We start from the raw sequence: 57671 nt of genomic DNA, 5'->3' as shown, positions 1-57671 counted from the left end.
AATATGTTATATTTAAAATATCACGATTTTTATGAATTGTGTATAATTCTAATTTTCGCTATATTTGTATGATCCAAAAAAGAAGTTCATGCAAAGCGAAACCGAAACTAAAGAATCGATTTCTTACGAAGATTTTAAAACTCAGGTTTTAGAAGATTATAAAGTTGCCGTTACGAGCCGAGAATGTAGTTTACTGGGAAGACGAGAAGTACTAACCGGAAAAGCTAAATTTGGTATTTTTGGAGACGGAAAAGAATTGCCGCAACTTGCTATGGCAAAAAGCTTTAAAAACGGAGATTTTAGATCTGGTTACTATCGCGATCAAACGTTTATGATGGCGATTGGAGCTCTTACCATAGAAAACTTCTTTGCCGGTCTTTACGCCGATACAGATATTAATAATGAGCCAATGTCTGCAGGTCGCCAAATGGGTGGCCATTTTATTTCCCACAACATAAATGAAGACGGAAGTTGGAAAAATTTGATGGAGCAGAAAAACTCTAGTGCAGATATTTCTCCAACTGCAGGGCAAATGCCAAGATTATTAGGTTTGGCGCAAGCTTCTAAAATTTATCGTCATGTTGAAGGTATTGATGCTGAAAAATTTTCAGATAACGGAAATGAAATTGCATGGGGCACCATTGGAAATGCCAGTACCAGTGAAGGACATTTTTGGGAGACTGTAAACGCAGCAGGTGTTTTGCAAGTTCCAATGATCTTAAGCGTTTGGGATGATGAATACGGAATTTCTGTTCACGCAAAACATCAAACAACTAAAGAAAGTATTTCTGAAGTTTTAAAAGGTTTCCAAAGAGATGAAGATAAAAACAATGGTTACGAAATAATCGTTGTGAATGGTTGGGATTATGTGGCCCTTGTTGAAGCTTATGATAAAGCTCAGCAAATTGCCAGAGCAGAACATTGCCCGGTACTGATTCATGTGGTTGAGTTAACACAACCGCAAGGTCACTCGACCTCTGGATCTCACGAACGTTACAAAAGTGAAAAACGTCTTGCGTGGGAAAAAGAATATGATTGTAATACACAATTTAGAAAATGGATTATCGATAATAGATTCAGCACTCCTGAAGAGATTAGTGATTTAGAAAAGAATATTAAGCGAGAAGTACGAGAAGGTAAAAAACGCGCTTGGGAGGCTTATATTAATCCTAATAAACAAAGACAAAAAGAATTACTGCATCTTTTAAGCACGATAGCTAAGAAGAGTGAAGATGCAGAGAATATCAAGAAATTAATCAATGGGCTAAAAAGTTGCAAAGAGCCTCTTAAAAAGGATGTTCTTTCAACTGCGAGGAAAAGTTTAAGATATCTTATTAATTTTGAAGGTAGTGAAAAAAGAGATTTGCTAGCCTGGATGGAAGACTTCAAAGTCCAAACCGATGATGAATATAGCAGCCACCTTTATAGTAACAACAAAAAAATTGATGAAGAAATAAAACCAGTTTATAGTGACGAGTCGAAAACTGTGGATGCTAGAATTGTAATTCGTGATAATTTCGATAAGATTTTTGAAACTCGTCCAGAAACCTTAATTTTTGGAGAAGACGCTGGAGAAATTGGAGATGTAAACCAAGGTTTAGAAGGGCTTCAGAAAAAATATGGAGAATACCGTGTTGCCGATACAGGGATTAGAGAAGCGACGATCTTAGGCCAGGGTATTGGTTTATCTTTAAGAGGTTTACGTCCTATAGCTGAAATTCAGTATTTAGATTATGTAATGTACGCACTACAAACAATTAGTGACGATTTATCAACTTTACATTATCGTACCAAGGGAACACAAAAAAACCCACTTATTGTTAGAACTCGTGGACATCGCCTGGAAGGAATCTGGCATAGTGGATCGCAACTTGGTGGACTTTTAAATTTAATGCGAGGTGTATATGTTTTGGTTCCTAGAAACATGACAAAAGCTGCTGGCTTCTATAACAATCTTTTAGATTTAGATAATCCTGCATTAGTTATCGAATGTTTAAATGGCTATCGTTTAAAGGAAAAGCTGCCAGAAAATTTAGGAAAGTTCAAAACACCAATCGGAAAAGTAGAAACCATTAGAGAGGGTAAAGATATCACCATAGTATCTTATGGTTCAACACTTAGAATTATTGAACAGAGTGCTGAAGAACTAGCTGAAAGCGGAATAGATGTTGAAATTATCGATGTCCAATCTTTAGTTCCTTTTGATATTTCCAAAGACATTGTAGAAAGCGTTAAGAAAACTAGCCGTCTTCTGGTAATCGATGAGGATGTGCCAGGTGGGGCCTCTTCTTATATTTTACAACAAGTGCTGGAAGATCAAAATGCATGGAGATATTTGGATAGCAAACCACAAACGCTAACTGCCAAAGAACATCGCCCGGCGTACGGTAGTGATGGTGATTATTTTTCTAAGCCATCACCCGAGGATGTTTTTGAAAAAGTTTATGGCACTATGCATGAAACCAATCCAGAAAAATTCCCAAAATTTATCTAAGTATTATAAATTCTTAATATTAAAAAAGCCGCTATGTTAGCGGCTTTTTTTTAGATAATTATATAATTAATAAATTCTTGCAAAAAGTCCTTTCTGGTTTCCGGTACCACCGCTACCGCTAATATTCATATGTCCGGTATTTCCGTTCCCGTCGTAACCATAAGCAAGATTATTTTGGGCCCAACAGTTTGTAACGGTATGGCTTACATTTTGGTTAGCGCTACCTAATTTAAAACCATTTCCATCGCCATTAACTCCATAGCCATTATTATAGGCATTACAATTTTTAATGGAAACTGAATATGGCTGCCCGTATAAATCCCAACCATCATCAGAATTATGGGTGGCAGTGCAATTGTTAAACTGATTACCAGGTCCTGCAGATAATTTGCATGCATAACCATCTGCATTTTCTCCTCCGTTATTAGGATCGTAATTATCGTAAGAGTAACTATTATTAATACTGTTATGATGGGAGCCATTGTAAATTTGAAGCCCAGAATCTCCATTCCCATGGGTGGTTACATTATATACCCAATTATATCCACCATGCTGAAAAACAATCCCGCAATCTGGCGCATAGCGTATCGTCATATTACTAATATTCCAATAACTACCATTCACTTTAACACCCCAACCAGAAGAGATATTAGAACAATCTAAAGTTCCCCCTGTTAAATTAATTTTACCGCTCGAAGTTCCATTACGCAAAAGCTGTAACTGCTGGGTAAGATAAATGGTTCCGTTGATTGTTATTATATCACCCGGGTTTGCATTATTTACGGCGTTTCTCAATTGGGTCTCATTATAAACGCCAACGCTTGCGTCTAAAACTTTCAGATCATCTTCCGTTTTGTCCAGATCATCTTTGCTACAACTGGTAAAGATAAGACAGAATACGACAAAAATTTGTACAATTTTTTTCATGATAAATTAGTTTAAATAGGTTAATAAAATTTAAATAGGTAAACTAAAGATAAATAAGATTCGTCTTAAGAAAACGTTTTCGTGTAAAATTTAAGAAAATATTATAAGTTTAGGATTACATCCAGGCTTTATTGGTTCGTTCTATCGCATAAAGACAAAAGTTCATTTTGTGCAAAATGGCTTTATCAACGGCTCTAAATGTAATGTCCCCTGCAGCATTGTGAAAAATAACGTGTACAAGATTTCTCCCTTTATACCACAAAGGCTGTTTTACAGTAATGCCTTGTAATTTGTAGATTTCTACGATTTCGGTGCTTTCATCCCAAGCTGAATAGGATTTGGTTATAAACTCCTCTCCTATCTTTAAACATAGTGAATTATAAATTCTGAATTGTAAAATTGCATAGAGCAATACAAATACTGAAGCTACCAATATCCACCATCTAAACTCTATAAAATTAGTGAAGCATTGTAAAATTCCGATTGCAACCACTGGTATAACGCCTACAAGCAAACGACGCGATAATTCCACCCAATGCGGTCTAAAAGTAATACCGGATTCGTCTTTTGAAGACTGATAAAGAAAGGATTTTATTTTCTGAATCGTAGCTTTTTCCAATCCAGGAATCTGAATCACGCTTTTCTTATCGTTGTCTTCACTACTTGCTACCCATAAGCTGGCTTTGTATAAATTTAAGCGTTTTTGTATAGGATTGGTAACGATCTTTAAGATCTGAACCCTGATTGGTTTTAAGGAAACCCGTGTATTGGTACGCAAACCCATTTGAAGATCTAAACTGCTTTTGGTTTGCGTAAGATTAAGGTTAAAATATTTAATAAAAACCTCCGCAGTAGTAATAAAAATACTTAGTGCGAGCAGTAAAAAAATAAGTGCGGAAATAAACAAAATCGACTCGGTTGCCACACCTCCAATATCTTCAGTAAACTGTGATTCCCACTGTGATGTTTCTTCCCTGAAAAATTGATTCAGCTCATTAAAAATAGTGGAAATAAATACGAAGATAAGACCAAAACCTCTAAAGAAATTACTGCTTAAACCTGTTTTGATCAAAGTTGACAGGCTTAAACGATATGTCCATTTCTCTTTCTGAATTTCTTCAGTTTTGACTTCAGCGTTAATTTGATTCGCCTCTAAAACTTCAGTATCGGTATTCTTAGACTCCTTCAGACTATTTAGAATATCGGCCAATTGATTAGCATCTTCAGTATTTACAGCTTTTATTTCAACTTCTTTTTCATTACTTCCGGCAGTATCGATAACCAAACTATACACTCCGGCGATACGCTGTAAAATGCCTCGTTTAAAATTTACCTGCTGAATTTTATCAAAAGGAATCGACACAAAATCTGAATTAAAAACGCCTTTTTTCAGAATAAATTCTTCTGCTTCATAATCGATATGAAAGAGGAATTTTCTATAATCAAAATAGCTATAAATAGCGATCAAAACCAAAAGCACAGCAAGTCCCAAACCTATGTATAATAAAAAGTCACCATCTGGTCTTTTGAATACAAAATAGGCCAAAGCTGCCCAAAAACCTCTAACGAGCTTGTAAAGAGTAGAAGTAAAAATGAGTAGAATCCCTACTAAAGATTGCCGCTGCGGTATACTAAAAGCTTTAGCCATTTTCGTTAGCTATTTTACCTGCTAGAGTTTCTTTAAGTTTTTCGGCAATTATTGGATCTAAACCAGGGATTTTCACATCACTGCCACTACCACCGGCAGTAAAGATTTTAAGAGTAGAGAGATCGAGCCACTTATCTAGTAGGCTACGGCTTATAGATACATGCTGAATTCTATTGAAAGAAACAACAGTAGATTTACTCAAAAGAAATCCGCGTTTATAAATTAGATCTTTTTCTCTGATCGCGTAAGCATAGCGCGGCTGTTTTTTGATGAAGTTGAAGACCATAAATATTAAAAACAGCATTAAAATTCCGCTAATAATACTTCCAACCAGAACTTCTTTCTGAAAATACATAAAAACACCAAAGGCAATAATAAGTAGAAACCAAACACCTGTCTGTAACAGATGCTTGGTTAATAATTTTGCACGAACGGGATTCATAGCTACCTGCTCAAAATTTGGTAGTGTAGCGATATCGATCGTATTATTGCTAAATTGGGTCTCTACGGAATCCATTTTTTCTCAAAATTTGGCTTTCTTTTTTCCAGGAATGCGTTACGACCTTCTTTGGCTTCATCTGTCATATACGCCAAACGAGTGGCTTCACCAGCAAAAACCTGTTGTCCTACCATTCCGTCATCGGTTAAATTCATGGCAAACTTGAGCATTTTTATGGAAGTAGGTGATTTCGCAAGAATTTCCTGCGCCCATTGGTAAGCGGTATCTTCTAATTCTTCATGCGGAATTACAGCATTTACCATTCCCATATCGTAAGCTTCCTGCGCTGAATAATTTCGACCTAAAAAGAAAATTTCACGTGCTTTCTTTTGACCAACCATTTTGGCCAAATAAGCCGATCCATAACCTGCATCGAAACTGGTAACATCTGCATCGGTTTGTTTAAAAATAGCATGCTCTTTACTTGCTAAAGTAATGTCACAAACCACGTGCAAACTGTGACCACCACCAACAGCCCATCCTGGCACTACACAAATAACCGCTTTTGGCATAAAGCGAATTAACCGCTGTACTTCTAAAATATTTAAACGATGATAACCGTCTTCTCCTACATAACCCTGATGACCTCTGGCTTTTTGATCGCCACCACTGCAAAAAGAATACACTCCATCTTTTGGTGAAGGTCCTTCTGCAGAAAGTAAAACAGCGCCTATAGAAGTATCTTCGTGTGCATCCTGAAAAGCATCAAGTAACTCGCTCGTTGTTTTTGGTCGAAATGCGTTACGAACCTCTGGACGGTTAAATGCAATCCTGGCAACACCATTGCTCTTTTTATAAGTGATATCGTCGTATTCCTTAACTGTTTTCCAGTCAGCTTTTTCCATAATGTAAAATTTATGAAGTAAAAATAAGGTTTTGCAAGCAGTTTATAAAGTGAAAATTGGAGTTTGGACTTTACGTTTTGCGTTAAAAAGAAGCTCGCCATTTAATTATCTACAGAACAACTCTAATTTTTTATACATTTTGAATTAAAAGTGGACTGGATTTCTTCCTGAAGTTTAGAATACAACATTATAAAATCTCCGGTCTTTCTTGACTATTCTCTTTTGTCTGTTCTCTAGATTCTAAAAGCACAGCTATTTTAATTCTAATCTTAAAAAAATAGTTATAAAAAAACCCGGTGATTAAACCAGGCTTTTTAATTCATCTCGAATTTATCGATTATTGCATGTATTTTGCCATAATCGATTGTAGTTCCATCCCCCATTGTTGACCAACGGTCATAGCTTTTTGCATTACTTTTGGTGTGGTAGCTACCATTTTCTTTCCTACCGAAGTATCATAAAACGCAAGAATTTCATCTATTTCTGCTTCAGTAAATTCTTCTCGATAGATTTCAGCTAACTTAACATAGAGTCCGTTTAAACTCTCATTTAAATCTTTTTTAAAATCTTCGCGACTTTCTTCAGGAATTTGCTTTACAATAGGCTCGCTAATAATTTCAAATTGTTGCCCAGAGGTTAATTCGATTAATTTTACTGCTTTTTTCTGAAATGAATCTCCTTCAGTTTCCTGTGCAAAAACGCTGGTTCCTAAGATTACAAATAGGACAAATATCAACTTTTTCATATTTAGGTTTGGTTTTATAATTTAGCCTAAAGTAGTCTTATTTTTTAAGAATCGTGATTTTCACAAAGTTTTTTCAATTAAAGATTAATTTCCGTAGGTGTCGTTATAATATTCTGTTGCTATTTGATAAGCTTCCTTTCTAGAGCGAACCTTTGCGTCCTTTTTTATTGCATCTATCTTAATTTTTTCTTCTGGATTCAGCATAATTTCAGTAGCGATAATGGTAGACTCTTCCTTGTCTATTCTTAAGATCAAGCCCGGGAGCCCATTATAACTATGTGGCCCAAATTGCAATGGGATTTCTGGCGTAAACCAGGCCACAACAGGTTCTTCTTCAATTGTCCCGTCACGCATATATTTTTTTTCTAAGCCTTCAGCTTTAAAGCATTTATAATCACCAATTAATTTGGTCTCATTTTTAACTTTCCAGCTTATACCATCATATTTCAATAACCCCATCATAGCACTTTTTTCAATAATTCTCTGGTCCTTTAGATTTACATAAAAATCGTTTATTCCAGCTTTGCTTCCAAAACTGAGGCTACTATTTTCATTTTTCAATTTCTCGATGTAATGAAAATACGATTCTTGATCTTTAAAATGAAGTTCGTAATTATCCTCTTCATCGTTTAGATACATGTCTACAACTTGTTTACGTATAGCCGGAGGAACATCTTTTTTCTTCTTGAACTCCTCAAGAGATTTGTTTTTAAAATCTTCATTCATCACTGCTTTATACTTTATAATTCCTGAAGTTTCCTGAGCTAGCAATGAATTTAAATTGGAAAATAAAACAAATATTATTAAGAGATAACTTACTTTTTTCATGATGATTGATGGTTTCTGTTTGTAAAGCTATCTAAATATAAAGAAAATCTTCACCAATTGTACAATATTGATTGTAATGATAAAGTTTGGAAAAATGGATACTAAAATATGAGAATATATGTTTACTATAAAAAATTGATTCTTAATTTTGAAATTACCGCCGTCTGTTTTAAGTTTAGCATAATTTTTGAATCTTCTTTTTTAAAATATTCATTTTTAATGAAAAGACTTCTTGCCATATTATTTATCATAGGTTTCAATGCAATTGCCTTGGCACAGGAAAATCCTGAAAATAACATTGTGAATCTAAAAATGGAAGATCATTCTATCGCCCCTGCGTTAACGGAATTAAGCCCTAATCAATTTCTACAATACGACCCTAATTTACCAAGTGGAACTTTTATAGGCGTCCAAAATGAGCGCGAAGAATTTGATATGGTGGGTATTATAGAAAAAGAAAATCGCCAACGCGAGATGGCGAAAGCTAAAAGATTGGCTAATATTAGTTTACCGCAAACGCAGCGAAAAAAGGAAAAAGTGTTTCAGCTTACCGGTAATAATCAGGAACAAAATCAACTAAATACCGGTATTAGCAACTTCAATAATACTACCAATAGTAGTAATCCTTTCTATCAATATCATAACGCATTATACAATAATAGCATGAGAGGTTATTACTCACAACCATATCGCACTAACCGTAGATATTATTATTAGTTTTGTTGATTTAAATAAATACCGTCTTCTTTAATATCAATTTGGCGTTGTTTATAAAGATTTCCTGCCGCGCGCTTAAAACTCTTTTTACTCATTTTAAACACTGCTTTTATCTTTTCTGGTGAAGATTTATCTGTAATATTTAGATAGCCATCATGGTGTTGTAATTCATCTAAAATAGCCTGCGCGTTTGGCTCAATACTTCGATATCCAGGGCGTTGCAGCGTAACATCGATTTTGCCGTCTTTTCGAGTCTTTTTTATAAATCCTTTAATGCGATCCCCAATTTCTATAGGCTGAAAAACATCATCATTATACACCAAACCAAGATGAATTTCATTGATAATCACGTTATAACCAAGATCTGTTTTGTTACTTACAATTAGATCGACTTCCTCAAAAGGTTTTATTGTTAAATCTGAATTATCTAAATAAGCATGTACTTTACTTGAAGCTACCAATCGATTAGTGTCTTCATCTAAATAACAAAAGATCAAATAACGATGTCCTTTTTGCATAGGATATACTTGTTCCTTAAACGGAACAAAAAGGTGTTTCTCTAAACCCCAATCTAAAAATGCACCAAAATCGGTTACTTCAACACATTCTAAAAAAGCGAATTCGTCTAATTTTACATAAGGCTCTAAAGTAGTCGCAACCGGTCGCTCTGAATGATCCAGATACACAAAAACTTCTATTTCGTCTTCTAACTGAAAGTTCTTAGGAATATATTTATTAGGTAATAACACCTCGTCTCCTTCAGCGTTTTTTAGAAACAAGCCGGGTTCGGTTTCACGATCAATTATTAAACGATGATTTTCGCCAATATTCAGCATAATATAAATTTAGATGACAAAGATACTTTTTAATTTTCAGGCTTACACAAAAAAGAATCCGCTTCCTAAATTAGAAAACGGATTGAGTCTTAACTAATCTATGAGATTAGGCAAATACAGATTCTTTATTAAAGTATTTGGTAAGCAAATAATACAGTGTTACTCTATATTTATTTCGATTGGATTTGCCATATTTTTCTAGCATGGCATTTAATCCTACATCAAGTTTACTATCGTTAGGCAATCCCAGTTTTTTAATTAGAAAATTTTGCTTTACTGTTTCTAACTCATCTTCGCTGCTTGATGAAACTGTCTCAGCATCATTTCTAAAAACTACGGGACCTAATGATTCGGTTATTTTTCGAATTAATGCCACATCAGGCTCCTCTCCTACCTTTTCTTTAATATCCTGAATATATTTTCCTACTTTTTCATCAGTCTTAGCACTCATAATTTTGTTTTTTGGTTTCTTCGAATTTACATAGAAACTCAGCAAATTTGCCCTAACAGAATCATAAGAATACTTACTGAAAAATTAAAATCTAATAAAAAACCTGAGAATTTGTTAAAGAATTCAATATATGGTGAGCTGTTTAGTGAGCAGCTCACTCAAAATTCAGAATTAATGTACCTAAGATTTAAAGTTCTTATTCCGTTACAGAACTCCAATTTTCTCCCGTTTTTATCCTATGAATTTGCATATCGGATACTCCGAAATTTTTTGCAATCATTTTTATTCTAGTCCTATTGTTTTTTAATTGGCGTTTAATAATCTTTACTTTTCCTTCGTTTAATTTACCAATATTCTTGCTTCTTTTTTCAACAATTTTGGCCCAATCTGGATGATTAAATTGATGAAGTTCTTTTTCTCTTTTAGTAGCCCATTTTAGATTTTCAATTCTATTGTCAGTCTTATCGTAATTCAAATGAATCACGCAAGTGCCATCATTTCTTTCTAAAAAATGCTCTGCAATAAGTCTGTGGACGTATCTGCTTGTCCGTTTTCCATTCTCTTTTTGCTGAAGAGGTAAAGTTTGATAACCGTTTATAAAATATTTCTTTACAAGAAATTCCTTATCAGTTTTACAATTTATAATTCTACCGTAATTTGATATTTTAAATTTTTCTTTTTCAGATATTTTGCTATCAAACTCAATCTCTTTCCATTCTTCATTCCAATAACTTCGTATCATTTCTCAATTTTTTTATCAAATGTTAATTACCTCATGTAACTAAAATACTCTAGTAAAACCTTATCGTTTACTTTACGCGGCGTAAAAATCTCTAAAATTTTAGGTCGTTCTGAAGCCTCAAAAAATGTGCTTAAAGAATGACTAATTTCAGGTTCTGAATTGGCCGAATCATATTCAAATTTATACATTTTTGCCAATTGTTCTGCTTTAAGGTCATGAACGGTTTCAAAAAATGTATCAAACTGTTCGCTATTTTTATTTCCTGGCAGAATTCTGAAAATTCCTCCACCCGAATTATTCAGAATAATAATTCTAAAATTAGCAGGTAAATATTTATTCCAAAGCGCGTTGCTATCGTAAAAGAAACTAAGATCGCCAGTTACCATCAAAACAGGTTCTTTACTCGCCATCGCAGATCCTACTGCGGTTGAGATACTACCATCGATACCACTAGTACCGCGATTACAGAAAATTCGCAGCAAAGGATTCCATTTAAATAATTGCGCGTAGCGAATAGTAGAACTATTGGCCAATTGCATAATATAATGATCTGGCACCTTTGGCACCAGTAACTGCATTGCTTTTAAATCTGAATATGGAATCTCGTCCATATACGCATCGTGCCGCACCTGACGTTTTTCACGTATATTTTTCCAAAATTCGCCATAATCACTATCGATTTTTGATGTAAGCGGAAAGAAATCTGTAAAAAAATCATTCACAGATGTTTCAAAATGCTTATTTAAGCAGAAGAACGTGTTGTACGCCTTTTTAGAATCGACGTGCCAGTGATGCTTGGGATTATAATTCCGCAAAAAAGCTTTTATTTTTTTTGAAACGATCATTCCTCCAAACGTCAACAAAATATCTGGTCGCAAAGCTTCAAAAAGCTCTTGCATATTTTCGTCTTTTTCGATAGGGCCAACGATCGTATCGATTCTGGTAAAAAATGCTGAGTGGTGCAAATTTGAAGTCGTTTCCGTAAAAACGATAACAGAATCATCTTTAGCTAGTTTCTCAAGGAATTTTTGCTCCACTACATTTGGATGAGCAACACCCACAATTACCATTTTGCGCTTAGACTTATTCCAAATTTCGGCATAAGGCAAAAGCTCTTCTTTGGAATAGTGCCTTTTGGTAATTTCAGGAAGGATCTCGATAGGATTCACCTCAATATTTTCAACCGTATCGTAAAGCGGTTCGTAAAAAGGCACATTAATATGCACCGGTCCTTTTTCTTCTATAGCTTTATTCAGCGCTAAATTAATCTCACGCTCATTATGTTTTTGTGCTTCCCATTGTTTTTGCTGAAGTTTTTTATCGATCGCTTCAGACTCCAAAACCAGCTCAGAATAAAGATTTGCTGAATATAGAATATGATTTTCATAGACATTTTTCTGCCTAATGGTTTGCCCGTCACCAATATCAATACGTTCAATTGGTCGATCTGCAGAAATTACTACAAGCGGAATATCGCTATAAAACGCTTCTGAAATTGCCGGATAATAATTAAGTAATGCTGAACCAGAGCTGCACACCAGTGCCACTGGTTGCTGTAATTGCTGCGCCATTCCGAGGGCAGCAAAAGCGGCACAACGCTCGTCTACAATGCTGTAAGACTGTATTTCTGGATGATGCGTAAATCCAATGGTTAACGGTGCATTTCTTGAGCCTGGAGAGATTACTACGTGTTTTATATTTTTTGAAACGCAAAGTGAAACCACATTACGTGCAACAGGTATTTTAGAATACTTCACAAAGTTTATTTTTTGCGAGCGGAAGCTTCTAGGGAAAGTTAGGAAACTTCAACGCAACTTAATTATACCTCAAAATTACGATTTACGGCAGACTTCCGCAGCACCTTTAAAAAGTATTTAACTGAATTTTTTAGATAGAGAAAGCTTAGCCAAACCTCACAGGTTTTAAAAACCTGTGAGGTTTAATTGATTTTCATTTTAATCTTGATGGACCAAAACCGATTTAATCGTATAACTTTTATTCACTGTTTCTTCCCATTCGGCTGCCGGGTTAGATTCTGCCGTTATACCGCCGCCGATAAAAATTTCAGCTTCGCCTTTCACTAATTTCATACATCTAAGATTCACGAAAATCTGTGATTGTTTTGAAATGCTGGCATACGCCTGATTTTCCTGATTTCGACGATTCGAATTTCGCTTTATTTCTTGTTTAAGATTAATCTCCCCAAGAAAACCAGAGTAAAATTCGCGATCACTATGCTCATTCTCCAAAATGAATTCCTTTGCTTTTTCACGCGGAAATCCACATACAGCAGGAGTTGGATGTAAACTTTCCAATAAATTCGATAAATTATCATTCTCTAAAACAGCTGATATATCGGTACGAATATGTAACAAATTCCCCGCTTTTACGGTATAAGGATCACTCAGGTTAATTGCTCCGGCAGATACTTTAAAATCCTTTAATTTTTGCACAATTTCATCTGAAACGATTTTTTGCTCTTCTACCTCTTTTGGTGTCCACGCAGCTTCATCGATGGTTCCTTTAAAAGCCTGCGTTCCAGCAAGAGCCATAGTTTTAAAGCGATTTCGCTCTACTTTCACCAAAGTCTCTGGGGTAGCTCCTAACCAAATTCCGCTTTCAGGATGGGACCAGATATAGCAAAAGGCTTTTGGATAATTTTCGAGTAAATTTTTAAAGATCGAAACGGCTGAAAGTTGCGTTTGGCTATGCTCTTTTCTGGCTAAAACCACTTTTTTCATATTGCCGGATTCAATTTCAGCAATTGCTTTTTCCACCAGTTCTTCATGCTCTTTTTGCTGAGTATGATTTGTGATTTCTGGAATATATTCTGAAGTTTCTTTTATGGAGTCTTCAGTTTTTAATTCCGTAGAAATCTGTTTAGATTTATCTTCAGGAATTAAAAAACTTTTCTTTCCGCAGAAATCAGAAAAAACAAATCCGCTTTCTGAAAAATCGGTCGTTGTATACGATTGCTTATCCTTTTGTAGAAATGCTTGGATTACATTTTCATCGGGTTTTCGATAAGCTACAACAGGTAAATTTTTATTGATATGATCTTCTAATGCGTTAAAAAACGCCATCGCCTGCATCATGATTTCTTTTTTGCTAGTGCTATGGTTGTTAGTTTTACCAGGGAAATTAAATTATCTGCAGCATCGGTAATATGAATATTCCAAAGTTGCGTGGTACGGCCTTTATGAATAAAAGTGGCTTTGGCAAAAACATCGCCCTCTTTTATGCTTTTAAGGTGATTGGCAGAAATTTCTATACCGCGAATCACAAAATCTTGGGTATCTAAAAACAGATAACTCGCAGCGCTCCCAACACTTTCGGCCAAAGCCACACTTGCGCCGCCATGCAACACGCCATCTGGCTGATGCACTCTTGGAGTTACGGGCATTTTTGCGGTTAAAAAATCTTCACCAACATCGATAAATTCAATATTCAAGGTTTCCATCAACGTGTTTTTACACATTTTTGCACACATTCCCAGGATTTCCTCTTTGTTCATAGCATTACGATTAATTACTTTGTAAAAGTACAAAATTGAATCTACAGCATGAGCCGCGAAAAACAGGTTTCTTACCAAATTAGCAACACCTATAGTGTTTTAAACGAGTTTACCGAAACTACCAAAAACGTCTGGTTGGTTTGTCATGGTATTGGATATTTAAGCCGGTATTTTATTCGGTTTTTTAATCATCTGGATTTCAGCGAAAACTATATTATCGCACCACAGGCGCAAAGCAAATATTATTTAAAATCTGATTATCGACATGTAGGCGCCTCCTGGCTTACAAAAGAAAATACAGACGCTGATATTGAAAATGTGCTGAATTATTTAGATGAAGTATTTACAGAAGAAAATTTAGCTAAAGCGCCCAATTTGATTGTCTTGGGATATTCTCAGGGAGTTTCTATAGCTACTCGATTTGTAGCGCGGAGACAGATTAAATGCGAGCAACTAATTCTTCATTCAGGAAAAGTGCCTGCGGAATTAAATCCCGAAGATTTTAAATTCTTAAAAGACACAAAAGTTACTTATCTCTACGGTACAGAAGATGAATACCTAAAAAAAGGAATCATAAAAGTTGAAGAAGAACGTATGAGAACTTTATTTCCTAATAATCTAGAAATTCTTACCTACAACGGCGGACACGAATTTAACACTGAAATTATTAATAAACTTAGTTGATTTGCATTTGTTTGAGCGATAATCTGTTAGCAATTAGCCTAATAAATTTATAATTCAAAAATTCAACACAAATTCTATTTTCTATCTTCTAGACTCTTTTATTTTGAGTCTTGTTTCCTATAACTTATGCCTAAATCACATTGTCCAATTTTCATTTTTTTCTGAATAATTTTGAATATTTTCGCGACATACGATTTATAAAAGCAATGGAATCACAAAAAAGCGTGGGAACTTCAAAAAAAACTTCAGTTTTAAAGAATATCGGTCCGGGATTTTTACTTGCGGGCGCTGCAATTGGAGTTTCACACTTGGTGCAGTCTACACGTGCCGGAGCTGATTATGGATACATCTTAATTTGGGCGTTATTGCTGGCGTGTATTTCTAAGTATCCATTTTTAGAATTTGGTGCTCGTTATGTGGCCGGAACCGGTAAACATTTAATTTCCGGCTATAAGCAGTTAGGTAAGATTCCGTATTATTTGTTCATATTTATTACCGTGGCCAGCATGTTTATTATTCAGGCCGCTGTAACTATCGTGACTGCTGGTTTAGCTGAACGGCTTTTTAATTTCGGCTTATCCCCTTTTGTATGGAGTTTTATCATCTTTGGAGCTAGTATTGCTTTGCTCTTAATCGGAAAATACCCCGGATTAGACAAAAGCATGAAGATTATCGTGAGTGTGCTTACCGTGGCCACTTTGGCGGCAGTTTGTATGGCCTTGGGAATACAAAAAGACCCAATTGAAACCGTAGAAATTCCGTCGCTTTGGACTACTGCAAGTCTTGGCTTTATTATCGCTTTTATGGGGTGGATGCCTATTCCCCTTGATGCTGCAGTATGGCATTCAATATGGACTAAGGAAAAAGCTCACGGCAACAAAGAAAAACTAACTTTAAAAAATGCCTTTTTAGACTTCAATATTGGGTATTTTTCGGCCTGTTTTATTGGAGTGCTTTTCTTTTTACTTGGTGTTTTGGTAATGTTTGGGAGTGGAGAAAGTTTTAGCAGTAATAGTGTAGAATTTTCATCGCAACTTATTAATCTCTACGCAAAAACACTTGGAGATTGGAGCAAACCGATTATCGCCATTGCTGCTTTTGTCACCATGCTGAGTACTGTAATTACCGTGACCGATGCGTATCCCAGAGTAATCTCTGAACTTTTTCATCCTGAAGTATCCAAAACCGATAATCGTAAAAAACGCTGGCAATTCTATAAAATATCGATATTCATCATCCCGATACTTTCGTTGGCGATTCTTTATTTTACTTCTGGATCTTTTACTATTCTTGTTGATTTTGCTGCCGGATTATCTTTTTTATCAGCTCCGATTCTCGCTTGGTTTAATTATAAATTAGTTACCGGCAAGGAAATGCCAGAAGCTGACCGTCCCGGTAAAAACTATCGATTATTTACCATGATATGCTTTGTGATGCTTTTGATATTTAATATTGCATATTTGGGTTATAATTTTTTTGTATAGAATCATATTAAACGCAGGCATTCTCCAAAACCTCAGCAACTTCTTGTTTCAAAATGCTAATTGTACCATCTGCACTTATTTTTATATAAAATCGATCGGTCTGGACTGGTTCACAAAATTTTACGGTTTGCCTAACGATTAATTCAAATCCATCTTCTACTTGTTTATAAGCTCCATTATTTTTATCATCTACTGCCCAATAATATCCGTTAGCTCTCGCAACGAGTAAGGCTTCGCCTGGTGTGCTTATTTCTCCGAGGAAATTAAGAACATCCTCTTTAGAGGTGACTAAAAAATTATCTTTTTGTCTTTGATATTTGATGTAACTAAAGCAGTATCCCGGTAGGCAACCATAATTAAATCCTTCTTCGGCCTGTAATTCGTTAAAAGCTGTTTTACAATCAACATCTGAACAAGTTTCACCAAAAGAAAAAAGTATATTATTGCGATATACTATTGAATTTGGATCATCAGGATCTTCATAATCTGGCATTGTCTGGATATACTCAAAATAAGAGATTGGCGTTTCGGGATTTATATCTGAAAAAGGATATTCTTCAGGTATAGCTTCAAAATCATCAAAATTGACTCTGATACCATCATCATTATCGTCTGAACACGAAAATAGTAAAATTGTTAAAGCTAAAATTGATAGTTTTTTAATCATAATATTTGATTGATTTCTAATTAGATACCAAAATTCAAAAAAGGTTGCGTATAAAAAAAGCCGCTGAAAAATCAGCGGCTTTTTATCAAATATCTGGATGAAGCTTATTTCACTTCTTCGAAGTCTACATCTTCTACGTCGTCTCCACCTTTGGCTTCACCGCCTCCGGCTTGTCCACCTTCTGCACCAGCAGCTCCCTGAGCACCACCTTGTGCTTCAGCTTGCGCTTTATACATTTCTTCAGAAGCTGTTTTCCAGGCTTCATTCAATTTGTCTAATGCAGGAGTTATTTGTTCTAACTCTTTAGTTTCGTAAGCTTTCTTAAGCTCTTCTAAAGCATCTTCGATAGGCTTTTTCTTATCGTCAGAAAGTTTGTCTCCAAATTCTTTCAACTGCTTCTCAGTTTGGAAGATCATTCCATCTGCTTCATTAAGCTTATCTACTTTTTCTTTCGCTTTTTTATCGGCATCAGCATTAGCTTCAGCTTCCTGCTTCATTTTCTCGATTTCTTCTTCTGTTAATCCTGAAGAAGCTTCGATACGAATATCCTGAGATTTTCCTGTTGCTTTATCTGTAGCACTTACTTTAATAATACCGTTAGCATCGATATCGAAAGTTACTTCAATCTGAGGTGTTCCTCTTGGCGCTGGTGGAATTCCGTCTAAATGGAACCTACCAATCGTTTTATTATCTGCCGCCATTGGACGCTCTCCTTGTAGTACATGAATTTCTACAGAAGGCTGATTATCTGCAGCTGTAGAGAATGTTTGTGATTTTTTAGAAGGAATAGTTGTATTCGCTTCAATTAGTTTAGTGTTTACACCACCCATAGTTTCGATACCTAATGAAAGCGGAGTTACATCTAATAACAATACGTCTTTAACATCACCAGTTAATACACCACCCTGAATTGCAGCACCAATAGATACTACCTCATCTGGATTTACACCTTTAGAAGGTTTTTTTCCGAAGAAACTTTCTACTTCTTCCTGAATTTTAGGAATACGAGTAGAACCACCTACTAAAATTACTTCATCAATATCACTTTTAGAAAGACCTGCATCTTGAAGCGCTTTTTTAACTGGCTCCATAGATCTTGTCACTAATTCTGCAGCTAATTGCTCAAACTTAGATCTAGATAAAGATTCTACCAAGTGTTTTGGTCCACTAGCTGTGGCAGTAACGTAAGGTAGATTAATTTCTGTTTGAGAAGAAGATGATAACTCAATCTTCGCTTTTTCAGCAGCCTCTTTTAGACGTTGTAACGCCATAGGATCTTTTCTAAGATCGATATCTTCAGCTTTCTGGAAAATATCAGCTAACCAATCGATAATCACTTCGTCAAAATCGTCTCCACCAAGGTGAGTATCACCATTTGTAGATAATACTTCAAATACACCATCACCTAATTCTAGGATAGAAATATCGAAAGTACCACCACCAAGGTCATATACAGCGATTTTTTGATCTGTTGATTTTTTATCAAGACCATAAGCTAATGCAGCAGCAGTTGGCTCATTAATAATACGTCTTACTTTAAGACCTGCAATTTCACCAGCTTCTTTAGTAGCCTGACGCTGAGAATCGTTAAAATATGCTGGTACTGTAATTACAGCTTCAGTAACATCCTGTCCTAAATAATCTTCAGCAGTTTTCTTCATTTTCTGAAGGATCATTGCTGAAAGTTCTTGAGGAGTATAAAGACGACCGTCAATATCTACACGAGGAGTATCATTATCTCCTTTTTTCACTTTATATGCTACACGTCCTGCTTCTCTTGAAGATTCAGAGTATTTATTACCCATAAATCTTTTGATGGAAGCAATCGTTTTTTCTGGGTTGGTAACAGCCTGTCTTTTTGCAGGATCTCCAACTTTAATTTCACCACCTTCTACAAAAGCAATTACAGAAGGAGTTGTTCTTTTACCTTCGGCATTAGGGATTACCGTAGGCTCGTTACCTTCCATAACTGAAACGCAGGAGTTTGTTGTACCTAAATCAATTCCAATTATCTTACTCATAACTTTATACTTAATTTAATTTTTTATTCAATGTTTCGATCTCTAAAAGTCAATCTTTATGCCAGCAAAAAACTTATGACAGGTTGGCAGAAACATTTTTAAACAGCTGTGTTTTGGAGAGAATTCAATGTAAATTTTGCAGAGTTCCTTTTGATTTGTGCATAATTAGGCAGTTACAATTGCTTTTTTATTTCTGAATCTGTTTCTGAAACAATACATTTGTCGGCATAATATTTCAATATGGAATGTATTAGCGTTTTCGATATGTTGAAGGTTGGCGTTGGTCCTTCAAGTTCTCACACATTGGGGCCATGGCGTGCTGCACAACGTTGGATTTCCGAATTAAAAAATAAAGGTACTTTTAATTTAGTAGAAAAAATTCACATCGATCTTTACGGTTCTCTTTCACTCACAGGAAAAGGACACGCTACAGACATCGCTACTATTTTAGGTCTTAGTGGCCACGATCCCGTGACGATGGATATTTCAATAATTGATACTGAAATTTATAAAATTAGAGCAGAAAAAATACTGAAGCTAAATAAGGAAATTGACATTCCTTTTAATATTGAAAGCGATATAAAATTCAACCGAAAATTTCTTGATTTTCATCCTAACGGAATGATTTTTAGAGCGAGTTTATCGAACGGAAAAAAATGCTCTTCCTCTTTCTTTTCTATTGGTGGTGGCTTTGTAATTAAAAAAACAAGGAAAAACGCTAAAAAGAAACAGGATAAATTTGACGAATTTCCTTTTCCGGTAGAAACTGCCAATCAATTACTAGACTATTGCAAAGCAGAAAATCTAAGTATTTCGCAGTTAGTTTTAGAGAATGAACGTTCTTTAAGAAGTAACGAAAAAATCGATACTGGTCTTCAACAAATATGGAATACCATGTTAGAATCGATGTATATTGGTTGTCATACAGAAGGTACATTGCCTGGTGGGCTTAGTGTAAAGCGACGCGCTTTTGAAATGCATCAGCGACTTATTGGAGAAGAAAAATATGATTCGCCAGAAAACTGGATCGATGCGATAAGAAATACCGAAGTTAAATTTCGCCAGATCCTTAAATGGGTAAGTTGTTTTGCTTTAAGTGTGAACGAAGTAAATGCCAGTTTAGGACGTGTTGTCACTGCACCAACCAATGGCAGTGCAGGAACTGTTCCCGCAGTGATAATGTATTATATGGTAATCGAAAATCACGAAGCTACTTTCGAGGATATGAAACGCTTTATGTTAGTCGCAGGCGAAATAGGAAGTCTATTTAAAAAAGGAGCAACAATTTCAGCCGCTATGGGTGGCTGCCAGGCAGAAATTGGTGTATCTTCAGCAATGGCCGCTGGTGGATTAACCGAATTACTTGGTGGAACGCCCGAGCAGGTTTTAATGGCCAGCGAAATTGCAATGGAACATCATCTTGGTTTAACATGCGATCCTATCGCTGGTTTGGTTCAGGTGCCTTGTATAGAACGTAATGCAATGGGTGCGATTAAAGCGATAAACGCTGCTGAAATTGCTTTAGAGAGTGATGCTACTAAAGCCAAAGTTCCATTAGATAAAGTAATTGCTACCATGTGGGATACGGCAAAAGATATGAATTCTAAATATAAAGAAACCAGCGAAGGAGGATTAGCGGTTAAAGTTAGCCTTAGTGATTGTTAAATCTATTTTATAATTGTACGCTCAAAATTTACCATCGAAAATCAAAAATCTTATCCGTCATTATTTTCTTATAATGATGTGCTATATTTTGTTTTTTATGGGAATGGGATTGCTAAATAAGTTCTTTCCAACAATAGATCTTGATCGTTACGAACAAACCGGGATTTATGAGATGATGACCGATAATCCCATCATCTTTTTTATTCTTGCCGTAATTATTGCTCCGATTATGGAAGAAAGTCTTTTTAGGAGTTTAATAAAACCCTCACAAAATGAAATTCTTATATTCATCTGTTCCTGGATTTTATTTTTGAGTTTATCTTTTATTCCTGCTGAAGCCAATCTCATTCTTAAATATGCACTATTACTATTAAGCGTTTTTATCATTTTTTTATTTCTGAAGTCGGTAATTCCTGAAAGGAAAATGAAAAGACTTCAATATTATCTTCATAAAAATTTTAGGGTAGTTTGGATCCTTTCAGCAATTATTTTTGGCTACGTACATGTGTGGAATTACGTCTCTGGATTCGAATTCAATCTTATATTATTCTTCCTCATTTTTCCACGAATAATTGCTGGTTATTTTATGGGCAGATTAAAAGTTCAGAATAAAGAATTATACTGGCCTATGCTTTTGCATGCGATGAATAATGGCATTGTAGTACTCATTTCTACGAATGCTGAAAAAATTACCGATCTCTTTATTTAACAAAGACTTAAAAATCTTCGCCCTGTAATTTCGTAAATTCAAGAACCAAAAAAATTGAATGATGAAAGCTGTACAAGTAAAAGAAAAAGGTGGTGATTTCCAATATGTAGATGTCGAAAAACCATCTCCTAAAGAAAATGAAATATTAATCAAGATTGAAGCTTGCGGAATTTGCCATAGCGATGCTATTACAAAAGAGGGTATAATGCCTATCGATTATCCAAGAATACCGGGTCACGAAATTGTTGGTATTGTAGAAAGCGTTGGTGATCGTGTTTCGCAATGGAAAAAAGGACAGCGAGTTGGAGTTGGCTGGCATGGTGGTCACTGCTTTGAATGTGAGCCTTGTCGCCGTGGTGATTTTATTAATTGCGAGAATGCAAAAATTAGCGGAATCTCTTACGATGGCGGTTATGCTGAATTTATGACGGCACCGCAAGAAGCTATTGCGAGTATTCCAGACGAATTATCTTCAGCAGAAGCTGCTCCGCTACTTTGCGCAGGGATTACCGTTTTTAACGCTTTGCGAAATTCAGGAATCACACCGGGTGATGTTGTCGCTATTCAGGGAATCGGTGGTTTAGGCCATTTAGCCGTTCAGTATGCTTCAAAAATGGGAATGCGTACCGTAGCGATTTCCACCAGCGATGATAAAAAATCTTTAGCTTCAGATCTTGGTGCGCACCATTTTATTAATGCTAAAGAACAAGATACCGTAGAAGAACTTAAGAAACTTGGTGGGGCAAAACTAATTTTGGCAACAGCACCAAACAGTAAAGCCATAAGTAGTGTGGTTGATGGATTAGGTCCCAACGGAAAATTGCTAATTGTAGGTGCTACCGGCGAGCCTGTAGAAGTTTCACCAATGCAATTAATTATGGGCAAAAATTCAGTTGCAGGATGGGCCAGTGGAACTGCTATGGACAGTGAAGATACTTTAAAATTTAGTGCGCTAAGCGGAACGAAACCAATGATTGAAGAATACCCTCTTTCTGATGTTAAAGAAGCCTATAAAAGGATGATGGATAATAAAGCTCGTTTTAGAGTGGTTTTAAAGCCATAACAATAAGCTTCAAAATACAATATTTAAGCCATCTTTATTGATGGCTTTTTTGGCTATTTTAATTCAACCATAAAAATTTGAATAAAAAAATATACTCTCATAAAATTGGAATAATGATTATGTTCTAAAAGTAAACTAGTTAAAATCTAGAAACAGTACTAAAAAAATAAATTGGGCTGAAAAAAGCATTTCTAAAATCTCAATTCGAAAATTATAAAACTAAAGAATCCCCAATTTCTTGAGGGAATCTTAATTAGTCTCTCATTAAAACCTTATTTTTACGCATACCAAAATTTAAATTAATGTCTGTTGCTAAAAAAGAATATAAAAGAATTACTGTAAAGTCTTTAGTTGACATGAAAAAACGTGGAGAAAAAATCTCTATGTTAACTGCTTACGATTATTCAATGGCTAAAATCATGGATGGCGCCGGGATCGATGTGATCCTTGTTGGCGATTCAGCCAGTAACGTAATGGCTGGATATGAAACTACGCTCCCAATGACGCTAGATCATATGATCTATCACGCGACGAGTGTGGTAAACGCTATTAACCGTTCTTTGGTAGTAGTCGATCTACCTTTTGGAACCTACCAAAGTGATCCTAAGGAAGCTTTGAGATCTTCCATAAGAATTATGAAAGAAAGCGGCGCACATGCCATTAAACTTGAAGGTGGCAAAGAAATTAAAGAGTCAATTAAACGAATCTTACATGCTGGTATTCCGGTGATGGGCCATTTGGGATTAACTCCGCAATCTATTTATAAATTCGGAACCTATACGGTTAGAGCAAAAGACGAAGAAGAAGCTGAAAAACTAAAATCTGATGCTAAACTTTTAGAAAGATTAGGATGTTTTGCTGTAGTTTTAGAAAAAGTACCGGCAAAATTAGCGAAGGAGGTTGCTGAAAGTGTAAGTATTCCTGTTATAGGAATTGGTGCAGGTAACGGTTGTGACGGCCAGGTGTTGGTGGTTCACGATATGCTGGGAATGACCAAAGAATTTAATCCTAGATTCTTAAGAAGATACTTAGATCTTTATACTGAAATGACAGGGGCGTTCCAACGCTATGCTGAAGATGTAAAAAGTGGTGATTTTCCTTCGGAAGATGAACAATATTAATTTTTCTAAAAATATTTTTGCTGAATGAATAATGCGGAAGCAATTATTGAAAAACTGAAGCTACAATCGCATCCTGAAGGTGGTTACTTTAAAGAAGTTTATCGAAGCGACGATGTTATCAAGGCGGAGGCATTACCTGAAGCTTTTAAAACAGAACGCAACTATTCTACCAGTATTTATTTTTTACTCACTTCAGAAAATTTTTCAGCATTTCATAAAATAAATCAAGAGGAGATCTGGCATTTTTATGACGGCTCTCCTCTACTTTTATATATGATTTCACCTTCCGGAGAGCTTTCAGAAATAAAAATTGGGAGAGATCTGGATAAGAACGAAAAACCTCAATTTGTAGTGCCTAGAAATTACTGGTTTGCAGCAAAGGTTATTCAGCCAGATCATTTTTCTTTTGTGGGTTGCACAGTGGCACCGGGATTTGATTTTGAAGATTTCACATTAGCAGAAAGAAATAATCTTACCACAGAATTTCCGCAGCATGATAAAATAATCGCTGAATTTACTCGATAATCGAGATTAAATGCTCAGAGGCTCGCCTCGAAATAATAAATGATTTTTTGATAAATGCCTTATGGCTTGCGCTGAGGTATTTTACTAAAAATTAATAATTCCATTTTAATATTTCTATTTTGCCAGAAAAATTACTTTCTAATAAAAATAATTTACAAATACTACACGAGGATAATCATATAATCATCGTGAATAAACGCGTTGGTGATATTGTACAGGGCGATAAAACCGGTGATAAGCCCTTAAGTGATGTTGTAAAGTCCTACATTAAAGAAAAGTATAATAAACCGGGGAATGTGTATTTGGGTGTGGTACATCGTTTGGACCGCCCAACTAGCGGTATTGTTTTATTTTCAAAGACTTCTAAAGCACTTCCGAGATTAAACAAATTATTTCAGGAAAAAGACGCTAAAAAAACCTATTGGGCGGTAGTAAAAAACAGACCACCAAAGGATAATGATATTTTGATACATTATTTAAAACGCAATCCAAAGCAAAACAAATCTTTCGCGCATAAAAAAGAAGTTCCAGAAAGTAAAAAAGCGATCCTAGAATATCGAATTTTGAAAGAATTGAACAATTATTTTTTGTTGGAAATCGATTTACAAACCGGGAGACATCACCAGATTCGTAGTCAGCTTTCAGCTATTGGATGCCCTATAAAAGGAGATTTAAAATATGGTTTTGATCGCAGTAATAAAGATGCGGGAATTCATTTACATGCTCGTAAATTAGAATTTATCCATCCGGTAAAAAAGGAGCCTATAAGAATAATTGCTGAAGTCCCGAACGAACCGCTTTGGCAAGCCTGCACCTAATTTAAAAGTGCCTGAAATGTATTTCCTTTACTAATATCCCCGCTACGGTAACCTTTCATAAACCACTCCATTCTTTGAGCAGAGGTTCCGTGAGTAAAAGAATCTGGATTTACAGTTCCGTTTATACGACGCTGGATAGCATCATCTCCTACCGCGTTTGCTGCACTTAATGCCTCCTGAATATCGCCTTCTTGAAGATATTCTTGATTATGATTGGCCCAAACTCCTGCGTAGAAATCGGCTTGAAGTTCTAAGGCAACAGAAAGTTCATTTGCCTGATCTTGAGGTTTACTTTGCTGTAATTGTCTAACTTTTTGAGAAGTTCCTAAAACGGTTTGTATATGATGTCCTACCTCGTGTGCAATAACATAGGCAGTAGCAAAATCACCTTTTTCTGCGCCAAATTTATTATGCAATTCGTCAAAGAAGCGAAGATCCAAATATAACTTTTGATCTGCAGGGCAATAAAACGGACCCATCGCGGCAGAAGCTCTACCACATCCAGAATTTACAGCATCATCAAACAACACCATCCCTGGTTTTGGGTAAGTCATTTCATTTTTTGAAAAAATGGAAGTCCAAATATCTTCGGTATCTGCTAATATGGTGGCTGCAAATTCTCCCTCCTCTATTTCAGTTTCAGAAAGCTCTCGAGCTTTTTCAGTTGCAACGCTCGATGGTTCTTCAGATATTATTTGGCTAAGATCTACTCCTGTAAATAATTGAAGCGCTATTACAATAACTGCAACGATACCTCCGCCGGCAATCGTTTTGCCTTTTGTCGACATTCCTCTGCGATCGTCAACATTAGAACTTTGTCTCCTATCTTTCCATTTCATAACCTAGTTTTAGAAACGCTATATTATGAATTTCAGAGGCTTACTACGATAATAAAAGAATTAAAAATTTGTGAAATTATCGTATCGGTTCTATCAATCGATATAAGATCTAAAGTGAATTAAAATTGTAAAGTATCTGTAATACTTAAATAAAGTATTAATTATTTGCCAATGCTATGCCAATAATTTGAAGGTCTGTTCTTGATAATCTATTTTGTGATACAAATGAAATACTATAATTCAATAAGAGATTTTTGATCAATTAAATAATTAATAAAAATGAAAATATTGAGTTGAAAATTTCCTTCTGACTATAAAATAGAATGATAAAAAATAGATTTACAAAAATAAATAATTACGGCTTTATAGGAAACTTACAAACCACAGCATTGGTATCGCAACAAGGCGATATTGATTTTATGTGTTTTCCCAATTTTGATTCTCCTAGTGTTTTTGCTACAATTCTAGACGGAGATAAAGGCGGTTGTTTTTCTATAGAACCACTCATAGAAAACTTAAAGTATACACAATTCTATATAACCGATACAGCAACTTTAATTACCCGTTTTACTTCTGAAAAAGGCGTTGGAGAAATTTCTGACACGATGGTTATAGATGAAAAAGACCATAAATTTAAATTATTACGAAAAGTATCCTCTAATCATGGCAACATCTCCTTCAGAGTTAAATGCAAACCCAGATTTGATAATGCGAAGGCAAGACACACCGCTAAGCAGCACCAGAATGAAATCACTTTCACTACAGATGATGATAAATTTCTTTGTCTGAATAGTTGTCGGGATTTATATATTTCTCGTGATGATGCGTATTCTGAATTCAAATTAGATGAAAAAGAATCCTGCTATTTTATTTTAACAGATTTTCATCTTTCAGAAGAAAACAAAGAAAGTATGCCTTCATTTGGTGAGCAGTATCATTGGGAAAGTCAAGATTACTGGAAAAAGTGGATTAGCAAAACTACCTATAAAGGCAGGTGGATAGAAACAATAATAAGATCTGCTATAACTTTAAAACTCCTTACCTCTCATAAAGAAGGAAGTATTATTGCGGCTCCAACCTTTGGATTACCCGAAAAGATAGGTGGCGAGCGCAATTGGGATCATCGCTATACCTGGATTAGAGATGCAGCTTTTGCCATGTATGCTTTTATGAAACTTGGTTTTAAAGAAGAAGCCAGTGCATTTTTTAAATGGGTAGAAAAATATTGTTTTCAGGAAAAAATGGATTTGGTTTATACTTACGACGGTAAAACGCCGCCCGATGAAACTACATTAGAACATTTTAATGGTTATAAAAACAGTAAACCTGTTCGTGTGGGGAACGATGCGAAAAATCAAAAACAACTTGATATTTATGGAGAACTTATAGATGCTGTATATGTTTACAATCTACATGATGGTAGCATTAAAAAGAGTTTCTGGAAAAATATTAAACGATATGTAGAATATGTTTGTGACCACTGGAAAGATAAAGATCGCGGCATTTGGGAAATTAGAGGGGACAAGAAAGAATTTTTACATTCTCGCTTAACCTGCTGGATTGCATTAGACCGCGGCATAAAACTCGCTGAGAATAATGATTTAGATTATCCAAAGGAAAAATGGGAAAAGGTAAGAACAGCAATTAAAGACAGTATCTATTCTGATTTTTGGAATGAAAAAAAAGAAGCTTTTGTACAACATAGTGAAACCGATGAAATTGATGCCTCGGTCATGTTAATGCCTATTCTTCACTTTATTGACAAACATGATGAAAAATGGAAAAAAACTCTTGAAGCTGTTGAACGAGAATTAAAATATGATGTTTTAATTTACCGTTATAGAGCCGCTGAAACCGAAACAGATGGTCTAGAGGGCGAAGAAGGAACCTTTACCATGTGTTCATTTTGGTATATTGAATGCCTGGCACTTATGGATCACGTAGATGAAGCTGCTGAAAATTTTTCACGAATCTTAGGCTACGGAAATTCCCTTAGATTATTTAGCGAGCAAATTAGTAAAAGTGGTGAGCAGGTGGGCAACTTTCCGCAGGCTTTAACTCATTTGGCACTTATTAATGCCTGCTTAGAACTCAACAAAAAAATGGACAGAAAGAATAATGCTTAATATTCTATAATTTCAGCTACTTTTTAAAACTTCTAAAAATTTCAGTAAAAACGGCAGTAGCGATCAAAAAACCACCGATTATTGTATTGGTGGCAGGAATTTCATTCAGTAAAAAATAACCAAGCAAAATTCCGTAGATAGGCTGCGCGCTACTAATAATACTCGCTGTGGTGGCCGAAAAATATTTAAAACTGCTTACCAGTAATGTATGTCCTACTGATGTTGTTAATAAGCCCAAGGCTAAAACCGGTGCAATTTGAGAAGGTACATTAGATAAATCAAAAATAAACAGAACCGGAATAAGTAATGTACTTACCACAAACATTTGGTATAACATCAAAACTGAACCATTATATTTAGCCGATTCCTGCTTCATTAAAATATTCCGAATAGAATAGAAAAATGCTGAACCTACGCCAAAACAGACCGCAATGGTTTGTTGATTATCGAGACTAAATTCGGGAACTAAAAAATACACCCCCAATAAAACCAGAATTCCTAAAATCAAGTGTATTTTACTAAAACTTGTTTTCCTGATGAGCGGTTCTAAAAAGGTTGTTATTACCGGGTAAGTATAAATAGATAGCATACCAATGGCTACGCTGGATAATTTTAAAGATTGAAAGTAGGTAAGCCAGTGAATACACATTAAAACGCCGGCGAAAAGAACCTTTAATAAATCCTTCTTGTTAGAAAAACTGAGCTTAAAACCTCTAATCTTACAGAATATTACAAGCGCGCAAATCGCAATAAATGATCGCAGAAAAATGATTAAGAATGGGCTTAGCTCGATATATCTTCCAAGCGTACCCGAGGTGCTTATAATGATGACCGCGAGATTAAGCTGAAGAATATGTTTTAAGTCGGCTTTTTTTTCAACCAAATTCAATCATTTTAGCGTGCATATTCATTTACCTTTTCTTTAATTATATCGGCTACCGGGCGATTTTCAATTTTACTTTCCAGCCAAGAGATAATGTCTAAATATAAAAAAGCACGACGCTCAAATGGATGATCTTCGTATTGCTTTAACGTAGCGTGAAGTTTTTTAAATTCATTTTTAATATCAAGCGGACTAACATCTGGCAGATTTCTTAGAAATTTGATCATTTCTTTTTGCACCTCATGCAAATCGTTCATTTTGATCAAAAACTTATAGGTCGTTTTAATTAATCGTTCTAAATGGTAATCCATCCCGGCTTCGTAATGGGCAACTAAACTTAAAATTCTGGAGAAACACATCAAATCTTCACGCATCTCTAGAGATTTATTATATATAATTTTTCGCAAGTATTCGATGCATTTTTTATTGTTTCCACTTCCAAAGTATAAGGACGCTATTTTGTAATAAAACACCATGATATGATGTTCATCGATTTTGCCTTTATATCGCTTAATTTTTTGTTCTATTTTTTCGACTAAGTTTTCGCCGCCATCAAACTCTCCTTTCATAAACTTAAGATTCAGCTTATTTTCATATAAATATAGAAAGGACAACGAGGCAATATTATCATCATCAGGGATTTTAGGATTTTTCAGTGTATCCTCAAAACGATGTAATACTTTCTCGAAAGTTGTGGTATGGTTTAAATAGAACAGAGATTCTAATAAATAATGATTCCCTTTTAAATAGAAGACCGGATGCACCGGTATTAAATGTTCATTATCATTAAATAAATCTATCCATTTAGAGGAATATTTAAACGCGTTTAAAAAATTTTGTGTAATAAAACTGAACCATAAATGCGTCTGATATAACCATAATTTCTCTTTAAACCCTAAATCTGAAAATTTATAATCGGGTAAATTTGTATCAAAATAATGCCGAATTGCTTCGGCCTCCTCTTCAGTACGTGCATATCCCATTTTTAAAAAAATACCATATAACTGAAGGGACAGATTTGATAATTTACTGGAGATTTCACTTAGGCGCGTAAGCTCTTCCGTTTGTTTTATTAAGGTTTCGGCCCTATTTTCAATACTACGTGTAATGTATTGTGATTCTATAATCTTTTCTAATTCTAAAATCTCATAGGCAAGATTTTTTTCTTCATAGGCCAAAGCCGTAGCTTTTGTTTTATCCAAAAGTTTCAAACTTTGCTTATAAAGACCTTTTCTATATAAAATAATAGCAAAATCTAATTGTTCTCGAATCTGAATTGGTATACTTTGGTGGGCGGGATTTAAGCGTAAACTAATTAAAATTTGCTTATATAAGTGCGCTTTAATATTCGACAATTGCTGCTTACTGATATTGGTATTTTTAAGCACAAATTCTTCGTCATATTTCTTCTGTTTTGATAAAACCTTAAAAAGGTTCAAAAATTTGCTATCAGAATTTACTCCAATTCTTCCTACATACAGCGAAAACTGGCGCTTTTCCGAAGGAGATAATGATTTAATTAAAGAAAAAAGGTTATCCGTTAAATCGTTAGTCATTGTAACAAGATAGTTTTTAATTAACTGATAATCAGACATATTAAAGAAATATAACTGATTTAATTATCGTAACACTTTACACTGCCCGATAGTAAAGCAATATGCTTTATAATACTTTAGTTAAAGATAAAGCAAAAAAAAACTCTTATGAGCGCAGAAAAGGTAGAAATTTTTGACACAACTTTGAGAGACGGAGAGCAAGTTCCGGGCTGTAAATTAAATACAGAACAGAAAGTTAAGATTGCCGCAAAACTGGACGAACTGGGTGTAGATGTTATCGAGGCTGGTTTTCCTGTTTCTAGCCCTGGTGATTTTAGATCGGTTACCGAAATTTCAAAAATTGCAAAAAACGCTGCCGTTTGTGGACTCACCAGAGCTGTAAAAAAAGACATTGAGGTGGCTGCTGAAGCTTTAAAATATGCAAAAAAACCTCGTATTCATACGGGTATTGGTACTTCAGAATCGCATATTAAATATAAGTTTAATGCAACCAGAGAGCAAATTATCGAGCGTGCTGTAAATGCAGTTTCCTATGCGAAAAATTTTGCAGACGATGTTGAATTTTATGCTGAAGACGCAGGTAGAACAGATAATGATTTTTTGGCGCAGGTCTGCCAGGAAGTCGTCAACGCAGGTGCAACAGTTTTAAATATTCCAGATACTACAGGATATTGTCTTCCTGAAGAATATGGTAAGAAAATCAAATATTTAAAAGATCATGTAGTAGGCATAGATAATGCAATTATCTCTTGCCATTGCCATAACGATCTAGGTTTGGCCACAGCAAATGCCATTGCGGGAATAACTAATGGAGCGCGCCAAATAGAATGTACCATTAACGGTATTGGTGAACGTGCCGGTAATACGGCTTTAGAAGAAGTTGTAATGATTCTTCGCCAACATCCTACATTAAATTTAAATACAGACATCAACCCTAAACTATTGTATGAATTAAGTACGATGGTTTCTAAAGAGATGGGAATGTTTGTACAACCAAATAAAGCAATTGTTGGTGCAAATGCTTTTGCACACAGCTCGGGAATACATCAGGACGGATTCATCAAAAATCGTGAAACTTACGAAATTATTGATCCAGCAGATGTTGGGGTAACCGAATCTGCTATTGTTTTGACAGCTCGTAGCGGGCGGGCAGCTTTAGCTTATAGAGCTAAAAAAGTAGGTTATAATCTTACAAAATTAGAACTAGACACGGTTTACGCAGAATTTCTTAATTATGCAGATATGAAAAAAGAAGTTTTGGATGATGATATTCACGAAATCATGCAAATCTCAAAAAAGAAATTTAAAGCTATTGCCTAACATAAAATACTGAATTTTATTAGAATTCAGAAAAACACAGCCCTCGTGCTGTGTTTAAAAATTTAAAGAAATGAAGAAGACCCTTTTCGATAAAATTTGGGATGCCCACGTGGTAGAGTCGATTCCGGATGGTCCGGATATTTTATATATCGATCAACATTTAATTCACGAAGTTACGAGTCCGCAGGCTTTTAACGAACTGAAGGAACGCGATATCCCGGTTTTTCGACCAAATAAGATCGTTGCTACGGCAGATCACAACACCCCAACAGAAAATCAGCATTTACCGGTAAAGGATTTGCTATCTAGAAAACAATTAAAAGAACTTTCGCAAAACTGCGAAGAAAATAATATTACACTTTATGGTTTAGGCCATCCTTATAACGGGATCGTTCACGTAATGGCGCCTGAACTTGGTATCACACAACCAGGAAAGACTATGGTTTGTGGCGATAGCCATACTTCTACTCATGGGGCTTTTGGTGCTATTGCTTTTGGGATAGGCACCAGCCAGGTAACACAAGTTTTTGCTTCCCAATGTTTATTGGTAGAGAAACCAAAAAGATTACGTGTAAATGTAAATGGAGATCTTAAGAAAGGAGTAACTCCAAAAGATGTCATTCTTTATGTAATCAGCAAACTGGGAACCAATTCGGGTACTGGCTATTTTTGTGAGTATGCCGGAGATGTTTTTGAAAACATGTCTATGGAAGGCCGTATGACGGTTTGCAACATGAGTATCGAAATGGGAGCTCGTGGCGGACTTATAGCGCCAGATCAAACCACTTACGATTATGTTGAAGGAAGAGAATTTGCGCCTAAAGGAGAAGAATTCGATAAACTGAAAGCCTACTGGGAAACTTTAAAAACCGATGAAGGTGCCGAGTTTGACCAGGAATACTCTTTTGATGCTGAAGATATTGAGCCAATGATCACCTACGGAACCAATCCTGGAATGGGAATTAAGATCACAGGAGCAATCCCGGTTGAAGGTGGTAAAAGTGATGCAAAAGCATTAAGTTATATGGGCTTCAAACCTGGTGAAAGTTTAATTGACAAGCCAATAAATTACATTTTTATTGGTAGTTGTACCAATAGCCGTATCGAAGATTTCAGAATGGCAGCAAGCTACATTAAAGGAAAGAAAAAAGCTGAAAATGTAAATGCTTTGATCGTTCCGGGAAGTAGACAGGTTGCCGCTCAAATTCAACAAGAAGGTTTGGATAAAGTGTTTGAAGAAGCAGGATTTAAGCTTAGACAGCCCGGATGCTCTGCCTGTCTGGCCATGAACGATGATAAAATTCCGGAAGGCGAATATTGCGTTTCTACCAGTAATAGAAATTTTGAAGGAAGACAGGGACAAGGGTCAAGAACCATCTTAGCCAGCCCGCTAACCGCAGCAGCAACCGCCGTAGCCGGAAAAATAACCGACTTTACAAAAAGTTTGAATTAATGGAAAAGTTTACCACATTACAAGATACAGCCGTCCCTTTAGAGGTCGAAAATATAGATACCGATCAAATTATCCCTGCACGCTTCCTTAAAGCAACCGATAAAGCAGGATTTGGAGAGAATTTATTTAAAGACTGGCGTTTTGACAAAGATGGAAAACCGGTTGAAGATTTTACTTTAAACCAAGATCAATATTCGGGACAAATTTTAATTGCCGGAAATAACTTTGGTTGTGGTTCTAGTAGAGAGCACGCAGCATGGGCACTGAAAGCTTATGGCTTTAAAGTTGTTGTTTCCAGCTATTTTGCCGATATTTTTAAAGGAAATGCACTTAACAATGGTTTACTACCTGTTCAGGTTTCTCCAGAATTTTTAGACGAACTCTTCCTTGCGATTCGAAAAGACAACAAAGAAAGTTTTAAAGTTGATCTTGAAAATCAAAAAATAGAAATTTTAAGCAGTGGTAAATCTGAAAATTTTGCCATCGACGCTTATAAAAAGACCTGTTTAATAAATGGTTTTGACGATATCGACTTTTTAGTGAGTAAATTAGACGCCATTAAGAAATTTGAAGAGAAACAAACGCAAATGCGTGAAGCTGCGATTCAGTAATTAAAACTGAATCTATAACTTTTAGAGAAAGAACATTATGAAATTAAAAATAGCCGTATTAGCCGGAGACGGAATTGGTCCAGAAATCACCCAGCAATCTATAAAAGTACTTAAAGCTATCGCAGATCGTTTTGATCACGAATTTGAATTCGAAGATGCCATTGTAGGTGCTGCTGCAATAGACTTATTAGATAACCCACTTCCAGAAGCAACTTTAGATCTTTGTAAAAAATCTGACGCTGTTTTATTTGGCGCGATTGGGCATCCTAAATACGACAATAATCCAGATGCAAAAGTAAGACCAGAGCAAGGACTTTTAAAACTTAGAAAAGAACTTGGCCTTTTTGCGAATATTCGCCCGGTAACTACCTATGCGAAATTGATCGACCAGTCACCCCTTCGTCCAGAAAGAATTCAAGGGGCAGATCTAACCATTTTTAGAGAACTGACCGGCGGAATTTATTTCGGAGAGAAAAGTGTTAGCGAAGACGGACAAAGCGCTACAGATATTTGCACCTATTCTGTTGAAGAAATCGAAAGAATGGCGCATTTGGCTTTTAAAGCTGCACAGCAACGTCGTAAGAAGCTAACTTTGGTTGATAAAGCCAATGTTTTAGAAACTTCCCGACTTTGGAGAAAAACGGTTAAAAAAATTGCTGAAGATTATCAGGATGTAGCATTAGATTTCTTATTCGTAGATAACGCCGCAATGCAAATGATCTTAAATCCTAAACAATTTGATGTAATTCTTACTGAAAATATGTTTGGCGATATTATTTCTGATGAAGCAAGTGTAATTGGTGGAAGTATTGGTTTATTAGCTTCAGCTTCTGTTGGTGGTGATAATGCGATGTTCGAGCCTATTCATGGTTCTTATCCACAAGCCACCGGTAAAGGAATTGCCAATCCCGTAGCTTCGATCCTTTCTGCAGCAATGCTTTTGGATCATTTTGGTCTAACTGAAGAAGGAGACGTAATTAGAAAAGCCGTTGCCGTAAGCATCAATTTAAATGTTTGTACTGAAGATATAAATAAAGATAATCCTTACAGTACTGAAAAAGTAGGTGACTTCTTAGAAGGTTTAATTAGTGAATCTGAAAATAATATCAACGATGAAAACCTTAATTTTGGTCAAATGACGATTATTTAAAAAATAATAATTGTCATCCTGAACCCGTTTCAAAATCTTATAAGAAAATATGAGATACTTTCCCGATATATCGGGATGTGAAGAACAAAGAAAAATCTTAGTTTATATATTTAAAAAGGAGCTGAAATTCGATAATTTCAGCTCCTTTTTTATTTTTAGCAATATTTTCTATTTAAACTGTAGCCAGTAAATTTGCTTTTTTATTTCAGAATAGGTCACTTTTTAAACTAGCTGAAATTTTTAAAAGGTAATTTTACATTTATTAATTCCCTGTAAGATGTTCAAATGCTGCATAATCCATTTGAATTATTGAAGATTCTGAATTTTCAACATCCTGCGAAAGCGTAGCAAAATCTTCCGCGTTATTTAATACAATTCCGTTTCGATGTTGTTTCAATGTAGAGAAGAACTTCACTTCAAACCACACTTTATCTAATACTTCTTGTTCTTCAGCAGTTAGCGGATTATTCCAATCAACTATCCAATTCATTTTCTTTTGAGCTAGATGTTTAACTTCATCAGCAGTATTTTTATCGGTAGGCATATGACGTAGCGCCCCTACAACATATATTATTTTACCATAATAAATTGCTTCAACATATTCATTGCCGTACTTTAATTCGAAAAGAGAAGGATCTTTTTCCATTTCTTCAGTAAGGGACAAACTCTCTTCGTAAGAAGGCCTGAAGCCTCTTACACCCTCTTCATGTATGAGATTTAAAGTAAGTACTTGATCTTCAGTAATGGGATATTGTTCAATAATGGATTGGTAAAGTTCTGAATTAACCGCAAATTTAGTGGCAAATATGTTATTGGGAACATACCAATTCCATTCATAGAAATTACGAAAAGGAGGTATATCTTCACTAGGATCGGCATTATACTGCCAGGTAGCATTATGAAAAAAATCTTCATTAATTTTACGATAGTTTTCATCGTGATTAGCAAAGGGATTGCCCAGAGGAACTTGGTTGTTTGTTAGCATTGCGGCGCCAGTATTTTCAGTGTATGGATACAATGCTTCCAGAATAATTTCGCCGTCTTTTTTAATCGTAACGGTCCTGGTTCCTTCAGTTTTATTAAAAACAGTAGAGCTTTTTCCGCTATTATCAGCTCTGGTGAAATCTACGGAAATCAGATCTCCTTCCTCATAACTATAAATTGAGGTGCCTTTTTCACTATAAATCTTTTTCTCTGAAGCCCAGCCATTCTCATATACGGTCTCAAACCATAAATCACCTTCAGAAGTATAATATTTAGACCAAAGTGGTTTATTGTCTTCACTACGGCTCACTTCCATATATAAATGCTGTTGTGGATAACTGGAATAGATTTTAGCAGATTTTATATATCCGTTCTCATAATATTCAAAACTGTCGTATGGATTGTCCAAACCATGTTTAGCCTCTTTGATCCAGCCATTGGGATGTTTACTGATGATCTGGAAAAAATCATCGGATTCTATGGAATAATTGGTTTGAGGAAAATTATCATCTTTCTGACAGGAAGACAATAGAAGTGTAACTGCAAATAGCAGTGATCGCAAAGTAAAATTTTTCATAACTGGGGTAATCAGAAGTATTGGGTTTTAAAATAAATACGATAATTAATATTCTTTGATGTCATTTATCACCGGAAATAATAATTAATTGAAAATAATGAGACTAGCATTTGATCTTTCAAACAACAAATGATTTGTTAGAACTTGACTATTTTTTGGCTAATGTTTAGCACTTTTTATAAGCTCCATTTGTCCGTTTCATTATTTTCTTCTCGCTTTTCTGCCAATACATATAATCTTCCCTAAACGCGGTAGACCAAGTAATCCCCATTTATTCAAAATGGTCTTTTCCACTCCTCTTTCTTCCTAACTCTTTAATTCAAAAATTTTACTACTTCCCTAACTCAAATATAAATAAAAGTACTTAATACGTTCGTTAATTTTTAGCGGTAATTATTCAAATATTCCTCTCTTAAGACACTAATATAGACGGTATCTCTCCGCCTATTATTGGTCATTAATGTGTGACTGCGTAAAATTCCTTCTTCAGTAAAACCAGATTTTGCTAACGAATTTTTAGCTGCCTCATTCATTATATCCGTTTTGGATTCTACTCGCTCTAATTTCAAACTTTTAAAACAGTATTCTAAAAGTAAATGTTTAGCCTGAAAATTATAACCTATACCTTGGAATTCCTTTCCCAGCCAAGTCCAACCAATTTCGATACGCTTATCTCTTTCAGAATAATTTCCTAAACTGGTTGATCCTATGATCTTTCCAGAAGATTTTTCAATGATGGTAAAAGCTAAGCGCTTTTGATCTTTTCGCTCTTCCACCGCAGCATCAATCCAATTCTTCAAAATCGCAATATTCGATAAATCTGAAGTGAAATAATACCACATGGCCGGATCCTGAGTCAGTTTTGAAATTGCATCAAAATCTTCAGGTTCCATAGGTCTTAGAAGAATCTGTTCGTTGGCTAACTGAAGGCTAAAATCGATCAATTTTAAAGTTTTTTCTTGGCTGCAATTTTATCTAAAGCTAGATTATCCTTGCTTCCCAAATGTCTGTGTTTTCTGCCTTCTCCCGGTTTATACGTGCCATTTTGCACCTGCCCTCCTATTTCTTTATAAGCATCTCTAAAACTCGCACCATCGATCACCAAATCGTTAATACTATCTACCGTAAACAGGTATTTATATTTCTCGTCATCAAGATTAATATCTCTAACGATGATCTGCGAAATTGAATAGGAGAATATATCCAGGATCTCTTTTATTCCTTCTACGGAAGTTATACTGTTTTCTTTGATTAACTGATAATCTCTATGATAACCACTCGGCAAATTATTAGTAATTAAAACCATTTCAGTTGAAATTGCCTGGAGTTTATTCGATTTTCCGCGTATCAATTCAAACACATCTGGATTCTTTTTATGCGGCATAATGGAACTTCCGGTAGTTAACTCATCCGGAAAGCTGATAAAACCGAAATTCTGACTCATATACAAACAAATATCCATCGCAAAACGTGCCAGTGTATTGGCTAAGCCGGCAATTGCTGAAGTTACCGTACGTTCACATTTACCCCGACTCATTTGCGCAGCAACCGAGTTATATTTTAAGGTTTTAAAGCCTAATTCTTTGGTCGTAAATTCACGATCTATGGGGAAAGAAGAACCGTAACCTGCCGCTGAACCCAAAGGATTTTGATCGGCTACTTTTAAGGCAGCTTCTAATTGATATAAATCATCGATTAAAATTTCAGCATAGGCTGAAAACCACAAGCCAAAAGAAGATGGCATCGCTACCTGTAAATGCGTATATCCAGGCAGTAATTTATCTTTATATTGTTCAGCTAATCCTAAAAGGATATCAATTAATCCTTCTGTTTTTTGATGAATTTCAATTAGATTTTCCTTGAAATATAATTGCATTGCCACCAAGACCTGATCGTTTCGTGATCTTGCCGTATGAATTTTTTTACCGGTATCTCCCAGAACTTTGGTGAGTTCATATTCTATTTTAGAATGCACATCTTCAAATTCTTCTTCAATTACAAATTCGCCATTTTCGACTTGTTTTTGAAGCTTATCCAATTCGGCTAACAAAGCAGGAACCTCATCTTTTTCCAAAATGCCAATTTCACCTAACATTTTAGCATGTGCTTTAGAAGCTCTAATATCATATTCGGCAAGATACATATCGAGTTCACGATCATTACCAACCGTAAACTTTTCAATTTTCTTATCGATGCTTATTCCTTTATCCCAAAGTTTCATTTCGTAATTCTTTAAGTTTTCCCAATCAATAAATAATTAGGTTTAATTTCTTGAAAACAAGTTGAAGTCATCCTGAACTTGATTCAGGATCTCACACGATTTGGATGAGATGCCGGATCGAGCCCGGCATGACGATTACTGGATCATTATTGTTTTCCAGCCCATTCAACGCTATTTCAAAGCCTTTTCCAATAAGACTATATATTTTTCTATTCCCTCTTCTACTTCGTTCACATAAATAAATTCGTCTGCCGAATGGGAACGCCTGCTATCACCTGGGCCTAATTTCAACGAAGAACATTTCAGCATCGCCTGGTCTGATAATGTTGGTGATCCGTAGGTTTTCATTCCTAAATCTAAACCGGCTTTTACCAAATCATGATCTAACGGAATATTCGATGAATTTAATCGTAACGAGCGTGGTTCGATACTATCTACCGGTGCATTTTTCTGTAAAAAATCGCTAATATCTTGATTAGAATAACAATCATTTACCCGAACATCTATCACCAAATCCACTTTTGCAGGCACCACATTATGCTGCGAACCGGCTTTGATTTGGGTTACCGTTAATTTCACTTCGCCTAATTGCTTAGAAACTTCTGGGAATTTAACAGCTTCAAACCACTTCAATACTTCCGCAGTTTTATAGATCGCATTGTCAATATTTGGATGCGCCGCATGTGATGGCGTTCCTTTTACCACAGCATCAAAAACCACCAAACCTTTTTCAGCAACCGCCAAATCCATCAATGTTGGTTCGCCTACAATGGCCACATCAACTTTTGGCATTATTGGTAGCATACAGGCAATTCCGTTTTTACCATTGGTTTCCTCTTCCGCCGTTCCTGCAAAAATAATGTTATAATTTAAACCATTTCTATCATAAAAATAAGTAAAAGTCGCTAGTAAAGAAACCAAGCAACCACCGGCATCATTACTTCCTAATCCGAATAATTTACCCTCGGTAATTTCTGCTTTAAATGGATCTTTAGTATAGGCTGCGTTTGGTTTTACCGTGTCGTGATGCGAATTTAAGAGCAAAGTAGGTTTTGCTTCATCAAAAGCATGATTTGTTGCCCAAACATTATTTAAGTGTCTTTTATATTGAATTTTATGCTGAACGAACCATTGTTCTAATAGCTGTGCTGTTTGATCTTCTTCTCCTGAAAATGACTGCGTTTCAATTAAATCTTGAAGTAATTGAAGTGCTTCTTGCTGAAGTGCTTTTATTTCCATTATTGAATGATTTTAGTATGCGTTGTATTTTCTTTTAAAGACTGATGATTTCCTAAATGAATTTTCTGAACACCATTTTCTAAGGCTTCAAAACAATTCTGAAGTTTGGGTAACATACCATCAGTTATTACCTTTTTTTCAACTAAGGTTTTGTATTCTAAAAAGTCAATTTCTTTAATTATCGATTCATCATCTTCAGCATTGGCTAAAACTCCTTTTTTCTCAAAACAATAATACAATTCGGTTTCGTAGGACTTACTCATGGCGCGAGCAATTTCAGAAGCAATAGAATCGGCATTCGTATTCAGTAAAACTCCTTCTTTCGTACAAGAAATCGCCGAAAAAACGGGAACAACTCCATCGTTCAATAATGAATCGATAAATTCAGCATTTACTTTTTCTATATCGCCTACAAATCCATAATCGATATCTGCAACCGGTCTTTTTACTGATAAAATACTTTTCCCATCTGCACCACAAAGTCCGATCGCATTGGTATCCATCGACTGCAATTTTGCTACAATATTTTTGTTAATCAGTCCGCCATAAACCATGGTAATCACTTTCACCGTATCTGCATCTGTCACCCGCCGGCCATCTACCATTTTGGTTTCGTAACCTAATTTTTCTGAAACCTCAGTCGCCATATTTCCACCACCATGCACCAGAATTTTATGCCCTTCCAGATTTTTAAAATCTTTCAGAAATTCATCGAATTTAGCTTTATCTTCGATTAACTTCCCTCCTATTTTTACAACTTTTAGTGGTTTCATTTTTTTAGTGGTTAGTAGTTAGTAATTAGATTTGAGAATTCAAGATTTATAGCAAAATAGCAACTCTCTAATATATCTTCTATTTTCTTGATTCTAATCATCGCATTATCAAATTAACGCATCAACAAATCATCAGATTAACTTAAGCCTTCCAATATTTGCTTTAAAACAGCTTGTGCTGCGTAAGTTCTGTTATTTGCCTGATGAATTACAGCGGAATTTTCACTATCTAAAACTTCATCTGAAATTATCACATTTCGTCGAACCGGTAGACAATGCATCACTTTAGCATCGTTAGTTAATGCTAATTTTTCCTTCGAAAACGTCCAATTTGGATCTGTAGACAATATTTCTCCGTATTTCTCGTAACTACTCCAATTTTTCACATAAACAAAATCGGCATCTTTCAAAGCTTCGTCTTGGTTATGATAAACTTTCGTTCCGTTTAAAACACGATCACTAAGATCGTAACCTTCAGGATTTGCTACGCAAAAATCTACATCCATTTTCTGCATCATTTCAGCAAAAGAATTGGGTACCGATTGTGGCAACGCTTTAGGATGCGGCGCCCAGCTTAACACTACTTTCAGCTTATCTTTCTTTTTTAATTCAGTTATCGAAATCGCATCAGTCAACGCCTGTAATGGATGCCCTGTTGAACTCTCTAAATTCACGACAGGAACGCTGGCAAATTTTTTAAACGAGTTAATCACCTGTTCCTCTTCATCTTTTTCTTTGTCTTTTAGCCCAGGAAAAGCACGAACTCCAATAACATCACAATATTGCGACAATACCGCAGCGGCTTCTTTAATATGTTCCGCTTTATCTGAATTCATTATCGCTCCATCTTCAAACTCCAATGCCCATCCATCGGCTCCCACATTCATCGTAAGCACTTCCATTCCTAAAAGTCGGCCCGCTTTTTCTGTACTTAAACGTGTACGTAAACTAGAATTGAAAAATAATAAACCTAAGGTTTTGCCTTTTCCTAAGTTAGCAGCCGAGTTCTCTTTTTTAAGCTGAATGGCTTCTTGTATTAATTCATCAAGGTTTTCGATATCGTGAACGCTTGTATAATGTCTCATTGAAATATTTTATTTTTCTCTTGAGTTATATTTATCTACTAATTTATCCCATTTCGTCATTCCTTGCATGACACGGAATCTCATCATGACTTTCAATTCAAAGATTACTGAATATGCCACTGCATCAAGTTCAGAGTGACGAATCTTTTATTATTAATGAGCTTTTTGGTTAGCTAAACTGATTTTCAAAGCTTTAAAAAAGGCATCAAAATGTTGTTTTTCGATATTTAGCGGCGGTAATATTCTTAATAAGTTTTTGTTAGCAGCCGAGCCGGTAAAAATCTGATGCACATATAACATATCCTTTCTAAGATTTGCTATTTCAAAATCGAATTCTAAACCAATCATTAATCCGCGACCTTTGATATTTTTTATCTGCGGAATTTCTTTTGCTTTCTCCTGAACATAATCGAACATCGCTGAAGCATTTTGCATCAGATTTTCCTTTTCTAGAATGTTCAGCACTGCCAATCCAGCTGCACATGCTAAATGATTTCCACCAAAAGTAGTTCCCAACATTCCATATTTTGGAGCGATATTTTTATCGATTAAAACGCCACCTATCGGAAATCCGTTTCCCATTCCTTTCGCAATCGAAATGATATCTGGATGAATATGATGTTTCTGAAAGGCAAAAAAATCTCCAGTTCTACCATAACCTGCCTGAACTTCGTCTGCAATAATTATTGCTCCGTTTTCTTTGGCAAGTTTTTCTATTTGCTGATAGAATTCAGTCGTTGCTTCATCCAAACCACCAACACCCTGAATCACTTCAAAAATAACAGCAGCAACATCTCCTTTTTGTAATTCCGCAGCTAAAGCTTCAGCGTCATTAAAAGCGATTTTGGTAATTTTATGACCCTTATTAAATGGTGCTTTAATATTCTCGTTATCGGTTACCGCAACCACTCCAGATGTTCTTCCGTGGAAAGCATTATCAAAATAGATCACGCGATCTTTTCCGGTAGCAAACGAAGCTACTTTCAAAGCATTTTCGTTCGCCTCGGCACCTGAATTACATAGAAATAATTGATAATCTTGGCAACCTGATAACTTGCCTAGTTTTTCTGCCAGTTCTACCTGTAACGGATTTTTAATTGAATTCGAATAAAATCCAAGCTTACGAACTTGATTAGAAATTGCATTAACATAAGCAGGATGCGAATGTCCTATAGAAATCACGGCATGCCCGCCGTAAAGATCAAGATATTTTTTACCGTCGTTATCGAAAACATAAGTGCCTTCGCCTTTTACGGGAGTGATATCAAATAATGGATAAACATCAAAAAGCTCCATATTTATTGTTCTGAAATGTTATTTATTTTTTTGAAAGAGGCTTGTAAACCTTTAATTAGAGAAGAACTTAAACCATTGTGTTCCATCTCGTTTAATCCTTCTATCGTACAACCTTTTGGTGTGGTTACCTTATCAATTTCTTCTTCGGGATGTTTCCCAGATTCTACCAGCAAACTTGCCGCACCTAAACAGGTATTCATTGCTAATTCCTGAGCATCCTTAGCATCAAAACCAAGTTGTACGGCACCCTGAGTGGTGGCACGAATTAATCGCATCCAAAAAGCGATACCGCTGGCACAAATTACAGTAGCGGCTTGCATTTTATTTTCGTTAATTATGATACTTGTACCTAAACGATTAAAAATAGCTTCGGCAATGGCGATTCGCTTTACTCCTTTTTCATTACTGCACATGCAGGTCATTGATTTGCCCACTGCAATTGCTGTATTTGGCATGGCTCGAATAATAAACTGATCTGCGCCAATAATGGCTTCAATTCTATTAATTTTAAAACCGGTAATTGTTGAAATTAATACATGTTTTTCGGTTAATAGATCTTTAATTTCTTCGAGAATTCGCTCTAATTGCTGGGGTTGAACCGCAAAAATCAAGATGTCTGAATTTTTAACGGCTTCTTGGTTATCTGAAGTCACCGTAACTTTCGAATATTCTTCGTAAGATTTAATGGCTCCAGTATCGCGCTTGGTTAAATAAAGTGTGGTAAATGCATTGTTTACGATAAGTCCTTTAGCAATCGACTTTCCTAAATTTCCTGCACCGATAATCGCTATTTTCATGGTTTTAGTTTTTAGAGGTTGGTTCTAAAAGTAACTGGCTTTAAGATGCAATCCTGAAGTTTCCGGAAAACCAAATAGTAAATTCATATTCTGTACTGCCTGTCCTGACGCTCCTTTTAATAAATTATCGATCACACTGGTAATTAATAATTTATCGTCGAATTTCTCTAATTTCAGTAATGCTTTATTGGTATTTACCACTTGCTTTAAATGAATATTTTCCTCTGTTACAAACGTAAAAGCTGCATCTTGATATTGGTCGTTATAAATCTCTTTAGCCTCTTCCAAACTTCCTAAAAACTTGGTATAGGCTGTTGCATGAATTCCGCGTGAAAAATTTCCTCGATTCGGAATAAAATTTACGGTCGCGTCAAAATAGGGTTGCAGCGATTGTAAACTTTGTCCTATTTCATTTAAATGCTGATGTTCAAAAGATTTATAAGCCGAAAAATTATTATCTCTCCAGGTAAAATGTGTGGTTGCTGAAAGTGAAACTCCCGCTCCCGTGGCTCCGGTAACTGCATTAACATGCCATTCGTCTGTTACTTTTTTTGCTTTTGCCAGCGGAAGTATCGCCAGACTTATTGCGGTAGCAAAACAGCCGGGATTCGCAATAAAATTAGCTTTTTTGATTTCTTCTTTTTTAAATTCAGGTAAACCATAAACAAAATCGTGATCACCCTTCATTCTAAAATCGGTACTTAAATCAACGATTTTTGTTTGCGCAGAAAATGTATTTTCAGCTAAAAACTTCACTGAATTTCCATGTCCTAGACATAGAAAAACTACATCAACTTCCGTATTAATTTCTCCTGAAAATAATAGATCAATTTCCCCAATTAGATCTTGGTGTACTCCTGAAACCGGAGTTCCGGGCCTGGAAGTACTGTACACAAAATCGAGTTCAACTTCTGGATGATACGTTAAAATTCTTACCAATTCTCCTGCTGTATATCCTGCACCGCCAATAATTCCTGCTTTAATCATGGTTTGCCAATTTTTCGATTAGTTATTTTCTACTGATTGGTAAATCTTACCAGCATTCGATAAAATCTTGATAAATCCTTTAGCATCGCTGGCTGTCCAGGCTTTATTTTCTTCGCCATAATTACCAAAATTGCTGTTCATTAAATCGTAAGGAGATGAAATTCCGTCTAAATTAAATCTATAAGGATGCAGGCTCACAAAAACTTTCCCGGTTACTCGTTCCTGAGAACTTTGCAATAAAGCCTCAAAATCTCGCATTACAGGATCTAAATATTGGCCTTCATGTAAATGCGTTCCGTACCAATTCGCCACATAATCTTTATGTTGTAATTGCCATTTACTAAGCGTATGCTTTTCTAATAAATGATGTGCTTTAATAATGATTGTTGCTGAAGCGGCTTCAAAACCTACTCTTCCTTTAATTCCAATAATGGTGTCGCCAACATGAATATCTCTTCCTATAGCATATTTCTTAGCGATTTCTTCAAGAACCTGAATATTATTTTCCGGTGAATCTTCTTTATCATTGATAGCGGTAAGCTCACCTTTGGTAAAACTCAGACTAATTTTTCCAACTTCTGTTTCTGAAAGTTGCGATGGAAATGCAGATTCTGGCAAAGCTTCATGAGAAGTTAAAGTTTCAGCACCACCAACACTAGTTCCCCAAAGTCCTTTGTTTACTGAATATTTAGACTTTTCCCAGTTCATTTCTACTCCGTTCGCTTTTAAATATTCAATTTCTTCCTGTCGGCTTAATTGTTTATCTCGAATTGGAGTTATAATTTCGATTTCTGGAGCGATAATCTGGAAAATCATATCGAATCTCACCTGATCGTTACCCGCACCGGTACTACCATGAGCAATATATTTAGCGCCAATCTCTTTGGCGTAATTAATAATTTCGATGGCTTGTACAATTCGTTCAGCACTCACCGAAAGCGGGTAAGTATTATTTTTTAAAACATTCCCAAAAATTAAATATTTTACTACTTTGTCATAAAATGAAGAAACTGCATCAATATTTTTATAGGTGGTTGCTCCAATTTTCTTGGCGTTTTCTCCGATATGTTGAACTTCTTCATTTGAAAATCCTCCGGTATTCACACTTACTGCATGAACTTCGAAACCTTCATTAGATAGTGATTTTGCACAATATGAAGTATCTAATCCGCCGCTGTAGGCAATAACTACTTTTTTCATTTTTGGGTAGGTTTTAATCTTGGTTATTTTTTTCTTTTTTGTAGAAAAGACTTTGTTTGATATTTTTTAAACGAGTAAATGTTTTTTCGTTGAGATCGTGCTTATTTTTCTCTTTTTTCTTCTTCTCAGGATCGTAAAGCATACCTGTACACAAACACATTTTACGCTCGGTACGGGTTAGTATATCGTAATTTTTACAGGTTTGGCAACCTTTCCAAAACGCGTCATCATCGGTGAGTTCAGAAAAAGTAACAGGTTGATAACCTAATTCGTAATTTATTTTCATCACGGCTAAGCCTGTAGTGATACCAAAAATCTTGGCGTTTGGATACTTTTTTCTGGAATAATCAAAAACTGCTTTCTTGATATCTTTCGCCAGTCCCTGATTTCTGTAATTGGGGTGTACGATTAATCCTGAGTTTGCTACGTACTTTTCGTGACTCCATGTTTCTATATAACAGAAACCAGCAAATTTTTCACCATCCAAAGCGATAATAGCGTTACCATTTTCCATTTTGGTAATCACATATTCTGGCGTACGACGTGCGATTCCTGTGCCACGAATTTTGGCAGATTCTTCTATAGTTGTACAAATAACCTCAGCGAATTTTGCATGAGATTTATTAGCAATGACAATTTTCATTTGCTAAACAATTATTAAGATTGAAAAAATAAATTGAAATTCTGACTGAAAGGGGAACCGGACTCACCTAAGTTCCATAAAATTATACACGCACTGACGTGCGGCGGGGAAAGCGGCGACGGCGTACGGGAACAAGAACAACAGCAGGAGTTGATGGCCTGTTAAAACGGGCAATCCAATCTTGTAAACCTTTTTTAAGGCTTTCTAATATTTGCTGTATGTTTAGTGTTTTTTTCAAAGTAAAGATTTCAAATAATATTAATTAAAAGGATTAATGTAAACATTACCACATGCGGCGCATGGGGTATTGATTATCAGTTAATATTATTTGATTTTGTGTATTCACAACGTAAATGTAGGTTTTATAAACGGACTTTCAAAAACTTTTTTCACTAAATAATAAATTGAAATAAATCTGGAGTATCGTTAAGATATCTACCATAAAAATTTCGGTCTTTCATCCTCTTCAACAGCGGTTGAAAATCAGTTTTATCCTTAAGTTCGATCCCTACCACAGCAGGTCCATTTTCCCTTTCGTGCTTTTTTGAATACTCAAAATGTGTAATATCATCTGTTGGCCCTAAAACCTTGTCCAAAAACTCTCGTAGAGCCCCTGCTCTTTGAGGGAAAGTCACTACGAAATAGTGTTTTAAACCAGCATAAAGTAAGGCTCTTTCTTTAATTTCAGCTGTACGGGTAATATCGTTGTTGCTTCCGCTTACGATACACACCACATTCTTGCCTTTAATTTCTTCAGCAAAAAAATCTAAAACAGAAATCGACATCGCTCCCGCGGGTTCTACCACGATTGCATCCTGGTTGTAAAGATCTAAGATCGTCTGGCATATTTTACCTTCCGGAATCGTAACCATTTTATCTAGATTTTGCTTACAAATTTCAAAATTTCGACTTCCTACTTTTTGCACGGCTGCACCATCTACAAAACGTTCGATCTTTTCCAACTCTATCAATTTCCCTTCTTTTAAAGAAGCAGACATCGAAGGAGCTCCTTCTGGCTCTACACCGATAATCTTAGTATTAGGAGATAATTCTTTGAAAACTGAAGAAACACCAGCTAATAAACCTCCACCTCCTAATGGTGCGAAAACATAATCTATAGACTCTTTGGATTGTTGCAAAATCTCCAATCCTATTGTTGCCTGTCCTTCAATCACTTTTTCATCGTCAAAAGGATGTATAAAAACAAGATCCTCTTCTCCTGCTCTTATCGTCGCATTTTTAAAGGAATCATCGAAAGTATCACCTTCTAAAGCAACCTCTACCCATTCTCCGCCAAACATTTTTGTTTGGGCTACTTTTTGGCTTGGCGTCGTACTTGGCATATAAATTACACCTCTAGCTTTTAGCTTGTTGCAGGCAAATGCTACGCCTTGTGCATGGTTTCCCGCACTGGCACAAATTACCCCTTTCTCTAGCTGGTCTTTAGGCAAACTGGCTATCTTGTTATACGCTCCTCTAATTTTGTAAGAGCGTACTTGCTGTAAATCTTCCCTTTTAAACATAATATTCGCACCAAAACGATTACTGTATGTAAAGGATTCGGCTAAGGGAGTATGAACTACAACTTTAGATATTCTTTCAGACGCCTGTCTAACAGCTTCTATACTCGGTTTATATATTTGTGCCAATGCAGTAGTATCCATCATTTATTCATATATTCTTTTCATTGCAGTCATGGCTTTTCTAAGCGTACCTCCTACTTTTTCTACAGGATGTTGTCTTAAAGCATCATTTACCGCAATTAATTCAAGGTTATCTACTCCAGTTTCTTCTGTTCCAAAATTATGACCAATTAAATCTTTATCTAAAGCATTTACATAATCTTTGATAAGTGGTTTACAGGAATGATCAAAAAGGTAACAACCATATTCTGCAGTATCAGAAATAATTCTGTTCATTTCGAACAATTTCTTTCTGGCGATTGTATTTGCGATAAGCGGAGTTTCGTGTAAAGATTCGTAGTAAGCAGACTCTGCAATAATACCAGCTTCAACCATAGTTTCAAAAGCCAGTTCTACACCAGATTTCACCATGGCTACCATTAGCACACCTTTATCGAAATATTCCTGTTCTGAAATTTCTTCTTCAGAAGCTTCGGTTTTTTCAAATGCAGTTTCACCGGTAGCTGCTCTCCATTCTAATAATTCTTTATCGTCATTCGCCCAATCTTTCATCATTCTAGAACTAAATTCTCCAGAAATAATATCGTCCATATGTTTTTGAAAAAGCGGACGCATGATTTCTTTTAATTCTTCTGAAATTTCAAAAGCTTTAATTTTTGCAGGATTAGATAGACGATCCATCATGTTGGTAATACCGCCATGCTTAAGTGCTTCTGTAATAGTTTCCCATCCATACTGAATTAATTTTGCAGCATAAGAAGGTTCTACTCCATCTGCAACCATTTTGTCGAAACTAAGTATAGATCCTGTTTGAAGCAATCCGCAAAGAATGGTTTGCTCACCCATTAAATCTGATTTTACCTCAGCAACAAATGAAGATTGTAGCACTCCTGCTCTATGACCACCAGTACCGTAAGCATAAGCTTTAGCCCATTCTAAACCAATACCTAAATGGTCATTCTCTGGATGTACAGCAATTAATGTTGGTACCCCAAAACCTCTTTTGTATTCTTCTCTTACTTCACTACCAGGACACTTTGGAGCTACCATAATTACGGTAATATCCTCTCTAATTTGCATCCCTTCTTCAACAATATTAAAACCATGAGAATACGATAGCACTCCGTCTTTTTTAATATGTGGCATAATCGCATTAATCACTCCTGTATGTTGCTTATCTGGAGTAAGATTAATCACCAAATCTGCCGATGGAATTAACTCTTCGTAAGTTCCAACTGTAAAATTGTTTTCAGTTGCATTTTTGTAAGACTGTCTTTTTTCCCTAATCGCTCCTTCTCTAAGCGCGTAAGAAATATCAAGACCACTATCTCTCATGTTTAATCCCTGATTAAGGCCTTGAGATCCACATCCTACAATAACTATTTTTTTATCTTTTAATGCAGCCACTCCATCGCTAAACTCATCTAGTTCCATAAACCTACACGTCCCTAGCTGGGCTAATTTTTCTCGTAAAGAAAGGCTGTTAAAATAGTTTGTCATGATATTGAATTTGTAGTATTAAATTGTTCTAATATTCCTGTTATTGGCATTTCGTTTTTCGTTACCGCGATGGTACCTGAACGTACAAACTGCATCAAACCATAAGGCTTAAGTGTTTCGTACAATTCGTTTACTTCGTGCCTCTTTCCGGTTTTTTCTATTACAAAGAATTTTTGTGTAACCGTTACAATGCGAGCATTTGTTGCTTTTATGAACGCCTGTACATCCAAATCATCTAAAAAGTCTGAAGATTTAATTTTGTATAAAGCAGTTTCCTGATAGATCATCTCTTCAGCAGTATGATAAAATGCTTTGATCACTTCGATTTGCTTTTCGATCTGACCAACAATCTTTTTGATTTGCTCTTCGGTTACCTCAACAACTATAATAAAACGCATTACTTCTGGCACTTCACTGGGTGACGCGGTAATACTTTCTATATTAATATGTCTTTTTAAGAAAATAGCTGCAATTCGGCTTAACAGGCCCAGGTTATTTTCGGTATATATCGAAACGGTGAAATTTTTCTTTTCCATTATTCTAAAATTATATCTGAAACAGAAGCTCCTGTTGGAACCATTGGAAATACATTTTCTTCCTGCTCTACTTTTACTTCAAGGAAATACGATTCTTTTGAATCGATCATTTCTGCAATAGCATCTTTCAGCTGAGATCGATCTGTTACGCGATTAGCTTTTATATGATATCCTTTAGCAATCGTCACAAAATCTGGATTAGTCATTTCAGTTGAAGCATACCTGCGATCAAAAAATAATTGTTGCCACTGGCGCACCATTCCTAAAAATCCGTTGTTTAAAACCACAATTTTAACCGGAACTTTTGTTTGAAAGATTGTTCCTAATTCCTGAATGGTCATTTGGTAACCACCATCTCCAATTACGGCAACAACTTCTCTTTCTGGCGCTCCCATTTTTGCACCAATAGCAGCAGGAAGGGCAAATCCCATAGTTCCTAAACCGCCACTTGTAACATTGCTTCGTGTTTGTTTAAATTCGGCATATCGACACGCCGCCATTTGATGCTGTCCTACATCTGAAACGATTACCGCCTTTCCATCTGTATTTCTATTTATCTCCTGAATAACTTCAGCCATGCCCATGTCTTTCTTATTAACATCAAGGTTAAGGCTTATGACTTTATCGTATTCAATTTTATATAATTCTTTAAACTTATTATGCCATTCTTTATGCTCTTTAGGCTGAACCAATTCTAAAAGTGACTTCAGCGTTTCTTTTACATTACCTAATACAGGAAAATCAGCTTTTACATTCTTATCTATTTCCGCAGGATCGATTTCCATATGGATAACTTTGGCCTGTTTAGCATAATGTTCTAAATTACCGGTTACCCTATCATCAAAACGCATCCCAATAGCAATAAGTACATCACATTCGTTGGTTAGAACGTTAGGTGCATAATTTCCATGCATTCCTACCATACCTACATTTAAAGGATGTTTAGTCCCTAATGCTGAAACACCTAAAATTGTCCAGGCTGCAGGAATCCCTGTTTTTTCTACAAATTCCTGAAAAAGAGATTCTGCTTCACCAAGAATTACTCCCTGACCATATACGATTAAAGGCTTTTTTGCTGAATTTATAGCTTCTGCAGCTTTTTCTATCTGGGAAGAATCAACCTCTGGGTTTGGCTTATAACTACGAATTCCTTTACATTTTTTATAATTGAATTCTAATGAAGCGAATTGCGCATCTTTAGTAATATCGACTAAAACAGGCCCTGGACGACCAGATTTTGCTATATAAAATGCCTTTGCTATAACTTCAGGAATTTCCTCAGCACGTGTAACCTGATAATTCCATTTAGTAATTGGTGTAGAAATACCTACAATATCAGTTTCCTGAAAAGCATCACTACCAAGTAAGTGCGAGCCAACCTGCCCGGTAATACATACCATAGGGGTCGAATCTATTTGAGCATCTGCAATTCCGGTAACCAGATTAGTGGCGCCAGGGCCAGAAGTTGCTACAGCAACCCCAACTTTACCGCTTACGCGCGCATATCCCTGTGCAGCATGAGTAGCTCCCTGCTCATGCCTAGTAAGGACGTGGTGAATTTTATCTTGGTATTTGTACAATTCATCATACACCGGCATAATGGCTCCGCCTGGGTAGCCATATATTGTCTCTACGCCTTCTTCTAACAAACACTTAATTACCGCTTCTGCTCCAGAAACAGTAGTTGAAGTATCTGCCGATGTCTTTTCGAAACTAGCTGTTTTTACTTCCATAATTCACCAAATTAAAACTCATCAGTTACGCATCCTTTTGATGCCGATGAAACTGTTCTCGCATATTTATATAAAACACCTTTGCTAAATTTTAAAGCAGGTGCTTTCCAGTTTTTTCTTCTTTCTTCAATCTCTGCATCAGTAAGATCTACCTGTATAGAATCGTCTTCTGCACTAATTGTAATTTTATCTCCATCTTTTAGTAAAGCGATCATTCCGCCTTCCTGGGCTTCAGGAGTAATGTGTCCCACTACAAAACCATGTGTACCACCAGAAAATCTACCATCTGTAATAAGAGCAACATCTTTACCTAGTTTTGCCCCCATAATTGCGGAAGTTGGTTTGAGCATTTCTGGCATACCAGGACCTCCTTTTGGACCTTCATATCGAATCACAACAACATCGCCTTTCTTTACTTTACCTTCAGAAATCCCGTCATTTGCTTCATATTCGCTTTCAAAAACTTTTGCTGTTCCAGTAAAGCTCATTCCCTCTTTTCCGGTAATTTTAGCAACAGATCCTTCTTCAGCTAAATTTCCGTGGAGAATTCTAATATGTCCTGTCTTTTTGATTGGCTGATCGATTGGATATATTACATCCTGACCTTCTTCCAAATCAGGCACATTTTCAAGATTTTCAGCTAGAGTTTTTCCGGTAACCGTCATACAATCACCATGTAACAAGCCGTGTTTAAGCATATATTTTTGCACCGCGGGGATACCACCAATTCTATGAATATCTTCCATTGCGTATTTGCCGCTTGGCTTCAAATTGGCTAAAAATGGCGTACTGTCTACGATTTTCCCAAATTCTTCGATTCCAAGATCAATTTCTGCTGAACGTGCGATAGCCAAAAAGTGCAATACTGCATTGGTAGAACCTCCCAAAAGCGTTAGCAAGCGAATTGCATTTTCCAAAGATTTTTTAGTTACGATATCTCTGGGCTTTAAATCTTTCTCTATAAGAAGTTTCATAGCTTCTCCTGCCCTTACACTTTCAGTCTTTTTCTCTTCTCCTACTGCAGGATTCGAGCTATTGTAAGGTAAAGACATTCCTAAAGTTTCTATTGCTGAAGCCATAGTATTTGCAGTATACATGCCACCACAAGCTCCTGCACCAGGACAGGCTTTCTCAATTACACTATCATACTCTTCTTTATCTATATCGCCACTAACTTTAGCTCCCCAAGCTTCAAATGCTGAAACAACATCCAGTTTTTTACCGTTATGACATCCCGAAGCAATAGTACCACCATACACTAAAACCGAAGGCCTATTTATTCTTAACATGGCCATTAAAGCTCCCGGCATATTTTTATCACAACCTACTACTGTAACTAAACCATCGTAAGACATAGCATTCACCACAGTTTCCATAGAATCTGCTATAATATCTCTTGAGGGTAGTGAAAAACGCATTCCCGGAGTTCCCATAGAAATACCATCACTTACTCCGATAGTATTAAAAATTAATCCTACAAGATCGGCAGAAAGAGTTCCTTCTTTTACCAATTTAGCGAGATCATTTAAATGCATATTACAAGGATTGCCCTCGTATCCTGTACTGGCAATTCCTACAAAAGGTTTATTGAAATCTTCCTTAGTTAAGCCTATCGCATGAAGCATGGCCTGTGACGCCGGTTGGGAGTCACTTTGAGTTAAAATACTACTATACTTATTATTCATTACTAATTTTCTCTTCTGGTTAGATAAAATTACCGTCTTCTAAATGCCTCTATATTTTAGCCTAGTTTACTTAATTGTCTTCAAGCGGAGATTTTGTTTTATAATCACTTGATAATTAAACATTTAAAACCTTTAGCATTACGATTGCTGAAACATTCAAAAAACATACAATTTTTCACTGATTTAACATCAACAACATTATTATCCTTAAAACACCGTTAGTTTTAAAGGAAAAACAACAGCTTTAAAAAAAATGTAGTCGAATTAGTACTTTAGACAAAGCATAAAAAAAGCCATCTCGAGAGATGGCTTTTTTTTATATAAATCGTATACATCTTCTCCTATTGTCAGCTTTTCAAAATGAAAATGACTTCAATAATTGAAGAAATAAGGCGTTCGTTTTTGTAATTCATATGGTAAACTTAAGTATTATTTTTTTAGTAGATTAAGTTTTATCCTATTTTTTAAGTTTTATGGAATAAAGATCCTTTCTGCGATCTTTCAAATTTCGAACGCTTCCAAAATTGTGGAGTTCTTTAAGTAAATCCAAATCAACATCTGCAAGTAAGGTACTTTCAGTGTTTGGTGTAGCTTCAGCCTTAACACCGTTTACCGGAAAAGCAAAGTCAGACGGTGTTAATACGGCACTTTGCGAATATTGAATATCCATATTATTCACTTTCGGCAAGTTTCCTACAGAGCCTGCAATCGCAACATAACATTCATTTTCCACAGCTCGCGATTGCGCGCAAATTCTTACTCGAGAATATCCATTTTGAGTATCAGTCATAAATGGTACAAATAGAATATTCATTCCTTCTTCGGCTAAAAGTCTTGGTAATTCTGGAAATTCTACATCGTAACATATTAGCACCCCAATCTTACCACAATCGGTATCGAAAGTTTGTAATTTGCTTCCGCCTTTCATTCCCCAGGCAGATTCTTCTGCCGGAGTGATATGCAGTTTTTCGTAGCGCTCATAACTTCCGTCGCGACGACACAAAAATCCTACATTATACATATGCTCACCAATTACCTGAGGCATACTACCGGTGATAATATTGATATTATAATTTATCGCAAAATCGATAAAAACTTCTAATAATCTTTCAGTATAAGTTGATAGTCCTCGAATTGCTTCAGCTTCATTTAAATGATTAAACTCTGCCATTAGCGGTGCATTAAACAATTCAGGAAAAAGAATAAAATCGCTTTGATAATCACTTACAGCATCTACAAAAAATTCAATTTGCGAAACCAGCGCATCAAAATCTTTAAATAAACGCATCTGCCATTGTACCAGCCCTAATCTTACAACAGTCTTCTTACTTTCTATAAGTTTTTGAGCTTTGGTATAATAAATATTATTCCACTCCATTAAAACTGCATACTCTTTGCTTTCATGATCTCCAGAAAGATATCCTTTAATGACTTTCTTAACATGAAAATCGTTGGAGAGCTGAAAAGAAAGAACAGGATCATGAATCTCCTGTAATTTCACCTTTTCGATATATTTTTTTGGTGTTAGCTCTTTGGCATATTTCGCATAATTTGGGATACGCCCACCAAACACAATCGACTTCAGGTTAAGTTGTTCGCAGAGTTCTTTTCGAGCTTCATATAAACGTCTTCCTAAACGTTTGCCTCGATATTCTGGATGTATAAAAACATCAATCCCGTACAATACATTTCCTTTTTTGGAATGGGTAGAAAAATTATCACCTCCTATAATGTCATCATAAGTATGATTCTCATCAAATTTTTCGTAATCTACGATTATAGAAAGGGCGCAACCAGCAATTTTGTTATCGATAACGATACAAAACTGACCGTCGGGAAATTTTGTTACTAAGGTTTTTATTTCAGCTTCGCTCCAGTAATCCTCTGGCATCCCGCTGTAGCTCTTAATCATCGAAAGTTTAAGCTCTTTATAATCCTGAACTTTTAGGTTTCTTAGCTCGATCGTAGGTGTCTCCATCTTCTATAAACGCATGTTTTATTGCGTAACGAAGATACTATCAAAAACTTTAGATTTTCAAAAAATGAAGCTAAAAACAGGGAATATTAAATCGTATAAAAGTTATTTTTAATTGCATAAACGGCAAGACCTACTCTACTCTTTATATTTAGTTTAGTAAATAGGCTTTCACGATATCCATCAATGGTTTTTGGACTAAGATGCATTACTGAAGCAATTTCTTTATAGGTCATTTCAGAACAAACATACTTAAGCAGTTCTATTTCCCGTTCAGAAAACACATTTTTGAGAGATTCTTTTTTCGCTAGCTGAGCCGTTGACTCATTATCTACATAATAACCAGTAGTTATCACATGATCTAAAGCCTGCTTGAATTTATCTGGATCTATATCTTTTAAAAGATAACCCCTACACCCATAACTTAACATTCTTAGTAGCGTATCTTCGTCATCTTCCATGGTTAGTGCCATAGCTTTTTGCTTCGGAAATTCTTGTTTTAACCACTGCATTGTTTCTAGCCCATCCATCACTGGCATACGCACGTCCAACAGAATAATGTCGGGACGCAGATCCATCATTCTAAGATTATCCTGCAGTTCTTTTCCGTTCTTATAAACCGCTTTTACACGATAATCTTTAAAGGAATTAATCAGAATCTTTAGGGATTGGCCAAAAAGTGTATGATCATCAACAATAACTATCGATTTGCTCATTATACTAATTAGGTTTGCTTTGGATAGTGCAAAGATAGGGAAGTGAAAAAGCTACAAAAGAAATTTAACGCTTACCTAAATTTCAAAATCCTATTGTTTAAAATAATAAAAGCTAAAATTTGAATTGTATAGCTTCTTTCTTCGATTTAATAAGTTGAAAATACCTTTCATAAGAACATTAATATTTTAGCATAAAAATTTTTAATTGATCTACTTTCAACTATAAAATTTAAAAATTAATGACGAAGGAATTGAATTTATTTATTCTCATAATCTACTTTTCCCATCATTTTACTATGTTAGAGCGTTTTAAGAATTAACGCTTAAAAAATTTAGTTTAACGTTTTTGATAAAAAAAGTAGTTTTAAAGGCTATTTTGAACGTATATATTGCCCTAACAAAGAATTTTTAACGAAAATGGGGCTTTTTCCCCTTTGTTATGCGAATCTTTTAAACTACATTTGAAATATCATTTTAGTTAGCTAAGGTGTTTTGGGGCAAAAAAGTGTCGATAGATTGTGAAGTAATTCTGAGTAGGGTCTTTATTACTTCGTTAAACATCTAGTCGGCACTTTTTTATTTTACAGCGATTCCTGAATCAAAAATTTAATCTTCTCGTTCGTTAATTTTTGCGCAATAGTTCTTATACCCTCACTTGTTAACTGCAAAACTCTTGGATAACCTCCAGTAGTTTGACAATCTCTCATTAAGACAATTAATTTTCCTGAAGGTGTTAATTGCACCGTACCGGGAATTACCGGTCCTGTTATTATAGGATCGAGCTCATTTGATAATTCTTCTTGCAACTGTATCGCCATTCTGCTATTGTTTTGATCGATACTAAATTCTGAAGCTTCCAATTGGGATTTTTGTTCTTCTGAAAGAAAATCGAATTCTGGGCCTTTATAGACTTCAATCTTCGAAGATCTTAAATACTTATCATCAAACTTTAAAGCTGCAAAGGTTTCAATTTTACTTAGTGCATCTTCAGTAAAAGGAATTTCCATTCCCTTTTGTAACTTTTGGTGTTCGCTAATTCCTTCATACCAGCTTTTACTTCCTAAAATTTCTTCCGTAGCAAAACCACCAGAAATTGCCACGTAAGCCCTGCATCCAGAAAGTCTTCTTCCAAAACTTAGA

General features: G+C 35.6%; 51 protein-coding genes (1 of these 51 cut by a window edge). 15 read left to right on the top strand and 36 right to left on the bottom strand.

The genetic code is table 11. From position 1 onward, the window contains the following. Positions 1 to 88: 88 nt before the first annotated feature. A complete protein-coding gene (locus PBT91_RS06535) occupies positions 89 to 2494 on the top strand; it encodes an alpha-ketoacid dehydrogenase subunit alpha/beta (RefSeq protein WP_270060973.1) in 2406 nt (801 codons plus the stop codon). A 66-nt stretch (positions 2495 to 2560) separates the two neighbouring features. Here PBT91_RS06535 and PBT91_RS06530 read toward each other — a convergent pair whose 3' ends face one another. The 6 genes from PBT91_RS06530 to PBT91_RS06505 all read right to left on the bottom strand — a co-directional run bounded on the left by PBT91_RS06530 (position 2561) and on the right by PBT91_RS06505 (position 7986). After that, complete coding sequence (locus tag PBT91_RS06530; RefSeq protein ID WP_270060972.1) at positions 2561 to 3421, bottom strand: right-handed parallel beta-helix repeat-containing protein; 861 nt, start codon at positions 3419 to 3421, stop codon at positions 2561 to 2563. Between the two features lie 115 nt (positions 3422 to 3536). Then, complete coding sequence (locus PBT91_RS06525; protein WP_270060971.1) at positions 3537 to 5069, bottom strand: PH domain-containing protein; 1533 nt, start codon at positions 5067 to 5069, stop codon at positions 3537 to 3539. After that, positions 5062 to 5586: a PH domain-containing protein gene (locus PBT91_RS06520; RefSeq protein ID WP_270060970.1), complete on the bottom strand. Its 525-nt coding sequence runs from the start codon at positions 5584 to 5586 to the stop codon at positions 5062 to 5064. The genes PBT91_RS06525 and PBT91_RS06520 overlap by 8 nt, the downstream gene beginning before the upstream one ends. After that, the gene (locus tag PBT91_RS06515; RefSeq protein ID WP_270060969.1) at positions 5574 to 6413 is read right to left on the bottom strand and encodes a 1,4-dihydroxy-2-naphthoyl-CoA synthase; all 840 of its coding nucleotides are present in this window, start codon (positions 6411 to 6413) and stop codon (positions 5574 to 5576) included. Before PBT91_RS06515 ends, PBT91_RS06520 begins: the two co-directional genes overlap by 13 nt. 337 nt (positions 6414 to 6750) lie before the next feature. Continuing rightward, on the bottom strand, positions 6751 to 7158 hold the full coding sequence (locus PBT91_RS06510; RefSeq protein WP_270060968.1) for a DUF2059 domain-containing protein: 408 nt from the start codon (positions 7156 to 7158) through the stop codon (positions 6751 to 6753). An 84-nt stretch (positions 7159 to 7242) separates the two neighbouring features. Beyond that, entirely contained in the window at positions 7243 to 7986 is a 744-nt protein-coding gene (locus PBT91_RS06505; RefSeq protein WP_270060967.1) for a GLPGLI family protein, read from the bottom strand. Between the two features lie 219 nt (positions 7987 to 8205). Here PBT91_RS06505 and PBT91_RS06500 point away from each other — a divergent pair, with 219 nt between their 5' ends. Then, positions 8206 to 8703 carry a hypothetical protein gene (locus PBT91_RS06500; protein WP_270060966.1) on the top strand — a complete coding sequence of 166 codons (498 nt, stop codon included), beginning with the start codon at positions 8206 to 8208 and terminating at the stop codon, positions 8701 to 8703. Here the strand turns inward: PBT91_RS06500 and PBT91_RS06495 are convergent. The 6 genes from PBT91_RS06495 to PBT91_RS06470 form a co-directional block, all read right to left on the bottom strand. Continuing rightward, entirely contained in the window at positions 8700 to 9539 is an 840-nt protein-coding gene (locus PBT91_RS06495) for a CvfB family protein (protein WP_270060965.1), read from the bottom strand. The genes PBT91_RS06500 and PBT91_RS06495 overlap by 4 nt on opposite strands. Before the next feature lie 106 nt (positions 9540 to 9645). Beyond that, positions 9646 to 9990 (bottom strand): DUF2853 family protein, encoded by a 345-nt coding sequence (locus PBT91_RS06490; RefSeq protein WP_270060964.1) that lies wholly within the window; start codon positions 9988 to 9990, stop codon positions 9646 to 9648. A gap of 196 nt (positions 9991 to 10186) precedes the next feature. After that, entirely contained in the window at positions 10187 to 10732 is a 546-nt protein-coding gene (locus PBT91_RS06485) for an HNH endonuclease signature motif containing protein (protein ID WP_270060963.1), read from the bottom strand. Positions 10733 to 10758: 26 nt separating this feature from the next. After that, positions 10759 to 12489, bottom strand: coding sequence for a 2-succinyl-5-enolpyruvyl-6-hydroxy-3-cyclohexene-1-carboxylic-acid synthase (gene menD, locus PBT91_RS06480; RefSeq protein WP_270060962.1), 1731 nt, complete (start codon positions 12487 to 12489; stop codon positions 10759 to 10761). Between the two features lie 198 nt (positions 12490 to 12687). Further along, positions 12688 to 13827, bottom strand: a complete 1140-nt coding sequence (locus tag PBT91_RS06475) for a chorismate-binding protein (RefSeq protein ID WP_270060961.1) — start codon at positions 13825 to 13827, stop codon at positions 12688 to 12690. Then, positions 13824 to 14246, bottom strand: a complete 423-nt coding sequence (locus tag PBT91_RS06470; protein WP_270060960.1) for a PaaI family thioesterase — start codon at positions 14244 to 14246, stop codon at positions 13824 to 13826. Before PBT91_RS06470 ends, PBT91_RS06475 begins: the two co-directional genes overlap by 4 nt. Before the next feature lie 48 nt (positions 14247 to 14294). On the opposite strand from PBT91_RS06470, the gene PBT91_RS06465 reads away from it, so the two are divergent. Further along, positions 14295 to 14930 (top strand): alpha/beta hydrolase, encoded by a 636-nt coding sequence (locus PBT91_RS06465; RefSeq protein WP_270060959.1) that lies wholly within the window; start codon positions 14295 to 14297, stop codon positions 14928 to 14930. 206 nt (positions 14931 to 15136) lie between these two features. Continuing rightward, positions 15137 to 16414 carry an NRAMP family divalent metal transporter gene (locus PBT91_RS06460; protein WP_270060958.1) on the top strand — a complete coding sequence of 426 codons (1278 nt, stop codon included), beginning with the start codon at positions 15137 to 15139 and terminating at the stop codon, positions 16412 to 16414. A 7-nt stretch (positions 16415 to 16421) separates the two neighbouring features. On the opposite strand, the gene PBT91_RS06455 is transcribed toward PBT91_RS06460, so the two are convergent. Both PBT91_RS06455 and dnaK read right to left on the bottom strand, forming a co-directional pair. After that, entirely contained in the window at positions 16422 to 17081 is a 660-nt protein-coding gene (locus PBT91_RS06455; RefSeq protein ID WP_270060957.1) for a hypothetical protein, read from the bottom strand. Between the two features lie 104 nt (positions 17082 to 17185). Further along, positions 17186 to 19102: a molecular chaperone DnaK gene (gene dnaK / locus PBT91_RS06450; RefSeq protein WP_270060956.1), complete on the bottom strand. Its 1917-nt coding sequence runs from the start codon at positions 19100 to 19102 to the stop codon at positions 17186 to 17188. A 240-nt stretch (positions 19103 to 19342) separates the two neighbouring features. Here dnaK and PBT91_RS06445 point away from each other — a divergent pair, with 240 nt between their 5' ends. The 6 genes from PBT91_RS06445 (at position 19343) to PBT91_RS06420 (ending at position 25003) form a co-directional block, all read left to right on the top strand. Continuing rightward, the gene (locus PBT91_RS06445; RefSeq protein ID WP_270060955.1) at positions 19343 to 20767 is read left to right on the top strand and encodes an L-serine ammonia-lyase; all 1425 of its coding nucleotides are present in this window, start codon (positions 19343 to 19345) and stop codon (positions 20765 to 20767) included. Between the two features lie 73 nt (positions 20768 to 20840). Continuing rightward, positions 20841 to 21476: a CPBP family glutamic-type intramembrane protease gene (locus PBT91_RS06440; RefSeq protein WP_270060954.1), complete on the top strand. Its 636-nt coding sequence runs from the start codon at positions 20841 to 20843 to the stop codon at positions 21474 to 21476. Positions 21477 to 21534: 58 nt separating this feature from the next. Then, positions 21535 to 22539 (top strand): alcohol dehydrogenase, encoded by a 1005-nt coding sequence (locus tag PBT91_RS06435; protein WP_270060953.1) that lies wholly within the window; start codon positions 21535 to 21537, stop codon positions 22537 to 22539. Positions 22540 to 22841: 302 nt separating this feature from the next. Next, complete coding sequence (panB, locus tag PBT91_RS06430; RefSeq protein ID WP_270060952.1) at positions 22842 to 23660, top strand: 3-methyl-2-oxobutanoate hydroxymethyltransferase; 819 nt, start codon at positions 22842 to 22844, stop codon at positions 23658 to 23660. A gap of 24 nt (positions 23661 to 23684) precedes the next feature. Beyond that, a complete protein-coding gene (locus tag PBT91_RS06425) occupies positions 23685 to 24185 on the top strand; it encodes a cupin domain-containing protein (RefSeq protein WP_270060951.1) in 501 nt (166 codons plus the stop codon). A 119-nt stretch (positions 24186 to 24304) separates the two neighbouring features. Beyond that, positions 24305 to 25003, top strand: a complete 699-nt coding sequence (locus tag PBT91_RS06420) for an RluA family pseudouridine synthase (RefSeq protein ID WP_270060950.1) — start codon at positions 24305 to 24307, stop codon at positions 25001 to 25003. On the opposite strand, the gene ypfJ is transcribed toward PBT91_RS06420, so the two are convergent. Next, positions 25000 to 25842: a KPN_02809 family neutral zinc metallopeptidase gene (gene ypfJ / locus PBT91_RS06415; protein WP_270060949.1), complete on the bottom strand. Its 843-nt coding sequence runs from the start codon at positions 25840 to 25842 to the stop codon at positions 25000 to 25002. The two genes, PBT91_RS06420 and ypfJ, sit on opposite strands and share 4 nt — an antisense overlap. A 323-nt stretch (positions 25843 to 26165) precedes the next feature. On the opposite strand from ypfJ, the gene PBT91_RS06410 reads away from it, so the two are divergent. Next, the gene (locus PBT91_RS06410) at positions 26166 to 27968 is read left to right on the top strand and encodes a glycoside hydrolase family 15 protein (RefSeq protein WP_270060948.1); all 1803 of its coding nucleotides are present in this window, start codon (positions 26166 to 26168) and stop codon (positions 27966 to 27968) included. 16 nt (positions 27969 to 27984) lie between these two features. Here the strand turns inward: PBT91_RS06410 and PBT91_RS06405 are convergent, their stop codons facing one another. Both PBT91_RS06405 and PBT91_RS06400 read right to left on the bottom strand, forming a co-directional pair. Next, the gene (locus PBT91_RS06405) at positions 27985 to 28851 is read right to left on the bottom strand and encodes a DMT family transporter (RefSeq protein WP_270060947.1); all 867 of its coding nucleotides are present in this window, start codon (positions 28849 to 28851) and stop codon (positions 27985 to 27987) included. A gap of 11 nt (positions 28852 to 28862) precedes the next feature. After that, complete coding sequence (locus PBT91_RS06400) at positions 28863 to 30407, bottom strand: hypothetical protein (RefSeq protein ID WP_270060946.1); 1545 nt, start codon at positions 30405 to 30407, stop codon at positions 28863 to 28865. Between the two features lie 147 nt (positions 30408 to 30554). Here PBT91_RS06400 and PBT91_RS06395 point away from each other — a divergent pair, with 147 nt between their 5' ends. The 4 genes from PBT91_RS06395 (at position 30555) to leuB (ending at position 34941) form a co-directional block, all read left to right on the top strand. Beyond that, positions 30555 to 31727, top strand: coding sequence for a 2-isopropylmalate synthase (locus tag PBT91_RS06395; protein WP_270060945.1), 1173 nt, complete (start codon positions 30555 to 30557; stop codon positions 31725 to 31727). Between the two features lie 70 nt (positions 31728 to 31797). Beyond that, on the top strand, positions 31798 to 33180 hold the full coding sequence (gene leuC / locus PBT91_RS06390; RefSeq protein ID WP_270060944.1) for a 3-isopropylmalate dehydratase large subunit: 1383 nt from the start codon (positions 31798 to 31800) through the stop codon (positions 33178 to 33180). Then, entirely contained in the window at positions 33180 to 33791 is a 612-nt protein-coding gene (gene leuD, locus PBT91_RS06385) for a 3-isopropylmalate dehydratase small subunit (RefSeq protein ID WP_270060943.1), read from the top strand. The genes leuC and leuD overlap by 1 nt, the downstream gene beginning before the upstream one ends. Before the next feature lie 37 nt (positions 33792 to 33828). Then, entirely contained in the window at positions 33829 to 34941 is a 1113-nt protein-coding gene (gene leuB / locus PBT91_RS06380; RefSeq protein ID WP_270060942.1) for a 3-isopropylmalate dehydrogenase, read from the top strand. Positions 34942 to 35203: 262 nt separating this feature from the next. Here the strand turns inward: leuB and PBT91_RS06375 are convergent, their stop codons facing one another. From PBT91_RS06375 to PBT91_RS06285, 19 genes are all read right to left on the bottom strand, one after another. Continuing rightward, complete coding sequence (locus PBT91_RS06375) at positions 35204 to 36502, bottom strand: hypothetical protein (protein ID WP_270060941.1); 1299 nt, start codon at positions 36500 to 36502, stop codon at positions 35204 to 35206. A 383-nt stretch (positions 36503 to 36885) separates the two neighbouring features. Beyond that, the gene (locus PBT91_RS06370; protein ID WP_270060940.1) at positions 36886 to 37446 is read right to left on the bottom strand and encodes a GNAT family N-acetyltransferase; all 561 of its coding nucleotides are present in this window, start codon (positions 37444 to 37446) and stop codon (positions 36886 to 36888) included. A gap of 2 nt (positions 37447 to 37448) precedes the next feature. Further along, complete coding sequence (argH, locus tag PBT91_RS06365; protein WP_270060939.1) at positions 37449 to 38723, bottom strand: argininosuccinate lyase; 1275 nt, start codon at positions 38721 to 38723, stop codon at positions 37449 to 37451. A 171-nt stretch (positions 38724 to 38894) separates the two neighbouring features. Next, positions 38895 to 39962, bottom strand: a complete 1068-nt coding sequence (locus PBT91_RS06360) for a M20/M25/M40 family metallo-hydrolase (protein ID WP_270060938.1) — start codon at positions 39960 to 39962, stop codon at positions 38895 to 38897. Further along, entirely contained in the window at positions 39962 to 40735 is a 774-nt protein-coding gene (gene argB / locus PBT91_RS06355; protein ID WP_270060937.1) for an acetylglutamate kinase, read from the bottom strand. Before argB ends, PBT91_RS06360 begins: the two co-directional genes overlap by 1 nt. A 137-nt stretch (positions 40736 to 40872) precedes the next feature. Next, positions 40873 to 41820, bottom strand: a complete 948-nt coding sequence (locus PBT91_RS06350; protein ID WP_270060936.1) for an N-acetylornithine carbamoyltransferase — start codon at positions 41818 to 41820, stop codon at positions 40873 to 40875. Positions 41821 to 41973: 153 nt separating this feature from the next. After that, positions 41974 to 43116: an aspartate aminotransferase family protein gene (locus PBT91_RS06345; protein ID WP_270060935.1), complete on the bottom strand. Its 1143-nt coding sequence runs from the start codon at positions 43114 to 43116 to the stop codon at positions 41974 to 41976. Positions 43117 to 43118: 2 nt separating this feature from the next. Continuing rightward, positions 43119 to 43913 carry a pyrroline-5-carboxylate reductase gene (gene proC, locus PBT91_RS06340; protein ID WP_270060934.1) on the bottom strand — a complete coding sequence of 265 codons (795 nt, stop codon included), beginning with the start codon at positions 43911 to 43913 and terminating at the stop codon, positions 43119 to 43121. 24 nt (positions 43914 to 43937) lie between these two features. Next, on the bottom strand, positions 43938 to 44900 hold the full coding sequence (argC, locus tag PBT91_RS06335) for an N-acetyl-gamma-glutamyl-phosphate reductase (RefSeq protein ID WP_270060933.1): 963 nt from the start codon (positions 44898 to 44900) through the stop codon (positions 43938 to 43940). A gap of 18 nt (positions 44901 to 44918) precedes the next feature. Next, positions 44919 to 46100 (bottom strand): argininosuccinate synthase, encoded by a 1182-nt coding sequence (locus PBT91_RS06330; protein WP_270060932.1) that lies wholly within the window; start codon positions 46098 to 46100, stop codon positions 44919 to 44921. A gap of 13 nt (positions 46101 to 46113) precedes the next feature. Then, positions 46114 to 46743, bottom strand: coding sequence for a GNAT family N-acetyltransferase (locus PBT91_RS06325; RefSeq protein ID WP_270060931.1), 630 nt, complete (start codon positions 46741 to 46743; stop codon positions 46114 to 46116). A gap of 392 nt (positions 46744 to 47135) precedes the next feature. Then, a complete protein-coding gene (gene ilvA / locus PBT91_RS06320; protein WP_443089637.1) occupies positions 47136 to 48410 on the bottom strand; it encodes a threonine ammonia-lyase IlvA in 1275 nt (424 codons plus the stop codon). Then, positions 48411 to 49886: a ketol-acid reductoisomerase gene (ilvC, locus tag PBT91_RS06315; protein WP_270060930.1), complete on the bottom strand. Its 1476-nt coding sequence runs from the start codon at positions 49884 to 49886 to the stop codon at positions 48411 to 48413. After that, a complete protein-coding gene (gene ilvN / locus PBT91_RS06310) occupies positions 49883 to 50422 on the bottom strand; it encodes an acetolactate synthase small subunit (RefSeq protein ID WP_270060929.1) in 540 nt (179 codons plus the stop codon). The genes ilvC and ilvN overlap by 4 nt, the downstream gene beginning before the upstream one ends. Then, on the bottom strand, positions 50422 to 52155 hold the full coding sequence (ilvB, locus tag PBT91_RS06305; protein WP_270060928.1) for a biosynthetic-type acetolactate synthase large subunit: 1734 nt from the start codon (positions 52153 to 52155) through the stop codon (positions 50422 to 50424). The genes ilvN and ilvB overlap by 1 nt, the downstream gene beginning before the upstream one ends. An 11-nt stretch (positions 52156 to 52166) precedes the next feature. Beyond that, positions 52167 to 53840 carry a dihydroxy-acid dehydratase gene (gene ilvD / locus PBT91_RS06300; protein ID WP_270060927.1) on the bottom strand — a complete coding sequence of 558 codons (1674 nt, stop codon included), beginning with the start codon at positions 53838 to 53840 and terminating at the stop codon, positions 52167 to 52169. Between the two features lie 457 nt (positions 53841 to 54297). Continuing rightward, entirely contained in the window at positions 54298 to 55818 is a 1521-nt protein-coding gene (locus PBT91_RS06295) for a carbon-nitrogen hydrolase family protein (RefSeq protein ID WP_270060926.1), read from the bottom strand. 86 nt (positions 55819 to 55904) lie between these two features. Then, positions 55905 to 56531 (bottom strand): response regulator transcription factor, encoded by a 627-nt coding sequence (locus tag PBT91_RS06290; protein WP_270060925.1) that lies wholly within the window; start codon positions 56529 to 56531, stop codon positions 55905 to 55907. A gap of 581 nt (positions 56532 to 57112) precedes the next feature. Continuing rightward, positions 57113 to 57671: the 3' portion of a biotin-dependent carboxyltransferase family protein gene (locus PBT91_RS06285; RefSeq protein WP_333474239.1), read on the bottom strand. Its footprint extends 293 nt past the window's final position; 559 of the gene's 852 nt are visible here — the last part of the coding sequence; its start codon lies beyond the right edge, outside the window; the stop codon is at positions 57113 to 57115.

This window comes from Zunongwangia sp. HGR-M22 (assembly GCF_027594425.1).
Lineage (GTDB): Bacteria > Bacteroidota > Bacteroidia > Flavobacteriales > Flavobacteriaceae > Zunongwangia.
Note: the sequence above shows the minus strand (reverse complement) of the source record. Positions and strands in the feature narration are given on the sequence as shown.

Bases quoted from the DNA above. Each gene is read 5' to 3' on its own strand.
- leuD (WP_270060943.1), top strand. From the start codon at position 33,180: ATGGAAAAGTTTACCACATTACAAGATACAGCCGTCCCTTTAGAGGTC.
- PBT91_RS06345 (WP_270060935.1), bottom strand. From the start codon at position 43,116: ATGGAGCTTTTTGATGTTTATCCATTATTTGATATCACTCCCGTAAAA.
- PBT91_RS06475 (WP_270060961.1), bottom strand. From the start codon at position 13,827: ATGATGCAGGCGATGGCGTTTTTTAACGCATTAGAAGATCATATCAAT.
- ilvC (WP_270060930.1), bottom strand. From the start codon at position 49,886: ATGACAAACTATTTTAACAGCCTTTCTTTACGAGAAAAATTAGCCCAG.
- PBT91_RS06455 (WP_270060957.1), bottom strand. From the start codon at position 17,081: ATGATTAAAAAACTATCAATTTTAGCTTTAACAATTTTACTATTTTCG.
- PBT91_RS06510 (WP_270060968.1), bottom strand. From the start codon at position 7,158: ATGAAAAAGTTGATATTTGTCCTATTTGTAATCTTAGGAACCAGCGTT.
- proC (WP_270060934.1), bottom strand. From the start codon at position 43,913: ATGAAAATAGCGATTATCGGTGCAGGAAATTTAGGAAAGTCGATTGCT.
- PBT91_RS06290 (WP_270060925.1), bottom strand. From the start codon at position 56,531: ATGAGCAAATCGATAGTTATTGTTGATGATCATACACTTTTTGGCCAA.
- PBT91_RS06470 (WP_270060960.1), bottom strand. From the start codon at position 14,246: ATGAACAAAGAGGAAATCCTGGGAATGTGTGCAAAAATGTGTAAAAAC.
- PBT91_RS06350 (WP_270060936.1), bottom strand. From the start codon at position 41,820: ATGAGACATTATACAAGCGTTCACGATATCGAAAACCTTGATGAATTA.
- PBT91_RS06520 (WP_270060970.1), bottom strand. From the start codon at position 5,586: ATGGATTCCGTAGAGACCCAATTTAGCAATAATACGATCGATATCGCT.
- PBT91_RS06440 (WP_270060954.1), top strand. From the start codon at position 20,841: ATGATGTGCTATATTTTGTTTTTTATGGGAATGGGATTGCTAAATAAG.
- PBT91_RS06530 (WP_270060972.1), bottom strand. From the start codon at position 3,421: ATGAAAAAAATTGTACAAATTTTTGTCGTATTCTGTCTTATCTTTACC.
- PBT91_RS06490 (WP_270060964.1), bottom strand. From the start codon at position 9,990: ATGAGTGCTAAGACTGATGAAAAAGTAGGAAAATATATTCAGGATATT.
- ilvA (WP_443089637.1), bottom strand. From the start codon at position 48,410: ATGATGGATACTACTGCATTGGCACAAATATATAAACCGAGTATAGAA.
- PBT91_RS06525 (WP_270060971.1), bottom strand. From the start codon at position 5,069: ATGGCTAAAGCTTTTAGTATACCGCAGCGGCAATCTTTAGTAGGGATT.
- PBT91_RS06410 (WP_270060948.1), top strand. From the start codon at position 26,166: ATGATAAAAAATAGATTTACAAAAATAAATAATTACGGCTTTATAGGA.
- ypfJ (WP_270060949.1), bottom strand. From the start codon at position 25,842: ATGAAATGGAAAGATAGGAGACAAAGTTCTAATGTTGACGATCGCAGA.
- PBT91_RS06445 (WP_270060955.1), top strand. From the start codon at position 19,343: ATGGAATGTATTAGCGTTTTCGATATGTTGAAGGTTGGCGTTGGTCCT.
- PBT91_RS06495 (WP_270060965.1), bottom strand. From the start codon at position 9,539: ATGCTGAATATTGGCGAAAATCATCGTTTAATAATTGATCGTGAAACC.
- PBT91_RS06395 (WP_270060945.1), top strand. From the start codon at position 30,555: ATGAGCGCAGAAAAGGTAGAAATTTTTGACACAACTTTGAGAGACGGA.
- ilvN (WP_270060929.1), bottom strand. From the start codon at position 50,422: ATGGAAAAGAAAAATTTCACCGTTTCGATATATACCGAAAATAACCTG.
- PBT91_RS06295 (WP_270060926.1), bottom strand. From the start codon at position 55,818: ATGGAGACACCTACGATCGAGCTAAGAAACCTAAAAGTTCAGGATTAT.
- PBT91_RS06325 (WP_270060931.1), bottom strand. From the start codon at position 46,743: ATGAAAATTGTCATTGCTAATAAATCTCATGCAAAATTCGCTGAGGTT.
- dnaK (WP_270060956.1), bottom strand. From the start codon at position 19,102: ATGAGTAAGATAATTGGAATTGATTTAGGTACAACAAACTCCTGCGTT.
- PBT91_RS06375 (WP_270060941.1), bottom strand. From the start codon at position 36,502: ATGAAAAATTTTACTTTGCGATCACTGCTATTTGCAGTTACACTTCTA.
- PBT91_RS06515 (WP_270060969.1), bottom strand. From the start codon at position 6,413: ATGGAAAAAGCTGACTGGAAAACAGTTAAGGAATACGACGATATCACT.
- PBT91_RS06505 (WP_270060967.1), bottom strand. From the start codon at position 7,986: ATGAAAAAAGTAAGTTATCTCTTAATAATATTTGTTTTATTTTCCAAT.
- argB (WP_270060937.1), bottom strand. From the start codon at position 40,735: ATGAAACCACTAAAAGTTGTAAAAATAGGAGGGAAGTTAATCGAAGAT.
- ilvD (WP_270060927.1), bottom strand. From the start codon at position 53,840: ATGAATAATAAGTATAGTAGTATTTTAACTCAAAGTGACTCCCAACCG.
- PBT91_RS06360 (WP_270060938.1), bottom strand. From the start codon at position 39,962: ATGGAAATAAAAGCACTTCAGCAAGAAGCACTTCAATTACTTCAAGAT.
- PBT91_RS06330 (WP_270060932.1), bottom strand. From the start codon at position 46,100: ATGAAAAAAGTAGTTATTGCCTACAGCGGCGGATTAGATACTTCATAT.
- PBT91_RS06535 (WP_270060973.1), top strand. From the start codon at position 89: ATGCAAAGCGAAACCGAAACTAAAGAATCGATTTCTTACGAAGATTTT.
- argC (WP_270060933.1), bottom strand. From the start codon at position 44,900: ATGATTAAAGCAGGAATTATTGGCGGTGCAGGATATACAGCAGGAGAA.
- leuC (WP_270060944.1), top strand. From the start codon at position 31,798: ATGAAGAAGACCCTTTTCGATAAAATTTGGGATGCCCACGTGGTAGAG.
- ilvB (WP_270060928.1), bottom strand. From the start codon at position 52,155: ATGGAAGTAAAAACAGCTAGTTTCGAAAAGACATCGGCAGATACTTCA.
- PBT91_RS06400 (WP_270060946.1), bottom strand. From the start codon at position 30,407: ATGACTAACGATTTAACGGATAACCTTTTTTCTTTAATTAAATCATTA.
- argH (WP_270060939.1), bottom strand. From the start codon at position 38,723: ATGAAACTTTGGGATAAAGGAATAAGCATCGATAAGAAAATTGAAAAG.
- PBT91_RS06460 (WP_270060958.1), top strand. From the start codon at position 15,137: ATGGAATCACAAAAAAGCGTGGGAACTTCAAAAAAAACTTCAGTTTTA.
- PBT91_RS06465 (WP_270060959.1), top strand. From the start codon at position 14,295: ATGAGCCGCGAAAAACAGGTTTCTTACCAAATTAGCAACACCTATAGT.
- PBT91_RS06425 (WP_270060951.1), top strand. From the start codon at position 23,685: ATGAATAATGCGGAAGCAATTATTGAAAAACTGAAGCTACAATCGCAT.
- panB (WP_270060952.1), top strand. From the start codon at position 22,842: ATGTCTGTTGCTAAAAAAGAATATAAAAGAATTACTGTAAAGTCTTTA.
- leuB (WP_270060942.1), top strand. From the start codon at position 33,829: ATGAAATTAAAAATAGCCGTATTAGCCGGAGACGGAATTGGTCCAGAA.
- PBT91_RS06500 (WP_270060966.1), top strand. From the start codon at position 8,206: ATGAAAAGACTTCTTGCCATATTATTTATCATAGGTTTCAATGCAATT.
- PBT91_RS06485 (WP_270060963.1), bottom strand. From the start codon at position 10,732: ATGATACGAAGTTATTGGAATGAAGAATGGAAAGAGATTGAGTTTGAT.
- PBT91_RS06435 (WP_270060953.1), top strand. From the start codon at position 21,535: ATGATGAAAGCTGTACAAGTAAAAGAAAAAGGTGGTGATTTCCAATAT.